The following is a 42010-nucleotide window of genomic DNA, read 5'->3' on the forward strand; positions in this document are numbered from 1 at the left end:
GACGTGCCCGCACGGGTTCACGTGCCGACCGAGGCATATGCCTAGGGGGCGCGGGGAACTGCGCGACCAGCCACGACGCACCCGCACCGACCCCCGAGCCGAACCCCCCACCCCCCAAGGGGCGCGAGGAACTACGCAATCACCCGCGACGCCCCACGCAGGGACACCGCACGTCGTCCGTCCCACTAAAATCAACCCCCTGATGACTGCCACCCTCGTCGTGAAGAACCTCGCCGCCGGCCACGGCGACCGCTCGCTGTTCGCCGGGCTCGACCTCGTCGTCGCGCCCGGAGACGTCATCGGTCTCGTCGGTGCCAACGGCGCGGGCAAGTCCACCCTGCTGCGGCTGCTCGCCGGGCTCGCCGCCCCCGAACAGGGCGAGCTGAAGCTCTCCCCGCCGACCGCGACCGTCGGCCACCTGCCCCAGGAGCCGGACCGCCGCCCCGGCGAGACGGTCCGCGAGTTCCTCGCCCGCCGCACCGGCGTGGCCGAGGCGCAGCGCGCGATGGACGAGGCCACCCAGGCGCTCGTCGACGGCGCCCCCGGCGCGGACGACGCCTACGCCACCACCCTGGAGCGCTGGCTCGACCTCGGCGGCGCCGACCTCGACGAGCGCGCCGAGGAGGTGGCCGGCACCCTCAACCTCGGCGTCGGCCTCGACCAGCCGATGACCTCCCTGTCCGGCGGCCAGGCCGCCCGCGCCTCGCTCGCCTCCCTCCTGCTGTCCCGCTACGACGTCTTCCTCCTCGACGAGCCCACCAACGACCTCGACCTGGACGGCCTGGAGCGGCTCGAACGCTTCGTGCAGGGCCTGCGCGCCGGGACCGTCGTCGTCAGCCACGACCGCGAGTTCCTCACCCGCACGGTCACCAAGGTCCTCGAACTCGACCTGGCACAGGGGCAGATCAACCTCTACGGCGGCGGATACGCGGCCTATCTGGAGGAGCGCGACGTCGCCCGGCGGCACGCCCGGGACGACTACGAGGAGTACGCCGACAAGCGCGCCGCCCTCCAGGACCGGGCGCAGATGCAGCGCTCCTGGATGGACAAGGGCGTGAAGAACGCCCGCCGCAAGGCGAACAACGACAACGACAAGATCGGCCGCAAGTTCCGCAGCGAGGCCAGCGAGAAGCAGGCCGCCAAGGCGCGTCAGACGCAGCGCATGATCGAGCGGCTGGACGTCGTCGAGGAACCCCGCAAGGAGTGGGAGCTGCGGATGGAGATCGCGTCCGCGGCCCGCTCCGGGGCCGTCGTCGCGACGCTGCGCGACGCCGAGGTGCGGCGCGGGGACTTCACCTTCGGGCCGGTCTCCCTCCAGGTCGACTGGGCCGACCGGATCGCGGTCACCGGAGCCAACGGCGCGGGCAAGTCCACGCTGCTCGGCGCCCTGCTGGGCCGGGTCCCGCTGGACGCCGGACACGCGTCCCTCGGCTCCGGCGTGCTGGTCGGCGAGGTCGATCAGGCCCGCGCCCTGTTCCACGGCCCGCAGTCCCTGCTGGACGCCTTCTGCGCGGCCGTACCGGACACCGAGCCGGTCGAAGTGCGCACGCTGCTGGCCAAGTTCGGGCTGAAGTCCGACCACGTGCTGCGCCCCGCGACGAGCCTGTCCCCGGGCGAGCGCACCCGGGCGGCGCTGGCGCTGCTCCAGGGCCGGGGTGTCAACCTGCTCGTCCTCGACGAGCCGACCAACCACCTCGACCTGCCCGCCATCGAGCAGTTGGAGTCCGCGCTCGACGCCTACGAGGGCACCCTCCTGCTGGTCACCCACGACCGCCGGATGCTCGACGCGGTCCACGTGACCCGCCGCCTGGAGGTCACCGCAGGCAAGGTGACGGAGAGCTAGTTCCGAGGACGGTCCTCGCCCCTTTCCCTCTCACGGAACCCGAGGACCGCCCGCTCCACCCGGCCCGATGCGCCCGACGCGTCACCGCGTCCCCGGCGCCGCATCGGGACTGTACGCACGCTGCCCTACCGCGTCATCGGTCGGCCGGATGCCGTCCGGCGTCACCGCGCGCCGGACCCCGCACAGCCGCACCGGGCCCGGCGACCACACCTCGTGGTCCCCGGGCCCGGGTGCGGGTCAGCGGCGGCCCTTGTCGCCCGGGTCGACGAGGCCCGCGCGGCGCAGGGCGTCGGCCATGGCGCTGTTCGCCGGGGGCGGCGCCGACTGGCGGTTGCCGCCACCGGACTTGCCGCCGCCGGACTGCCGGCCGGCGCCGGTGGACTGGCGGTTCTGCCGCTGCTGCGGCGGGCGGCCGCCGCCGCGCCGGCCGCGGGCGCCCGGATCGGCCTGCTCGCCGCCCTGCGCGGCCGCCTCGTCGTCCAGCCGCAGCGTCAGCGAGATCCGCTTGCGCGGGATGTCCACGTCCAGGACCTTCACCTTGACGATGTCACCCGGCTTGACGACGTCCCGCGGGTCCTTGACGAACGTCCTGGACATCGCGGAGACATGGACGAGGCCGTCCTGGTGCACGCCGACGTCCACGAACGCGCCGAAGGCCGCCACGTTCGTCACGACGCCCTCCAGGACCATGCCCGGCGCCAGGTCGGCGATCTTCTCGACGCCCTCCTTGAACGAGGCCGTCTTGAAGGCGGGCCGAGGGTCGCGTCCGGGCTTCTCCAGCTCCTTGAGGATGTCGGTCACGGTCGGCAGGCCGAAGGTGTCGTCGACGAACTCGTTCGCCTTGAGCGACCGCAGCACCGACGTGTTGCCGACGAGCGAGGCCACCGCCTGGCCGGTGGTCTTCACCATGCGGCGGACCACCGGATAGGCCTCCGGGTGCACGCTGGAGGCGTCCAGCGGGTCGCTGCCGCCGCGGATGCGCAGGAAGCCCGCGCACTGCTCGAACGCCTTCGGGCCGAGCCGGGCCACGTTCTTCAGCTCCCCGCGGGAGGTGAACGGGCCGTTGGAGTCGCGGTGCGCCACGATGTTCTCGGCGAGCGCCGAGGAGATCCCGGACACCCGCGAGAGCAGCGGCACGGACGCCGTGTTGACGTCCACGCCGACGCCGTTCACACAGTCCTCCACCACCGCGTCCAGCGAACGCGACAGCTTCACCTCGGACAGGTCGTGCTGGTACTGCCCGACCCCGATCGACTTCGGGTCGATCTTCACCAGTTCGGCCAGCGGGTCCTGGAGCCGGCGCGCGATGGACACCGCGCCGCGCAGCGACACGTCCATGTCCGGGAACTCCCGCGAGGCGTACGCGGAGGCCGAGTACACCGACGCGCCCGCCTCCGACACCATCACCTTGGTGAGCTTCAACTCCGGGTGCTTGGTGATGAGTTCACCGGCGAGCTTGTCGGTCTCGCGGGACGCCGTGCCGTTGCCGATCGCGATCAGCTCGACCTGGTGGCGCTGCGCGAGCACGGCCAGCTTGGCGATCGCCTCGTCCCACTTGTTGGCCGGGACGTGCGGGTAGATCACGTCGGTGGCCACGGCCTTGCCGGTCGCGTCGATCACCGCGACCTTCACGCCCGTGCGGAAGCCCGGGTCCAGGCCCAGCGTGGCGCGGGTGCCCGCCGGGGCGGCGAGCAGCAGGTCGCGCAGGTTGGCCGCGAACACGTCGACCGCCTCGTCCTCGGCCGCCGTGCGCAGCCGCAGCCGCAGGTCGATCCCGAGGTGCACCAGGATGCGGGTCCGCCAGGCCCAGCGGACGGTGTCCGCGAGCCACTTGTCGCCCGGCCGGCCCTGGGCGGCGATGCCGAACCGGCCCGCCACGATGCCCTCGTACGACGACGGGCCCTCGGTCGGCTCCTCCGGCTCCAGGACGAGGTCGAGGACCTCCTCCTTCTCGCCGCGCAGCATCGCGAGGATCCGGTGCGAGGGCAGCTCGGTGAAGGGCTCGGCGAAGTCGAAGTAGTCGGCGAACTTGGCGCCCGCCTCCTCCTTGCCGTCGCGCACCTTCGCCGCGAGGCGCCCGCGCGTCCACATGCGCTCGCGCAGCTCGCCGATCAGGTCCGCGTCCTCGGAGAAGCGCTCGGTGAGGATGGCGCGCGCGCCGTCCAGGGCGGCCTGCGGATCGGCGACGCCCTTGTCCGCGTCGACGAACGCGGCCGCCGCGGCGAGCGGGTCGACGGACGGGTCCCCGAGCAGCCCCTCGGCCAGCGGTTCGAGACCGGCCTCGCGCGCGATCTGCGCCTTCGTACGGCGCTTCGGCTTGTACGGCAGGTAGATGTCCTCGAGCCGCGCCTTGGTCTCGGCGGCGCGGATCTGCGCCTCCAGCTCCTCGGTCAGCTTGCCCTGCTCACGCACCGACTCCAGGATCGCGGTCCGCCGCTCCTCCAGCTCCCGCAGATACCGCAGCCGCTCCTCGATCGTGCGCAGCTGCGCGTCGTCGAGCATCTCGGTCGCTTCCTTGCGGTAGCGCGCGATGAAGGGCACGGTCGAACCGCCGTCGAGCAGTTCCACGGCGGATCTGACCTGCCGCTCCCTTACGCCGAGCTCCTCGGCGATCCTGCCTTCGATGGACCCTGCTGCCAGGGACCCGGGTGTCGTCACGATCCGGTACCGCCTTCTCCGCTTCGGGTTGCGCGGCAATTGTGGCAGGTGGCGCCGACAGGTGGGGATCAGGGCGGCCACCGGCACGGCGCGTCCTGCCCCCGTCGACCCAGGTCCGCGTCGCCTCCGGCGCCGCCGGCCGAGGATACGGACATGGCAGGAAAGGTGGGGTTCTCGTCATTGCTGCCCCGGCCGGGTCCGCGAAGAATCGGAGCCATGACGCAGCGCACCGTTCTCGTCGTCCTCTTCGACGGCGTGCAGAGTCTCGACGTCACCGGTCCCCTGGAGGTCTTCGCGGGCGCGGAGACGCACACCCCGGGCAGCTACCGGATCCGTACGGCCTCCCTCGACGGCTCGGCCGTCCGCACCTCCAGCGGACTCACCCTCGTACCGGACGGGGCGCTGGCCGGCGGACCCGCGCCGCACACCCTCGTCGTCCCCGGCGGCCGGGGCACCCGGCATCCCGACCCGGCCCTGGTCGACCTCCTGGGCGACCTGGGGCCGCGCGCCGAGCGCCTGGTGTCCGTGTGCACCGGCGCGATCCTGCTGGCCCGTGCCGGGCTGCTGGACGGCCGCCGGGCCACCACCCACTGGGCGTACTGCGACCGGCTCGCCCGCGACCACCCGGCCGTGCACGTCGATCCGGACCCCATCTTCGTGCGCGACGGCCGGGTCGCCACCTCCGCCGGGGTCACCTCCGGCATCGACCTGGCGCTCGCCCTGGTCGAGGAGGACCTCGGGCGGGACACCGCCCTCACCGTCGCCCGCCACCTGGTCGTCTTCCTGCGCAGGCCCGGCAACCAGGCCCAGTTCAGCGCGCAGCTCGCGGCGCAGACCGCGCGGCGCGACCCGCTGCGCGAGGTCCAGCAGTGGATCACCGAGCATCCGGGCGGCGACCTGTCCGTCGAGGCGCTGGCCGCCCGCGCCCGGCTCTCGCCCCGCCACTTCGCCCGCGCCTTCCAGGCCGAGACCGGCACCACCCCCGGCCGCTACGTCGACCGGGTCCGCCTCGAACACGCCCGTCGGCTCCTGGAGGACACCGGCGACGGCGTGGAGGAGATCTCGCGCGCCAGCGGCTACGGCACCCCCGAGGCGATGCGGCGCGCGTTCGTCAAGGCGCTCGGCACGGCTCCCGCGGAGTACCGCCGCCGCTTCCGCCCCGCGCCCGCCACCACCCTGCGCACACCCACCCGCTGAAGGGACTTCCATGCAGATCGCCATCCTGCTCTACGACCGCTTCACCGCCCTCGACGCGGTGGGACCGTACGAGACGCTGAGCCGGCTGCCGGGCGCCGAGACCGTGTTCGTGGCCGAGCGCACCGGGCCCGTCCGCAACGAGACCGGCAACCTCGCGCTGACCGCGGACCGCACGCTGGCGGAGGTGCCGGAGCCGGGCATCGTCGTCGTCCCGGGCGGGCCCGGCCAGTCCGCGCAGATGACGAACGGCGCGCTGCTCGACTGGCTGCGCGCCGCGGACGCCGGCAGCGAGTGGACCACGTCCGTGTGCACCGGGTCGCTGCTGCTGGGCGCCGCCGGGCTGCTCACCGGCCGATCGGCCACCAGCCACTGGCTCGCGCTGGAACAGCTGCGGGCCCACGGCGCCGAACCCACCGGCCGCCGCGTGGTCTTCGACGGCAAGTACGTCACCGCCGCCGGTGTCTCCTCCGGGATCGACATGGGCCTCGCCCTGCTGGGTCGGATCGCGGGCGACGACCACGCGCGCGCCGTGCAGCTGCTGACCGAGTACGACCCGCAGCCGCCGTACGACAGCGGGTCGCCTCAGAAGGCTCCGGCGCACCTGGTCGCGGAGTTCCGCGGCAGGAGCCGCTTCCTCCTGACGTGAACCGCCGCGCCCCGGGCCGCCGTTCGGCCAGGAGGCGGTCGGGCGGCCGTCCGCCGGCGAACCGGCGGCGATCCGATGGGGATACGGCGGCGATACGGCACCGGTCCGGCGGGGATCCGGTGTCAGTCCGACGGCGTCCAGGTGAAGCGTGGCGCCCGGCGCTCCAGGAACGCGGTCACGCCCTCCGCCGTGTCCGTGGCGGCGCGGGCCTGCCGTGACCAGTGGGCGTCCCGGTCCGTGCGGCCGTCGGCGAACTCCTTCGCCGCTGCCTGCGTCAGCTGCGAGCGCGTCGCCAGGACGCGGGTGAACTCGGCGACCCGTTTGTCGAGTTCGCCCTCCTCCAGCACCTCGTCCACCAGGCCGGTGCGCAGCGCCCGGTCCGTGTCGATCAACTCACCCGAGAACAGCAGGTACTTGGCGGCCGCGGGCCCCACCAGTGCGACGAGCCGGCGGGTCGAGGAGGCCGGGTAGACGATCCCGAGCTTCGCCGGTGTCACGCCGAACAGCGTGCCCTGCGCCGCGAACCGCAGATCGCACGCCGCGGCCAGCTGCGCCCCACCGCCCACGCAGTGTCCCCGGATCGCGGCCAGGGTCGGCTTCGGGAACGTGGCGAGCGCCTCCTCCGCGGCGACGGCGAGCCGCTGGGCCTCCTCCGGCGAGCCGCGCAGCGTCGAGATGTCGGCCCCGGCGCAGAAGGTGCCGCCCGCCCCGGTGAGCACCAGGGCCCGCACGGCGGGGTCGCGGGCGAGGGAGCCGAGCAGCGGGGGCAGCGCCGCCCACATCGCGGCCGTCATCGCGTTGCGCTTGGCCGGATGGTCGATGACGACGGTGGCGACCGAGTCGGTCACCTCGTGCAGCAGCTGGGGCTCCATGCGCCGGATGCTATCCGGGCCACCACGGCCGGGCCGTCCGCGGGGCGGGGCCCCGGGGCCGCTCAGGGGATGGCAAACCCGTACAACCGTAATAAGTTGAAAAGCTGGCGCAGCAGCGCCATCTTCGGTCGGGAGTCTGTCATTTTCGGTCGCAGGCGATCGAATGTGCTCGATATTCGTCTACTTGCGTTCAGAACTCGGGTGTAACGCGGCGCGTTACCAACACTCGACATGTGGTGACAATCGAGCGCAAGGGTGGCGACCGGACGATGGAGAACCACGGGCGTGGGTTCGGCCCTCGCCCAGAGAGCGGCGGAGTACCCCTCGACGGCGTACCCGGGCCCCGGCCGCCGCAGCCGTTGCCGTACGAAGGGGTGTGGCGGTTCACCGCCGCCGCCGTCGACGCCTCGGTCCCGCAGGCCCGGCACGCGGTGCGCGACCTGCTCTTCCGCCAGGGCGTACCGGTCTCGGACGATCTGGTCCACGGACTGCTGCTGATCGTCTCGGAGCTCGTCACCAACGCGGTCAAGCACGCGGCGCTGCTGTCGCCGACGCTCGCCGTCGAGGTCGCCGTGGGAGCCGAGTGGGTGCGGGTGTCCGTCGAGGACAACCACCCCTACCGGCCCACCGCCCTGGAGACCGCCCACAGCGAGACGGGCGGCAGGGGTCTGCTGCTGGTGCGCGAGGTCACCCTGGAGGCGGGCGGCGTGTGCGACGTCGAGCACACGGCGAGCGGCGGCAAGGTGATCTGGGCCGCCCTGCCGCTCAAGCCGGTGCGGGTGGGGTGAGGTTCACCAGTCCGCGGACGCGCCCGTCAGCTCCCTGACCGCGGGGCGCGCCGCGTCCAGCACGGTGTAGAACCACGACGAGAAGGTGTCCTTCGCGTGCCGCTCCGCCAGCTCGTCGGGGGTCACGAACGCCGTCGCGCCGACCTCCTCCGGGTCCGGCCGCAGCGGGGACTGCACCAGCCCCACGAAGAGATGGTTGTACTCCTGCTCCACCAGGCCCGAGTCCGGGTCCGGGTGGTTGTAGCGCACGGTGCCCGCCTCGGCGAGCAGCGAGGGGGAGACCCCGAGCTCCTCGTACGTGCGCCGGGCCGCCGCCGCGAACGGCGCCTCGCCCGGGTAGGGGTGGCCGCAGCAGGTGTTGGACCAGACGCCGGGGGAGTGGTACTTGCCGAGCGCCCGCTGCTGGAGCAGCAGCCGGCCGCGCTCGTCGAAGAGGAACACCGAGAACGCCCGGTGCAGCTGTCCCGGCGGCTGGTGGGCGGCGAGCTTCTCCGCGGTGCCGATCGTCACACCGTTCTCGTCGACCAGTTCCAGCAGAATCGCGTCAGCGGTGCCGTTCGACGCCGTGTGCGGCGCGGTGGCAGGTGTGATCGGCATACCCATCCTTCGCATCGGTCTCGGGACCCAAGTCTGCCGTACGAATCCGGCACTCCCGGACATCGCTGTTGATCGTGCCCGGCGCGGCGGACCGAGAACCGCCCGTCGGTCTCGCACACGCGTCGGAGGGCGTCCGGGTGCGACCGCTCCATGCAGCTGCTTGATGCACCTGCTTCGTACACCCTCTTCGTACACCCTCGTGGGCCCTGGCGGGGGACCGCCCCCCGCGCCTCAGTGGCAGAGCCGCGCCTCGTGCTCCGCGTGCCCGCCGGGCTCCAGCTGGAAGGTGCAGTGCTCGACGTCGAAGTGGCCGCCGAGGCACTCCTGGAGCTCGTGCAGCATCTTCTCGTGGCCGATGGCGGTCAGCAGGTCGGAGGCCACCACGACGTGCGCGGACAGCACCGGAAGCCCGGAGGTGATCGTCCAGGCGTGCAGGTCGTGCACGTCCTCGACGCCGTCCAGGGCGAGGATGTGCGAGCGCACCTCGGCCATGTCGACGCCCTTGGGCGCGGCCTCCAGCAGCACGTCGAGCGTCTCGCGCAGCAGCTTCACCGTGCGCGGGACGATCAGCACGCCGATGGCGATGGACGCGATCGGGTCGGCCGCCTGCCAGCCGGTGGTCAGGATCACCGCACCGGCGATCAGCACCGCCGTCGACCCCAGCGCGTCCGCGGCGACCTCCAGGAAGGCGGCCCGCACGTTCAGGCTGTCGGCCTGGCCGCCCATCAGCACCATCAGCGAGACCATGTTCGCGAAGAGGCCGATCACGCCGAACACCAGGGTCAGCCCGCCCGCCGTGTCGGCGGGCGTGAAGAACCGCTGGACGGCCTCGAACAGGACGTACCCGCCCACGCCGAGCAGCAGCAGGCAGTTCGCGAGCGCGGCGAGGATCTCCGCGCGGGCGTACCCGAAGGTGCGCTTCTCGCTCGGCGGGCGGTTCGCGAAGTGGATCGCGAGCAGGGCCATGACGAGGCCCAGGGCGTCGGTGGCCATGTGCGCCGAGTCGGCGATCAGCGCGAGCGAGTCCGCGAGGACGCCGCCGACGACCTCGACCACCATCACGCCGAGGGTGATGCCCAGCGCGATCCGCAGCCTGCCGCGGTGCGCGGCCGAGGCGGTGCCGCCGCCCGGAGCGCCGTGCGCGTGCCCGTGCGCGTGATCGTGACCGGCCCCCATGGCCCTCCGCCCTTCGGTGTCGTGTCCGGCTGTCCGGCGGTCCGGTCCTCGGGTGAGGAGTTCCCGGTGAGGAGTTCCCGCCGGCCGTGCCGTACGCATGCCCGTACGGCTCCACAGTGAACTACGGGTGGGGGGTATCGGGCAACGCGGCACTGAACACCGTTGTCATGTGCTCTGACCTGCGCAAACGAAACGCAGGTCAGACCCCTCACGCGCCCTGGTGCAGCACCCAGCCCTGCCACGCCGACGCGACCATCTCCCGCACCCCGAGCCGCGCCCGCCAGCCCAGCTCCTCGGCCGCGAGGTCGGCCGACGCGACCGCGCGCGGCGCGTCGCCGGGGCGGCGCGGCTCCACCAGCGCGGCCCGGTACTCGCCGGTCACCTCGCCGATCGTGGTGATCATCTCCCGTACCGAGACGCCCGTCCCGCGCCCGATGTTGACCGTCAGGTCACCCCGCGCGCCGTCGGCGAGCCGCCGCGCCGCCGCCAGATGCGCCTCGGCCAGGTCGGCCACGTGGATGTAGTCGCGGACGCAGGTGCCGTCCGGCGTCGGGTAGTCGTCGCCGAAGATCCGCGGGGCCTCGTCGCGGCTGAGCCGGTCGAAGACCATCGGCACGATGTTGAACACCCCGGTGTCGGCCAGCTCCGGCGCCGCGGCACCCGCCACGTTGAAGTAGCGCAGGCAGGTGGTGGCCATGCCGTGCGCCTGTCCGGCCGCGCGGACCAGCCACTCCCCGGCGAGCTTGGTCTCGCCGTAGGGGTTGACCGGGGCGCAGGGGGTGTCCTCGGTGATCAGTTCCGTGTCCGGGTCGCCGTAGACCGCCGCGGAGGAGGAGAAGACGAAGCGGCCGACGCCCGCCTTCGCGGCGGCGTCGAGGAGCGTGCCGAGGCCGCCCACGTTCTCCCGGTAGTAGTAGGTGGGCCGCGCGACGGACTCGGCGACCTGCTTGCGGGCGGCCAGGTGCACGATGCCCGTCACCTCGTGTTCGCCCAGCAGTCGCTCGAGCAGCTCGGGGTCGCTCGCCGAGCCCCGCTCCAGCGGCACGCCCTCGGGCAGTCGCGCCGCGTGCCCCGCCGACAGGTCGTCGAGCACGACCACACGCTCGCCGGCCGCCGTCATGGCGCGCGTCACATGGGCCCCTATGTATCCGGCACCGCCGGTGATCAGCCACGTCATGGTCGCCCACCCTACGTGCCGCCCCGAACGCCGCCGGTCGCCCCGAGGGCGCCATATAGGAGGTATGCCGGAAGTGGGGCGGAGTTTGTCGCGCGCGCCGGGCATCGCCGATGATGATCGAGGCGAAGGCGCAGGCAGACCGGGTTGATGCGGCAGTGAACGCCCGGTGAACGCAAACTTCTCATCATCGGATAGCCTCTGCCGACATGCCGCCCCGGCGCCGCCGGCAAGGGCGCCACCATCATGCTCATGACCGGCGCGCGCCGTCGGCACCCAGGGAGTGAGTTCGGTTGTCGACCGCCATCCTCACCGGTCAGCCGGTACCCGGCTCGTCGATCGAAGGCGATCTGCGGTCCCTCGGCTATGAGGTACGGATCGCCGCCGATGCCGCCGACGCCGGGCAGCTGCTCGCCGCGGTCCCGGCCGCCGAGCGGGTGGCCGTCGTGGACGCCCGCTTCGTCGGGCACGTGCACTCCCTGCGGCTCGGCCTCACCGACCCCCGCTTCGACCTCGCCGCCGTCCGTGGCGCCGTGACCGCCCAGAGCGCCGGACGCCCGGCCCTGGTGCGCGCGCTGGCCCGGCAGACCTCCGAGCGCGGCGGCACCGCGCTCGCCGTGGACAGCCTCGCCGACCGCGTCGTCACCGCCCTGGACGCCGACGGCGCCGAGGTGCACCGCCCCGACCTGGGCAGTCTCGTCGCCGCCGTCCCCGCCGACCCGGAGGCCCGCAACGCGGCCCGGCAGGCCGTGGACGCCGTAGACGACGAGGCCGTACGCCTGAAGTCGGCCGTGAAGGCCCGCGACGGCTTCTTCACCACCTACTGCATCAGCCCGTACTCCCGCTACATCGCCCGCTGGTGCGCCCGCCGGGGCCTGACCCCCAACCAGGTCACCACCGCCTCCCTGATCACCGCGCTGATCGCGGCGAGCTGCGCGGCCACCGGCACCCGGGGCGGCTACATTGCCGCGGGCGTGCTGCTGATCTGCTCCTTCGTGCTGGACTGCACCGACGGACAGCTGGCCCGCTACTCGCTCCAGTACTCCACGCTCGGCGCCTGGCTCGACGCCACCTTCGACCGGGCCAAGGAGTACGCCTACTACGCGGGCCTCGCGCTCGGGGCGGCCCGGGGCGGCGACGACGTATGGGCGCTCGCGCTCGGCGCGATGATCCTCCAGACCTGCCGGCACGTGGTCGACTTCTCGTTCAACGAGGCCAACCACGACGCCGCCGCCAACACCAGCCCCACGGCCGCCCTCTCCGACCGGCTCGACAGCGTCGGCTGGACGGTGTGGCTGCGGCGGATGATCGTGCTGCCGATCGGTGAGCGCTGGGCCATGATCGCCGTCCTCACGGCCGCCACCACCCCGCGGATCACCTTCTACGCCCTGCTCGTCGGCTGCGCCCTCGCGGCGACGTACACCACGGCGGGCCGGGTGCTGCGCTCGGTGACCCGCAAGGCGAGGCGCACCGACCGCGCGGCCCAGGCGCTCGCGGACCTCGCGGACAACGGCCCGCTCGCCGGTCTCGTGTCCCGCCGCCTGCCCGCCCCGGTCGGCGGCCCGCTCCTGGCGGCCCTCGCCGGTGTGGCGATTCTCGCGGTGTCCCTCTTCACCGGCCCCGCCTGGGCGCCGGTCGCGGGCGCCGTCGTGTACGTCCTGACCTCGGGCCTGGCCCTCGCCCGCCCGCTCAAGGGCGCCCTGGACTGGCTGGTCCCGCCGCTGTTCCGGGCCGCCGAGTACGGCACCGTCCTCGTCCTCGCGGTCAAAGCGGACGTGAACGGAGCCCTTCCGGCAGCTTTCGGGCTGGTTGCGGCCGTCGCCTACCATCACTACGACACGGTGTACCGCATTCGCGGCAACGCCGGTGCGCCGCCGGCCTGGCTGGTGCGCGCCATCGGGGGGCAGGAAGGGCGGACGTTGCTGGTCACCGTCCTCGCCGTACTGCTCACCGCGGCTCAGTTCAAGGTCGCGCTCACGGTTCTCGCCGTGGCCGTCGCCCTCGTGGTGCTCGTCGAGAGCATCCGCTTCTGGGTGTCCGCCCATCTGGGTGGGGCACCCGCCGTTCACGATGAAGGAGAAACCGCATGATCGGCCTCGTGCTGGCGGCAGGCGCCGGACGGCGCCTTCGCCCCTACACCGACAGCCTTCCCAAGGCGCTGGTGCCGGTGGGCCCGGAGGGCAAGGAGGACTCGATCACGGTGCTCGACCTCACCCTCGGCAACTTCGCCGAGGTCGGTCTCACGGAGGTCGCGATCATCGTCGGCTACCGCAAGGAAGCCGTGTACGAGCGCAAGGCGGCCCTGGAGGCGAAGTACGGCCTCACCATCACGCTCATCGACAACGACAAGGCCGAGGAGTGGAACAACGCCTACTCCCTGTGGTGCGGCCGTGACGCCCTCAAGGACGGCGTGATCCTCGCCAACGGCGACACCGTCCACCCGGTCTCCGTCGAGAAGACGCTGCTCGCCGCGCGCGGCGAGGGCAAGAAGATCATCCTCGCCCTCGACACGGTGAAGTCCCTCGCCGACGAGGAGATGAAGGTCGTCGTCGACCCCGAGAAGGGCGTCCGCAAGATCACCAAGCTGATGGACCCCGCCGAGGCCACCGGCGAGTACATCGGTGTCACCCTCATCGAGGGCGACGCGGCCGCCGAGCTCGGCGACGCGCTGAAGACCGTGTGGGAGACCGACCCGCAGCAGTTCTACGAGCACGGCTACCAGGAGCTCGTGAACCGCGGCTTCACGATCGACACGGCGCCGATCGGCGACGTGCAGTGGGTCGAGATCGACAACCACGACGACCTCGCGCGCGGCCGGGAGATCGCGTGCCAGTACTGACACGGCTGATCCCCTCGCCGCTCGTCGTGGACATCCGCCCGGGTGCCCTCGACGACCTGGCGGGCGTGCTCGCCGACGAGCGCATCTCGACGTCGGGCCGCCTCGCCGTGGCCGTGAGCACCGGTTCCGGTGCCCGGCTGCGCGAGCGGCTCGCGCCGAGCCTGCCCGGCGCCACCTGGTACGAGGTCGGCGGCGGCACCCTCGACGACGCGGTCCGGCTGGCCGGTGCCATGAAGTCCGGCCGCTACGACGCGGTCGTGGGCCTCGGCGGCGGCAAGATCATCGACTGCGCCAAGTTCGCCGCGGCGCGCGTCGGGCTGCCCCTGGTCGCGGTGCCGACCAACCTCGCGCACGACGGTCTGTGCTCGCCGGTCGCCACCCTCGACAACGACGCGGGCCGCGGCTCCTACGGTGTGCCCAACCCGATCGCGGCCGTCATCGACCTCGACGTCATCCGCGAGGCCCCGGTGCGCTTCGTGCGCGCGGGCATCGGCGACGCCATCTCCAACATCAACTCGATCGCGGACTGGGAGCTCGCCAACCGGGTCAACGGCGAGAAGATCGACGGTCTCGCCGCGGCCATGGCCCGGCAGGCCGGCGAGGCCGTGCTGCGCCACCCCGGCGGGATCGGCGACAACGACTTCCTCCAGGTGCTGGCCGAGGCGCTGGTGCTGACCGGTATCGCGATGTCGATCTCCGGTGACTCGCGCCCCGCTTCGGGCTCCTGCCACGAGATCAACCACGCCTTCGACCTGCTCTACCCCAAGCGCGCGGCCAGCCACGGCGAGCAGTGCGGCCTGGGCGCGGCCTTCGCGATGTATCTGCGCGGGGCCCACGAGGAGGCGGCGCACACGGCGGAGGTACTGCGCCGGCACGGGCTTCCGGTGCTGCCGGAGGAGATCGGCTTCACGGTGGACGAGTTCGTCCGCGCCGTGGAGTTCGCCCCGGAGACCCGGCCCGGCCGCTACACGATCCTCGAACACCTCGACCTCAAGACCGACCAGATCAAGGACATCTACGCCGACTATGTCAAGGCCATCGGTAGCTGAACTGAGACCGGTCGTGCACCCCGCGGGGGTCAAGGACCGGCGCAGCGGTGAGCACTGGGCGGGACGCCTCTACATGCGCGAGGTGTCCCTGCGCGTCGACCGCTTCCTGGTGAACACCAAGGTCACGCCCAACCAGCTCACGTACCTGATGACCGTCTGCGGCGTGCTCGCGGCCCCGGCGCTGCTGGTGCCGGGGATCACGGGCGCGCTGCTCGGCGTCCTCGCCACCCAGCTGTACCTGCTGCTGGACTGCGTCGACGGGGAGATCGCCCGCTGGCGGAAGCAGTACTCGCTGGCCGGTGTCTACCTGGACCGGGTCGGTGCCTACCTCACCGACGCGGCCGTCCTGGTCGGCCTCGGTCTGCGCGCCGCCGACCTCTGGGGCGGCGGCCGGATCGACTGGCTGTGGGCGTTCCTCGGCACCCTCGCCGCGCTCGGCGCCATCCTGATCAAGGCCGAGACGGACCTGGTCGGCGTGGCCCGGCACCAGACCGGCAAGGAACCCGTCAAGGAGTCCGCGTCCGAGCTGCGCTCCTCCGGCATGGCGCTGGCCCGCCGCGCGGCCGGGGCGCTGAAGTTCCACCGGCTGATCCTCGGCATCGAGGCGTCGCTGCTGATCGTGGTCCTCGCGATCGCGGACCAGATCCACGGCGACCTGTTCTTCACCCGGCTGGGCACCGCCGTCCTCGCGGGCATCGCGATGCTCCAGACCCTGCTGCACCTGGTGTCCATCCTCGCTTCGAGCAGGCTGAAGTGAGCGGCATGAAGGTCGGCGCCGTCATCATCACGATGGGCAACCGGCCCGACGAGCTGCGGGCGCTGCTCGACTCGGTCGCCAAGCAGGACGGCGACCGGGTCGAGGTGGTCGTGGTCGGCAACGGCGCGCCCGTCCCGGACGTCCCCGAGGGCGTGCGGACCGTCGAGCTGCCCGAGAACCTGGGCATCCCCGGCGGCCGCAACGTCGGCATAGCGGCGTTCGGCCCCGGCGGCCGCGATGTCGACATATTGCTCTTCCTCGACGACGACGGGCTGCTCGCCCAGCACGACACCGCCGAACTGTGCCGGCAGGCCTTCGCCGCCGACCCGGCGCTCGGCATCATCAGCTTCCGCATCGCCGACCCGGACACCGGCGTCACGCAGCGCCGCCACGTGCCGCGGCTGCGGGCCGCCGACCCGATGCGCTCCTCGCGGGTCACCACGTTCCTCGGCGGTGCCAACGCCGTACGCACCGAGGTGTTCGCCCAGGTGGGCGGGTTGCCGGACGAGTTCTTCTACGCCCACGAGGAGACCGACCTCGCCTGGCGGGCCCTCGACGCGGGCTGGATGATCGACTACCGGTCCGACATGGTGCTGTACCACCCCACGACCGCCCCCTCGCGGCACGCGGTCTATCACCGCATGGTCGCCCGCAACCGGGTGTGGCTCGCACGGCGCAATCTGCCCGCGCTTCTCGTCCCCGTCTATCTCGGGGTGTGGATGCTGCTGACGCTCGTGCGCCGGCCGTCCCGTCCGGCCCTCCAGGCCTGGTTCGGCGGCTTCCGGGAGGGCTGGAGCACTCCGTGCGGTCCCCGTCGGCCCATGAAATGGCGGACGGTATGGCGGTTGACACGACTGGGCCGGCCCCCCGTCATCTGACAAGCTCGGTCTGAGAGCCCAGGGCCCCCACCGCGGCCCCCGGCCCCGCCGGGCCGGAGCAGCCGCGCATCTCTTGAACGAAAGATCCACCCGTGAGTGAGACAACGCAGGACGCCGTCGCGCCGCGCGCGACGGTGTCGCCCGACCAGCAACTGACCGCGGCGCAGCTCGCCGCGAAGTACGGGCTGGCCGTCAGCGGCGCCCGCCCCTCGCTGGCCGAGTACGCGCGCCAGCTGTGGGGACGGCGTCACTTCATCCTGGCCTTCTCGCAGGCGAAGCTGACCGCCCAGTACAGCCAGGCCAAGCTCGGCCAGCTGTGGCAGGTGGTGACCCCGCTGCTCAACGCGGGCGTGTACTACTTCATCTTCGGCGTCATCCTGCACGCCAACCGCGGTCTGCCGCAGAACGTCTACTTCCCGTTCCTGGTCACCGGCGTGTTCGTGTTCACGTTCACGCAGAGCTCGATCATGTCGGGCGTACGGGCGATCTCCGGCAACCTCGGCCTGGTGCGCGCGCTGCACTTCCCGAGGGCCTCGCTGCCCATCTCGTTCGCGCTCCAGCAGCTCCAGCAGCTGCTGTTCTCCATGATCGTGCTGTTCGTCGTCACGATCGCCTTCGGCAGCTACCCGGGCCTGTCCTGGTTCCTGATCCTGCCGGTCCTCGCGCTGCAGTTCCTGTTCAACACCGGGCTCGCGCTGATCGTCGCGAGGATGGGCGCCAAGACGCCCGACCTCGCGCAGCTGCTGCCGTTCATCCTGCGCACCTGGATGTACCTGTCCGGGGTCATGTTCTCCATCAGCCACCTGCTGGCGGGCCGCTCCGAGCTGTTCATCCGTGCGATGCAGGCGAACCCGGCCGCCGTCTACATGGACCTGATGCGCTTCGCGCTCATCGACGGCTACGGCGCCTCCAACCTGCCGCCGCACGTCTGGGCGCTGGCCCTGTTCTGGGCCGTGACCGTCTCCATCGGCGGCTTCGTGTACTTCTGGAAGGCGGAGGAGAGGTACGGCCGTGGCTGAACCGACCCAGGGGACCGTGTACCCCACAGTCATCGCGGACGACCTGCACATCGTCTACCGCGTGAACGGCGCGAAGTCCGGCAAGGGCAGCGCCACCTCGGCGCTCAGCCGGATCGTCAAGCGGGGCGAGGAGCGCGGCGTGCGCAAGGTGCACGCCGTGCGCGGGGTGTCCTTCGTCGCCTACAAGGGCGAGGCGATCGGCCTGATCGGCTCCAACGGCTCCGGCAAGTCGACGCTGCTGCGCGCGATCGCCGGTCTGCTGCCCGCGGAGAGCGGCAAGGTCTACACCCACGGCCAGCCCTCGCTGCTCGGTGTCAACGCGGCGCTGATGAACGACCTCACCGGCGAGCGCAACGTCATCCTGGGCGGTCTCGCCATGGGCATGACCCGCGAGGAGGTGAAGGCCCGCTACCAGGAGATCGTCGACTTCTCCGGCATCAACGAGAAGGGCGACTTCATCACCCTGCCGATGCGCACCTACTCCTCCGGCATGGCGGCCCGGCTGCGCTTCTCCATCGCCGCCGCCAAGGACCACGACGTCCTCATGATCGACGAGGCCCTCGCCACCGGTGACCGCAAGTTCCAGAAACGTTCCGAAGAGCGCATTCGCGAGCTGCGCAAGGAAGCCGGCACGGTGTTTCTGGTGAGTCACAACAACAAGTCGATCCGCGACACCTGCAACCGCGTGCTGTGGCTGGAGCGCGGCGAGCTGCGCATGGACGGCCCCACCGAAGAGGTGCTCAAGGAGTACGAGAAGTTCACGGGCAAGTAGCCCGATCCCGGTGCCGACACGCCGAGGGCCCCGCCGGAACTGTCCGGCGGGGCCCCGCGTCTGCAAAGGAAGCGTCAACTCGCGCCCGGCGTAGGAATCTTGACACCAATCGGTGTGTTGTTGTGATGTGCAGGACACCCCCCGTCAGCTCCATGCGTTGTACAACGTAAGCTGTACCGGTCCCTAAACGCGGCAAGTAGGGCGATAATGCGCGACACCCTCTGTCAGGGCCGCCGGGCGGGACGCCGGGCGGCGTGTCCGAAATAGTGTGTATTGGGTCGGCGGTGTAGAACGGGAGATGTGACGGCAATGGCTACGGAAACTCCCCAGCTCAACGCAGCACGTGCCGTCCCCGCCGCGGGCAGCCGACGGTGACGGGAGCGGACACCGCGCGCACCGGCGATCCCGAGCGCGCCACCCTGGAGAAGGCCGCGGGTGAGAACTTCCCCGTGGCACCTTTCTTCCTGCCCCGCGCCTGGCGCGACGACCTCATGGCGGTCTACGGCTTCGCCCGGCTGGTCGACGACATCGGCGACGGCGACCTCGCCCCCGGCGGCGCCGACGCCCGCCTGCTCGGCGTCGCCCCCGAGGCGGCCGACGACCGGCTCGCGATGCTCGACGCCTTCGAGGCGGACCTGCGGCGGGTCTTCGACGGCACCCCCCGCCACCCCCTGCTGCGCCGCCTGCAGCCCACGGTCCGCCGCTGCGCGCTGACCCCCGAGCCCTTCCTCGGCCTGATCGCCGCCAACCGCCAGGACCAGCTGGTCGGCCGGTACGAGACCTACGACGACCTGCTCGCCTACTGCGAGCTGTCCGCCAACCCCGTCGGCCGCCTGGTCCTCGCCGTCACCGGCACCGCGACCCCCGAGCGGATCGGCCGCTCCGACGCGATCTGCACCGCGCTCCAGATCGTCGAGCACCTCCAGGACGTCGCCGAGGACCTCGGCCGCGACCGCATCTACCTTCCCGCCGAGGACATGAAACGTTTCCATGTCCAGGAGGCGGATCTCGCCACGCCCTCCGCGGGCGCCTCCGTACGCGCACTGGTCGCATACGAAGCGCAACGCGCCCGCGATCTCCTGAATGAAGGCGCCCCCCTCGTGGGTAGCGTCCACGGCAGGTTGAAGCTGCTGCTCGCGGGGTTCGTGGCGGGGGGAAGGGCGGCGGTCCACGCGATCGTCGCCGCCGAATACGACGTACTTCCCGGCCCGCCCAAGCCCGGCAAGATCCGGCTGCTGCGTGAGGTGGGCGTGACCTTGCGAGGAGAGGGGTGATCCGGACCGTGGAGTTCGATCAGCACGCGTCCGCACCGGTACTCGCCGCTTACAGCTACTGCGAGGCCGTCACCGGGCAGCAGGCCCGGAACTTCGCCTACGGCATCCGGCTGCTGCCGGCGCCGAAGCGCCGCGCGATGTCCGCGCTCTACGCGTTCTCCCGGCGCGTGGACGACATCGGTGACGGAACGCTGGCCGACGACGTGAAGACCGCGCGGCTCGAGGAGACCCGGGCGCTGCTCACCCGGGTCCGCGAGGGCCGCGTCGAGGAGGACGACACCGACCCCGTCGCGGTCGCGCTCGCCCATGCCGCCGACCGGTTCCCGATCCCGCTCGACGGCCTGGACGAGCTGATCGACGGCGTGCTGATGGACGTCCGCGGCGAGACCTACGAGACCTGGGACGACCTGAAGGTCTACTGCCGCTGTGTCGCGGGCGCCATCGGCCGGCTCTCGCTCGGCGTGTTCGGCACCGCACCGGGCGCGCGCGGCGCCGAGCGCGCCCCCGAGTACGCCGACACGCTGGGCCTCGCGCTCCAGCTGACCAACATCCTCCGGGACGTACGCGAGGACGCCGAGGGCGGGCGGACCTATCTGCCCGCCGACGACCTCGCCAAGTTCGGCTGCTCGGCCGGTTTCGCCGGGGCGACGCCACCGGAGGGCTCCGACTTCGCGGGCCTCGTGCACTTCGAGGTCCGCCGGGCCCGCACCCTTTTCGCCGAGGGCTACCGGCTGCTCCCCCTGCTCGACCGGCGCAGCGGCGCGTGCGTCGCCGCGATGGCCGGCATCTACCGCAGGCTGCTCGACCGCATCGAGCGCGAGCCGGAGGCGACGCTGCGCGGCCGGGTCTCGCTGCCCGGACGCGAGAAGGCCTATGTCGCCGTGCGCGGTCTGTCGGGCCTGGACGCCCGCCATGTGTCCCGCAGGACCGTCAGGAGGCGCGCCTGATGGACAAAGCGGTGCCATCCGACCCGGGCCCTGGAAAACGGCGGGCAACCCTCCGCCGCGGCCCGGCGTCCCTGACTGCGACGGCAGGCGCCGCCCCGGTCCACCGGCGGCGCGGCCGGGCAGGGGAGGGCGCACGATGAACGACGGCACGCGGTCCGAGGGGCCGCCTGCGGACGTACCCGTACCGACCGGGCCGTCCGGACCGGCCGGAACACGCGGGCGCACCGCGGTCGTGATCGGCGGCGGGCTGGCGGGCATCACCGCCGCTCTCGCGCTCGCGGACGCGGGTGTCAGCGTCACCCTGCTCGAGGGCAGGCCGAGACTGGGCGGCCTCGCCTTCTCCTTCCAGCGCGGCGGACTGACCGTCGACAACGGCCAGCACGTCTACCTGCGCTGCTGCACCGCCTACCGCTGGTTCCTCGACCGCATCGAGGGCGCGGCGCTGGCACCGCTGCAGGATCGTCTCGACGTGCCCGTACTCGACGTGACCAGGCCCGAGGGGCGGCGGCTCGGCAGGCTGCGGCGCGATCCGCTGCCCGTGCCGCTGCATCTGGGCCGCTCGCTCGCCACCTACCCGCACCTGTCGCTCGCCGAGCGGGCCAGGGTCGGCCGCGCCGCGCTCGCGCTCAAGGGACTCGACCTCGCCGATCCGGCACTGGACGCACAGGACTTCGGCAGCTGGCTGACCGCGCACGGTCAGTCGGCGCGTGCCGTCGAGGCCCTGTGGGACCTGGTCGGGGTCGCCACCCTCAACGCGGTCGCGGGCGACGCCTCGCTGGGGCTCGCCGCGATGGTGTTCAAGACCGGTCTGCTGTCCGACCCGGGCGCGGCCGACATCGGCTGGGCGCACGTCCCGCTCGGGGAACTGCATGACCGGCTGGCCCGCAAGGCGCTCGACTCCGCGGGCGTCCGTACCGAGGTCCGTACACGCGTCACCTCCGTCTCTACCAACGAAAACGGGATCTGGAGCGTTCAGGTTCCCGGCGAGACGCACCTGGCCGACACCGTCGTCCTCGCGGTCGCCCAGCGCGAGGCCCACGACCTGCTCCCGGACGGCGCCCTCGACGCCCCCGAGGACCTGCTCGCGATCGGCACCGCGCCGATCCTCAACGTCCATGTCGTCTACGACCGCAAGGTCCTCGACGCGCCCTTCGTGGCCGCCCTCGGCACCCCGGTGCAGTGGGTCTTCGACCGCACCGACGCCTCGGGCCTGCGCGAGGGCCAGTACCTCGCGCTGTCCCAGTCGGCCGCCCAGGACGAGATCGACACCCCCGTGGCCACCCTGCGCGAGCGCTACCTGCCCGAGCTGGAACGGCTGCTGCCCGGTGCCCGCCGCGCCGCGGTCCAGGACTTCTTCGTCACCCGGGAGCGCACGGCGACGTTCGCTCCCACCCCCGGCGTCGGACGGCTGAGGCCCGGCGCCCGCACCAAGGCCCCCGGCCTGTACCTGGCCGGAGCGTGGACCGCCACCGGGTGGCCCGCGACCATGGAGAGCGCGGTCCGCAGCGGGGTGAACGCGGCCGACGCCGCGCTCGCCGCGCTGGGCAGGCCCCGCCCCCGTGCCCTCTTCGACGTCGAGGAGGCGGCATGACGCTCAGCGAGCACGGGGTCGGACCCCGCATTCCCGGTACCGCAACAAGAGGAGAGACTGTGCCCACTGTGCCCCCGGCCGAGACGGCCGCTCGAGAGAACGCGGTGGACGTGACCGCGCTCCTGGAGCGTGGCCGGACCTTGTCCACACCGGTACTGCGGGCGGCCGTCGACCGGCTGGCGCCTCCCATGGACACCGTCTCCGCCTACCACTTCGGCTGGATCGACGCCGCCGGCAACCCCGCCTCCGGTGACGGCGGCAAGGCCGTGCGGCCCGCCCTCGCGGTGCTCTCCGCCGAGGTCACCGGTGCCGCGCCCGAGGCCGGCATCCCCGGCGCCGTCGCGGTGGAACTGGTCCACAACTTCTCGCTGCTGCACGACGACCTGATGGACGGCGACGAGCAGCGCCGCCACCGCGACACCGTCTGGAAGGTGCACGGCCCCGCCCAGGCCATCCTGGTCGGCGACGCGCTGTTCGCCCTCGCCAACGAGGTGCTCCTCGAACTCGGCACCGTCGAGGCCGGCCGCGCCACCCGCCGCCTGACCAGCGCCACCCGCGCCCTGATCGACGGTCAGGCCCAGGACATCTCCTACGAGCACCGCGACCGCGTCAGCGTCGCGGAGTGCCTGGAGATGGAGGGCAACAAGACCGGCGCCCTGCTGGCCTGCGCCAGCTCCATCGGCGCCGTGCTCGGCGGTGCGGACGACCGCACCGCCGACACCCTGGAGAAGTACGGCTACCACCTCGGCCTCGCCTTCCAGGCCGTCGACGACCTGCTCGGCATCTGGGGCGACCCGGTCTCCACCGGCAAGCAGACCTGGAGCGACCTGCGCCAGCGCAAGAAGTCCCTGCCGGTCGTCGCCGCGCTCGCCGCGGGCGGCCCCGCCTCGGAACGGCTCGGCGAGATCCTCGCGGCCGACGCCAAGAGCAGCGACTTCGCCACCTTCTCCGAGGAGGAGTTCGCCGCCCGCGCGGCCCTCATCGAGGAGGCCGGCGGCCGCGAGTGGACCACGGAGGAAGCGCGCCGCCAGCACACCGTCGCCGTCGAAGCCCTCGACGCCGTCGACATGCCCGACCGGGTGCGCGAGCAGTTCGTCGCGCTCGCCGACTTCGTCGTCGTACGAAAGAGATGATCATTATCGGTCGGAAAACCCTCGCGTAGTCGCCGGCCGGTGCTCCGAGCACACCAGACGCACCGGCCGACGGCGGACCCACAGCAGCACGACTTGCACGACTGCACGAAGGGGAAGCCATGACAGCGACGACCGACGGAAGCACCGGGGCCCTGCCGCCCCGCGCAGCCTCGGCCAGCGAAACGCAGCTCACCACGCCCGTGACGGCCGGGGTACAAGAAGCCGCCGCACGCGCCGTCCGGCGCGCCACCGACCATCTGCTGTCCCGCCAGGACGCCCAGGGCTGGTGGAAGGGCGACCTGGAGACCAATGTCTCCATGGACGCCGAAGACCTGCTGCTCCGCCAGTTCCTGGGCATCCGCGACGAGGCGACCACCCAGGCCGCCGCCCTGTTCATCCGCGGCGAGCAGCGCGAGGACGGCACCTGGGCCACCTTCTACGGCGGCCCCGGTGAACTCTCCGCCACCATCGAGGCGTACGTCGCGCTCAGGCTGGCCGGCGACGCACCCGACGACCCCCACATGGCGAAGGCCTCCGCCTGGGTCCGCGAGCGGGGCGGGATCGCCGCCGCCCGTGTCTTCACCCGGATCTGGCTGGCGCTGTTCGGCTGGTGGAAATGGGAGGACCTGCCCGAACTTCCCCCGGAACTCTTGTACTTCCCTAAATGGTTCCCGCTCAACATCTACAACTTCGGCTGCTGGGCCCGGCAGACCATCGTTCCCCTGACCGTCGTCTCCGCCAAGCGGCCCGTGCGCCCCGCGCCGTTCCCGCTCGACGAACTGCACACCGACCCCGCCTTGCCCAACCCGCCGCAGCCGCTGGCTCCGGCGACCACCTGGGACGGCCTGTTCCAGCGACTCGACAAGGTGGTGCGCGGCTACCGCGCCGTCGCCGTACGCCGGTTGCGCAAGGCCGCCCTCAACACCGCCGCCCGCTGGATCGTCGAACGCCAGGAGAACGACGGCTGCTGGGGCGGCATCCAGCCGCCGGCCGTGTACTCGGTCATCGCGCTGTACCTGCTCGGCTACGACCTCGAACACCCCGTCATGCGGGCCGGGCTGGAATCGCTGGATCGTTACGCCATCTGGCGCGAGGACGGCGCCCGGATGATCGAGGCGTGTCAGTCACCGGTCTGGGACACCTGTCTCGCCACCATCGCCCTCGCCGACGCCGGCCTGCCCGCCGACCACCCGCAACTCGTCAAGGCCGCCGACTGGATGCTCGGCGAACAGGTCGTACGCCCCGGCGACTGGTCGGTGCGCAGGCCCGGACTGCCGCCCGGCGGCTGGGCGTTCGAGTTCCACAACGACAACTACCCCGACATCGACGACACCGCCGAGGTGGTCCTGGCGCTGCGCCGGGTCCGCCACCACGACCCCGAGCGGGTGGAGAAGGCCATCGGGCGCGGGGTGCGCTGGAACCTCGGCATGCAGTCCAGGAACGGCGCCTGGGGCGCCTTCGACTGCGACAACACCAGCAGATTCCCCAACCGGCTGCCCTTCTGCGACTTCGGCGAGGTCATCGACCCGCCGTCCGCCGACGTCACCGCGCACGTCGTGGAGATGCTCGCCTTCGAGGGCCTCTCCCACGACCCGCGCACCCGGCGCGGCATCCAATGGCTCCTCGCCGAACAGGAGCCCGACGGCTCGTGGTTCGGGCGCTGGGGCGTCAACTACGTCTACGGCACCGGGTCCGTGGTCCCCGCCCTCACCGCCGCCGGACTCCCCGTCTCCCACCCCGCGATCCGCCGCGCGGTCACCTGGCTGGAGACCGTCCAGAACGACGACGGCGGCTGGGGCGAGGACCTGCGCTCCTACAAGCACGCGGGGGAGTGGAGCGGCCGCGGCGCGTCCACCGCCTCCCAGACCGCCTGGGCGCTGATGGCCCTGCTCGCGGCCGGGGAGCGGGACTCCAAGGCCGTCGAGCGCGGCATCGAGTGGCTCGCCGCCACCCAGCGCGAGGACGGCTCCTGGGACGAGCCGTACTTCACCGGCACCGGCTTCCCCTGGGACTTCTCCATCAACTACCACCTGTACCGGCAGGTCTTCCCGCTCACCGCGCTCGGCCGCTACGTGCACCAGGAAGCCGCGGGCGCAGCGCCACGCACCGAGGCCGAGGGGGGCTGATGAGCACACAGCCCGTCTCCGCCCCGCTGCTGATCGCCTGCGCGCTCGGCATCGAGCACCTCGCCCTGCGCATGAGCGACCGCGGCGGCGCGGGCGGGCCGGTCACCGTGCTGCGCACGGGCATGGGGCCGAAGGCCGCCGAACGCTCGGTCACCCGGGTCCTCGCCGACCCGGTGCTCACCGACGCGGCCGTGCTGGCCACCGGCTTCTGCGCCGGGCTCGCCCCCGGCATGCACCCCGGCGACCTCGTCGTCGCCGAGGAGACCCGCGACCCGCGCGGCAGCGTGCCGTGCGTCGGCGTGGAACTGCTGGTCAAGGAGCTGGTGCGGGCCCTGCCCGGACGCACCGTGCACACCGGGCCGCTCACCGGATCCGACCACGTCGTCCGTGGCCACGAGCGGTCCGACCTGCTCGCGACCGGCGCGATCGCCGTCGACATGGAGTCCGCCGCCACCCTGCTGAGCGCCGTGCACGTGGGCGAACGCCCGGTTGCGGCCGTCCGGGTGGTCGTGGACGCTCCTGAACATGAACTCGTCCGGATCGGCACGGTACGCGGAGGAATATCAGCCTTCCGCGTGCTTCGGTCCGTACTTCCCGCTTTCTTCGAATGGCACCGTTCTTTGCTGCTCCCCCGGAGGTGAGCCGTATGGCCATGCCGCTGCGCCAGTCCATCAAGGTCGCTACCTACCTGGCTGAACAGAAGCTTCGCAGGCGGGACAAGTTTCCGCTCATCGTCGAGCTGGAACCCCTCTTCGCCTGCAACCTCAAGTGCGAGGGATGCGGAAAGATCCAGCACCCGGCCGGCGTGCTCAAGCAGCGCATGCCGGTCGCCCAGGCCGTCGGCGCCGTCCTCGAATCCGGTGCGCCGATGGTCTCCATCGCCGGCGGCGAACCGCTGATGCATCCTCAGATCGACGAGATCGTGCGCCAGTTGGTGGCCAAGAGGAAGTACGTCTTCCTCTGCACCAACGCGATGCTGCTGCGCAAGAAGATGGAGAAGTTCACCCCCTCCCCGTACTTCGCCTTCGCCGTGCACATCGACGGGCTGCGCGAGCGGCACGACGAGTCCGTCGCCAAGGAGGGCGTGTTCGACGAGGCGGTCGCGGCCATCAAGGAGGCCAAGCGGCGCGGCTTCCGGGTGACCACCAACTCGACCTTCTTCAACACCGACACCCCGCAGACCATCATCGAGGTGCTCAACTTCCTCAACGACGACCTCAAGGTCGACGAGATGATGATCTCGCCCGCCTACGCCTACGAGAAGGCCCCCGACCAGGAGCACTTCCTCGGCGTCGAGCAGACCCGCGAGCTGTTCAAGAAGGCCTTCTCCGGCGGCAACCGGAAGAAGTGGCGGCTCAACCACTCGCCCCTGTTCCTCGACTTCCTGGAGGGCAAGGTCGACTTCCCCTGCACGGCGTGGGCGATCCCCAACTACTCCCTCTTCGGCTGGCAGCGCCCCTGCTACCTGATGAGCGACGGCTACGTGCCGACGTACCGCGAACTCATCGAGAAGACCGACTGGGACAAGTACGGCCGCGGCAAGGACCCGCGCTGCGCCAACTGCATGGCGCACTGTGGCTACGAGCCCACCGCCGTGCTCGCCACCATGGGATCCCTCAAGGAGTCGCTGCGCGCCATGCGCGAGACGGTCTCCGGAAACCGCGAGTGACGCCATGACGGCCGTGTCCCTGGGCGTCCCCGAGGTCCCGGCCCGGCCGGTCGCCGCGCGACGCGTGTCGCGGGCGATCCAGGTCGGACCGGTGACCGTCGGGGGCGGTGCCCCGGTGTCGGTCCAGTCGATGACGACGACGCGTACGTCCGACATCGGCGCCACCCTCCAGCAGATCGCCGAGCTGACCGCGTCCGGCTGCCAGATCGTCCGCGTCGCCTGCCCCACGCAGGACGACGCGGACGCGCTGGCGACGATCGCCCGCAAGTCGCAGATCCCGGTGATCGCGGACATCCACTTCCAGCCGAAGTACGTCTTCGCGGCGATCGAGGCCGGGTGCGCCGCGGTCCGGGTGAACCCGGGCAACATCAAGCAGTTCGACGACAAGGTGCGCGAGATCGCGCGGGCCGCGAAGGACCACGGCACCCCGATCCGGATCGGCGTGAACGCGGGCTCGCTGGACCGGCGGCTGCTCCAGAAGTACGGCAAGGCCACCCCCGAGGCGCTCGTGGAGAGCGCCCTGTGGGAGGCGTCGCTGTTCGAGGAGCACGACTTCCGGGACATCAAGATCTCGGTGAAGCACAACGACCCGGTCGTCATGATCGAGGCGTACCGGCAGCTCGCCGCGGAGTGCGACTACCCGCTGCACCTCGGCGTGACCGAGGCCGGACCCGCCTTCCAGGGCACGATCAAGTCGGCCGTCGCGTTCGGCGCGCTGCTGGCCGAGGGCATCGGCGACACCATCCGGGTCTCGCTGTCGGCGCCCCCGGTGGAGGAGGTGAAGGTCGGCATCCAGATCCTGGAGTCGCTGAACCTGCGCCCGAGGCGGCTGGAGATCGTCTCCTGCCCGTCCTGCGGCCGCGCGCAGGTCGACGTCTACAAACTCGCCGACCAGGTGGCGGCCGGCCTCGACGGGCTCGAAGTGCCGCTGCGCGTCGCGGTGATGGGCTGCGTCGTCAACGGGCCGGGCGAGGCCCGCGAGGCGGACCTCGGCGTCGCCTCCGGCAACGGCAAGGGCCAGATCTTCGTGAAGGGCGAGGTCATCAAGACCGTCCCCGAGTCCAAGATCGTGGAGACCCTCATCGAGGAGGCCCTGAAGCTCGCTGAGCCGACCGACTGAGTTGAATCAAGGCACGGACCGAGAGGGGGCCCGAGCGTGACCATTCTCGAGAACATCCGGGGACCACGCGACCTGAAGGCGCTGTCCGAGGCGGAACTCGGCGCACTGTCCGAGGAGATCAGGGAGTTCCTGGTGCATGCGGTCGCCAGGACCGGGGGCCATCTCGGGCCCAATCTCGGGGTGGTGGAACTCACCGTCGCCCTGCACCGGGTCTTCGAGTCCCCGGTCGACCGCATCCTGTGGGACACCGGCCACCAGAGCTATGTGCACAAGCTGCTGACAGGCCGTCAGGACTTTTCCAAGCTGCGCGGGAAGGGGGGCCTGTCCGGCTACCCCTCGCGCGAGGAGTCCGAGCACGACGTCATCGAGAACAGCCACGCCTCCACGGCCCTCGGCTGGGCCGACGGCCTCGCCAAGGCCCGCCAGGTGCAGGGCGGCACCGGCCATGTCGTCGCCGTCATCGGCGACGGCGCGCTGACCGGCGGCATGGCCTGGGAAGCGCTCAACAACATCGCGGCCGCCAAGGACCGCCCGCTGATCATCGTCGTCAACGACAACGAACGCTCCTACGCACCCACCATCGGCGGCCTCGCCAACCACCTGGCCACCCTGCGCACCACCGACAGCTACGAACGCGTGCTGGCCTGGGGCAAGGAGGTCCTGCTGCGCACCCCGGTGATCGGCGCCACCCTCTACGAGTCCCTGCACGGCGCGAAGAAGGGCTTCAAGGACGCGTTCGCCCCGCAGGGCATGTTCGAGGACCTGGGCCTCAAGTACGTCGGCCCCATCGACGGCCACGACATCAAGGCCGTCGAGTCCGCGCTGCGCCGCGCCAAGCGCTTCCACGGTCCGGTCCTCGTGCACTGCCTCACCGAGAAGGGCCGCGGCTACGAACCCGCCCTCGCCCACGAGGAGGACCACTTCCACACCGTCGGCGTGATGGACCCGCTGACCTGCGCCCCGCTCGCGCCCTCCGGCGGCCCCTCCTGGACCTCCGTGTTCGGCGACGAGATGGTGCGCATCGGCGCCGAACGGGACGACGTCGTCGCCATCACCGCGGCGATGCTCCACCCCGTCGGCCTCGGCCCGTTCGCCGAGCGGTTCCCGGACCGGGTGTGGGACGTCGGCATCGCGGAGCAGCACGCGGCGGTCTCCGCCGCCGGCCTCGCGACCGGCGGACTGCACCCCGTCGTCGCCGTCTACGCCACCTTCCTCAACCGCGCCTTCGACCAGCTGCTGATGGACGTCGCCCTGCACCGCTGCGGCGTCACCTTCGTCCTGGACCGGGCCGGCGTCACCGGCGTGGACGGCGCCTCCCACAACGGCATGTGGGACATGTCCGTGCTCCAGGTCGTGCCCGGCCTCAGGATCGCCGCCCCGCGCGACGCCGACCAGCTGCGCGCCCAGCTGCGCGAGGCGGTCGCGGTGGACGACGCGCCGACGCTGGTCCGCTTCCCCAAGGAGTCGGTCGGACCCGACATCCCGGCGATCGACCGGATCGGCGGCCTCGACGTCCTGCACCGGGGCCCCGGCACGCCCGAGGTGCTGCTCGTCGCCGTCGGCGTGATGGCGCCCGTCTGCCTCCAGGCCGCCGACCTCCTCCAGGACCGCGGCATCTCCTGCACGGTCGTCGACCCGCGCTGGGTCAAACCGGTCGACCCGGCGCTGCCCGCTCTCGCCGCCGAGCACCGGCTGGTGGCCGTCGTCGAGGACAACAGCCGCGCCTCCGGCGTCGGCGGGGCGGTCGCCCTCGCGCTCGGCGACGCCGAAGTCGACGTGCCGGTACGGCGGTTCGGCATCCCCGAGCAGTTCCTCGCGCACGCCAAGCGGGGGGAGGTGCTCGCCGACATCGGGCTGACGCCGGTGGAGATCGCGGGGCGGATCGGGGCCACGCTCGCTCGCCGCGGTGTCTTGGAGGACGGTGCCGCGGAAGGCCGTGCGGCGGCGGGCAGTTCGGCGGGTGCGGCGCCGTCCGGGCCGGTCGCGCAGTTCCCCGCGCCCCTTCAGGGCGCCGACGCCACGGGCGCCGACATCGATGGCGGCGTCATCGAGAGCGCCGTCATCGACAGGGACGTCAAGGAGAAGGAATGAGCAAGGAGTTCGACCTCGGCGCCCTGCTGGCCGAGCGCGGAGCCGAGCGTTACGAGCTGCACACCAAGTACCTCAACCACCAGCTCCCGCGCATGTTGCACACCATCGGCTTCGACAAGGTCTACGAGCGGGCCGAGGGCGCCCACTTCTGGGACGCCGACGGGAACGACTACCTCGACATGCTCGCCGGGTTCGGGGTGATGGGCCTCGGCCGCCACCACCCCGTCGTCCGCAAGGCGCTGCACGACGTCCTCGACGCCCAGCTCGCCGACCTCACGCGCTTCGACTGCCAGCCGCTGCCCGGCCTGCTCGCCGAGCGGCTCCTCGCGCACAGCCCCCATCTGGACCGGGTCTTCTTCGGCAACAGCGGCACCGAAGCCGTCGAGGGGGCCCTGAAGTTCGCCCGGTTCGCCACCGGCAGGCCGCGCGTCCTCTACTGCGACCACGCCTTCCACGGCCTGACCACCGGCTCCCTGTCCGTCAACGGCGAGTCCGGGTTCCGTGACGGCTTCGCCCCGCTGCTGCCCGACACCGCGATCCCGCTCGGCGACCTCGACGCGCTCGCCCGGGAGCTGAAGAAGGGCGACGTGGCCGCCCTGATCGTCGAGCCGATCCAGGGCAAGGGCGTGCACGAGGCGCCGCCCGGCTATCTGCGCGCCGCGCAGGAGCTGCTGCACCGGCACAAGGCGCTGCTCATCGCCGACGAGGTGCAGACCGGCCTCGGCCGCACCGGCGACTTCTACGCCTACCAGCACGAGGAGGGCGTCGAGCCGGACCTCGTGTGCGTGGCCAAGGCGCTGTCCGGCGGGTACGTCCCGGTCGGCGCCACCCTCGGCAAGGACTGGATCTTCCGCAAGGTCTACTCGTCGATGGACCGCGTGCTGGTGCACTCGGCGAGCTTCGGGTCCAACGCCCAGGCCATGGCGGCGGGCCTCGCCGTGCTGTCGGTCATGGAGAACGAGCAGATCGTCGCCAACGCGCGGGCCACGGGCGAGCAGCTGAAGTCCCGGCTCGCCGCGCTGGTCGACCGCTACGAGCTGCTGGCCGACGTGCGCGGCCGGGGCCTGATGATCGGCATCGAGTTCGGCCGGCCCACGTCGCTCGGGCTGCGCAGCCGCTGGACCATGCTCCAGGCCGCCCGCAAGGGACTGTTCGCGCAGATGGTCGTCGTACCGCTGCTCCAGCGGCACCGGATCCTCACCCAGGTCTCCGGCGACCACCTGGAGGTGATCAAACTGATCCCGCCGCTCGTCATCGGCGAGCGCGACGTGGACCGGTTCGTCGACGCCTTCACCGAGGTGATGGACGACGCGCACAACGGGGGCGGACTGATGTGGGACTTCGGCAAGACGCTGATCAAGCAGGCGGTCGCCAACCGGTGACCGGCGCCTGACGGACACGCCCGGCGTGCCTCCCGTCGCGTTTTGCCTCTGAGGCAAGAAATTTGCCGCAGAGGCAAAGCTGCGGCTGAATGGAGTCATGGACTCCTCAGCGGCCGGCCCCGGCGAACCGGAAACCCCTGGCGGCCTGCCGTCCGGCACCCCCGGCGACGTGCCGTCCGGCACTCCCGGCGACCTGCCGTCCGGCACTCCCGGCGATCTTCCGTCGGGAACCCCCGCCGAGCTTCCCGCCATGGCGCCCCAGCTGCGGGCCCTGCGGCGGAGCGCCGGCCTCACGCTGGAGGCCGCGGCCGCCGCGGCCGGGCTCTCGCCCGCCCATCTGTCCCGGCTGGAGACCGGCCGGCGCCAGCCCTCGCTGCCGATGCTGCTCGCGCTCGCCCGCGTCTACGGTACGACAGTCTCCGAACTGCTCGGCGAGACGGTCGCCGACCGGGACGCCGTCGTCCGCGCGGACGCCATGGAACCCACCCGGGCGGGCGGCTGGACCTACTGGCAGGCCGGCGCCTCCGGCCGCGGGATGCAGGCGCTGCGCGTCCACGTCCCGCACGGCTCGCAGGGCGACATCGTGCGCGTGCACCCCGGTGAGGAGTGGCTCTACGTGCTCAAGGGGCGGCTGGTGCTGCGCCTTGGCGACACCACGCACCGGCTCGGTCCGGGGGACAGCGCGCACTTCGACTCGCTGACCCCGCACCGGCTCGCGGCCGCGGACCACGACGGGGTCGACCTGCTGTTCGTCCACACCCTGCTGCAGAGCCCCACGGCCGCCCTGTGCCTGGGGCCCGCGGCCTCGGTCCCGCACTGAGCAGCCCGGACCTGCTTCCCCTCGCCCGCCCACCGACCCGACGGAGATCACGCCGTGAGCAACATCGAAGAGAAGTTCCCCCGCGCCCTGTGGATCCGGCTGATCATCTACCTGGCCGTCGGCCACCTCTTCGCGGCCTTCGTCTACCTGCTGTTCACCGTCGGGGCGAAGTGACCCCCGCCACACTCAGTCCAGCAGGCGCTCGCGCAGCAGCTCCCGGGTCTCCGGAGTGACGCCGAGGCCCTGCGCCAGATAGGCGTCGACGCCGCCCCAGGTCTCCTCGACCGTCTCCAGCGCCGCCCTCAGATACTCCGCGCGGGCGTCGAAGAGGGGGCTCAGCAGCTCCATGACCTCGGGGGAGTAGGCCGCCGCGTCGGAGCTGCTGCGGCGCACCTTGTAGCGGCGGTGCGTGGCGTTCGACTCCAGGTAGTCGGCGAGGATCGCGTCCCGCTCCACGCCGAGGGCGAGCAGGGTCACGGCGATCGACAGGCCCGCGCGGTCCTTGCCCGCCGCGCAGTGCATGAGGGCCGGCACGCTGTCCTCGGCCATGGCGTGCAGCACACGGGAGTGCTCGCCCGTGCGCTCCGTGACGATGCGGCGGTAGGAGCCGATCATCCGGTCCGCGCCCTTGTCGTCGCCGAGGATCGTGCGCAGCTGCTCGATGTCGCCGTCGCGGACCATCCGCCAGAACTCGGCGCCGTCGGCCGGGTCGCTCAGCGGCAGGCTCACATTGCGCACGCCGGGCAGCTCGACGTCCGGGCCCTCCAGCTTCTTGTCGGCCGCGTTGCGGAAGTCGAAGATCGTGTGCAGGCCCAGGGACGCCAGGAAGGCGGCGTCCTCCGTCGTGGCGTGCGCGAGGTGGCCGCTGCGGAACAGCACGCCCCGGCGCACCCGGCGCCCGTCCACCGTGGGCAGTCCGCCCACGTCCCGGAAATTGCGCACTCCGGCCAGTTCGGGCTCGGTCGAGGGGACCTGCTGTGTCACGGGGGCTCCTCCCATCCCTCCCGTCGGCGCGGCTCGCGGGTGGCCGGCGGGATGCGCCTTTGACGATACGACATGGATTCCTGGGGCAATGAGTTGTGTGCGCGGCGGCGCCGATGCCGCAGTTCTCCACTACTGCCGCATCTGAGGCTTCTGTCCGAATTGGCACCTTCATTACAACTCCGCCTGGAATAAGGATTCCTGGAGCGGCGGCGGGTGAGCAGGGTCATAACCGTGACCCTCTGTCGCCCGTCATGCTCACGTAATCAATGCGGATTCTCTGGGCGATTGACCCATGAAGATCGGGCGGAATGCACGGAGGGTGACCGTGAATTCCGGTAAGGGATCAAGAGAAACCCATGTCCGGGGAAGGGCTTGCTTGTCCCTTTGCGTATCGGTCGCCTACGTTCGCCATCAATCCGGTCGGACCGCCGAATCCTGCCGCCGCCCGGAGCCCGCACACACTCGACCGTGCACGGCAGGAGCGGGGGACCCACAGGTACGAACGCCTGGGCCGGTTCCCGGCAGACAGGCTTGGGGTGAAGTCGCGCTCCCCGCGCGGCCGGACATCTCCCGTCCGAACCCGACAGCTCACCTCGTAGGCGCCGGAGAGGAATTCGTCATGCCCGCGAAGGGTAAGCACCGCCGTCCGAAGTCCCTGCGCTTCACCCGCTCGATAGCCGTCGCCGGTACCGGTGGCGCCGCGCTCGCGCTGCCGCTGATGGCCGCCACCGGCGCCCACGCCGCCCCCCAGTCGGCCGCCCAGACCGTCACGAGCAAGGCCGTCCAGGCCGCTCCGGCGAGCGCGGAGAAGGCCGACGCGGCGACCGTGACCTCCTACACGGTCCGCTCCGGCGACTACCTGTCGAAGATCGCCGCGGACCACCACGTCAGTGGTGGCTGGCAGCGCCTCTACGACGACAACCGCACGGCCGTCGGTGACGACCCGTCGCTGATCCACCCGGGTCTGAAGCTGTCGATCGGCCACCGCGCCGCCGCGAGCACCACGAAGTCCTCCTCCTCGTCCTCCTCCGCCTCGAAGTCGTCGTCCTCCTCGGCGTCCTCGAAGTCGAGCTCGGCCACCCAGGCCGCCGAGAAGACCACCACCACCTCCGGCAGTGACGTCCTGCCCGTCTCCGGCGGCAGCATCGGCACCGGCTACCACGTCTCCGGCAGCATGTGGTCCAGCGGCTACCACACCGGCGTCGACTTCGTCGTGCCCACCGGCACCACCGTCAAGGCCGTCGGCACCGGCACCGTCGTCAGCGCCGGCTGGGGCGGCGCGTACGGCAACCAGGTCGTCATCAAGCTCTCCGACGGCTACTACGCCCAGTACGCCCACCTGTCGCAGATCTCCGTCTCGGCGGGCCAGTCCGTCACCCCGGGGCAGCAGCTCGGCCTCTCCGGCGCGACCGGCAACGTGACCGGCCCGCACCTGCACTTCGAGATCCGCACCACCCCGGACTACGGCTCCGACGTGGACCCGGTCGCCTACCTGCGCTCGCACGGCGTGGCCGTCGGCTGACGCGGACCCCGCTCCGCTCCCCCCACAACGCCGAAGGCCGGACCCACGATCCCCGGGTCCGGCCTTCGGCATGTCCCCGAGCGCGCCCCGGCCCGGTGGCCGGACGTTCCCGGCGTCAACATCCCTGCCCCTGCGCGTATTCCGCCATGGACGGCATGGCGCGCGTGGGTTATGTCACCGCCCGTCAACCCCTGCCTACGGTCGCGTAGGTCACAACCCAGGGTGAATCATGGATCGCTGTGGCAGACGATTCGAAGAGTGACAACAGATCAGTGATCGGGTCGTACGTGGCGGTGGGGGACAGCTTCACCGAGGGCGTCGGCGACCCTGGCCCCGACGGGCAGTTCGTCGGCTGGGCCGACCGGTTCGCGGTACTGCTCGCGGACCGGCGCCCGGAGGGCGAGTTCGGCTACACCAACCTCGCGGTACGCGGCAGGCTGCTCGACCAGATCGTGGCGGAGCAGGTGCCCCAGGTCCTCGAACTCGGACCCGACCTCGTCTCCTTCTGTGCGGGCGGCAACGACATCCTCCGGCCGGGCACCGACCCCGACGAGGTCGCCGAGCGGTTCGAGCGGGCGGTCGCGCGGCTCGCGGCCGCGGCCGGCACGGTCATGGTGACGACCGGCTTCGACACCCGCGGCGTACCCGTCCTCAAGCACCTGCGCGGCAAGATCGCCACGTACAACGGACATGTCCGGGCCATCGCGGACCGCTACGGCTGCCCGGTCCTCGACCTGTGGTCGCTGAAGACGGTCCAGGACCGGCGGGCCTGGGACGGCGACCGGCTGCACCTCTCGCCCGAGGGCCACACCCGGGTCGCGCTGCGCGCGGGCCAGGTCCTCGGCGTCGAGGTGCCCGCCGACCCCGACCAGCCCTGGCCCCCGCTCCCGCCGCGCGGCACCTTCGAGGTCCGCAGGGACGACGTCCACTGGGCCCGCGAGTACCTGGTGCCGTGGATCGGCCGCCGCCTGCGCGGGGAGTCCTCCGGCGACCACGTGACGGCGAAGGGCGCGATGTCTCCCGACGCGATCAAGTCCCGCATCGAGTCGGTGGCCTGACGCCTGCGGCGGGCTTGAGAGTTCGTCCGCGGGCCGGTGGGGGCTTCTCGCGCAGTTCCCCGCGCCCCTGAAGGGGCGCCCTGGCCGGACGCCCTGAAGGGGCGCGGGGAACTGCGCGACCAGCCCCCACCGACCCGCAGACGGGCATTCGGGAGCCCGGCCCGGAGGGTCGGAGGGACCCTAGGCCCTCAACTCCGCTTCCTCCAGCCCCAGTTCGCGGGCCAGGGCCTCGTCGACCCACTGCTGAGCCCGCGCCCGCGACACCGTGCCGGTGTACGACGTGAGCTGGACGGCCAGGCCGTCCAGGAGCGCGGTCAGCCGCAGGGCCGAGGCCGTCGGGTCCGGGCAGCGGAACTCGTCCGCGGCCACGCCCTCGGCGATGACCTCCGCGATCGCCGCCTTCCACTGCCGGTCGAGGCCGCGCGCGACCTCCCGCAGCGCGGGCTCGCGCAGGGCCGCCGCCCAGCCCTCGATCCACAGCCGCCAGCCCTTGGCCTGACCCGTCGGCGCGTACCAGCGCACGGCCGCGCGCAGCCTGCGCAGCGCCGTGGTGCGCCGGTCGAGCAGCCCGCGCAGATGCGCGAGGTCGCCCTCGGCGGCGTGCGCGAAGGCTGCGGCGAGCAGCTTCTCCTTCGTCGAGAAGTGGTACAGCACGAGCGCGTTGCTCACCCCGAGCGCGGCGGCCACGTCGGCGATCCTGACCGCCGCCACGCCCCGCTCCTCGATCTGCCCGATGGCCGCCCGCAGCAGTTCCTCACGCCGCTCGGCCACGCTCAACCGCACTCTCGCCACGCGGCCACCCTAACGGCAACCCCGCACCCCACCCGCCTCAGCGGTAGTGGCCGTAGCGCTCCGCGATCACCGGCAGCAGGTCCTCGGCCAGCGCGTGCGCGGCGGCCCGCGGCGTGCTGCCGTCGGCCTCCGCGCGCTCCAGCACCCGGCCGATCAGCGCACGCATGGAGCGGCGGGTGCGGCCGAACGCCTCCTGCGCGTCCGCGCCGATGTCGCCGAACAGCGTCCACCACCACCACGCGTTCGTACCGGAGTTGACCACGACGTCCGGCAGCACGGTCACCCCGCGGGCCGCGAGCAGTTCCTCCGCGGCGGGCAGCACCGGCATGTTGGCCGCCTCGACGATCAGGCGGGCCCTGATCCGGCCCTGGTCGGCGGCGTCGATCGCGTACGACACGGCGGCCGGGACCAGCACCTCGGCGTCCGCCGACAGCCAGGCGTCGCCCGGGAGTTCGCGGTCGGCGGGCCGCAACGCCGCGCGGTCGACGGTGCCGTGGGCGTCCCGCGCGGCGAGCAGCGTCTCCACGTCGAGCCCGTCCGGGTTGGCGACGGTCCCCTTCACGTCGGCGACCGCCACCACCGTCAGCCCGGCCCGCGCGAGGAAGCGCGCCGTGGCCCCGCCCATGGTGCCGAGGCCCTGCACCGAGACCCGGGTCCCGGTGTACGGGACGCCGGCCAGGTCCAGCGCCGCGAGCACCGACTCGGCCACCCCGCAGCCGCCGACCAGTTCGTCGAGGCCGATGCCGTCGACCTCGATCGCGAAGGCGTCCGCCAGCCGCTCGCGGGCCGCGGCCTCGTCGTCGAGCAGCGGGTAGACCGCCTGCACGGACGAGACGAGCCCGGCCTCGACGGCCGCCCGGTCCACGAGGTCCTGGCTCAGCCCGAGGTCCTCGCCGGTGGTCCAGCAGCTCTCGATGTACGGCCGCATCGCGCGCAGGTACCGCACGAGCAGGTCGTACGCCCCCGGGTCCCGCGGGTCGCAGTCGATGCCGCCCTTCGCGCCGCCGAGCGGGACATAGCGGCCGGCCGGGTCGTAGTGCAGCGCCTCCTTCATGCTCATGCCGCGGGCGAGGCCCGCCACCTCCTCCAGCGTGCAGCCCGGCCGCATCCGCAGCCCGCCGCTGGCGACCCCGCGCACCAGCCGGTCGACGACCAGGAAACCCTGGCGTGCGGTGACGTGATCGGTCCAGGTGAGCGAGAGCAGCGGAGCGGTCATGCGGGACTCCAGGGGTGGGGGCGGAGACGGCCGTCGGGCGGGCCCACTGAACCGGAGGTCAGTACGAGGCCGGTGTGGCGCCAGTATTGAAACAGGCCGGACGCCCCGCACGACACCGCGGCCGACGCCGGCCCGCGGTCGCACGGGGAAGTCCCAGGATTCTCCAAGATTTCTTCGTATGCCCAGGTCAGGGCCGTGTGTGCCCTCGTGGGGACACCCCGGGGCGGGCCGTGTGACCTGGGCTTCCGAGGGCGCCGACCATAATGGAAAACCTGACCGACCCCACCTGGAGGTACCGTGACCGGTTTGGGTTCCCTGAGCTCCGGGCTCCGTGCGCTGCGGCCCGCGGCGTTCGGCGCGGACCCGAGCGGTGAGCGCCTGGCGCGGATCCGCAGATCCCCCCACTACAAGGACGGGGTGTTCCAGAACCCCGAGGGCACCGCCCGGATCCGGCCCTCGGGGTCGATGATCGACTTCGCCAAGGTGTTCTTCGACAAGGACGAGCGGCCCCGCCGCGGCCCCAAGGGCACCGTCCCGGTGCACGCCACCACCCTCGCCGACCTGGCCAAGCCCGCGGCCACGGGCCTCCGGCTCACCTGGATGGGCCACTCGAGCGTGCTCGCGGAGATCGACGGCCGCCGGGTGCTCTTCGACCCGGTGTGGGGCGACCGCTGCTCGCCCTTCGCCTTCGCCGGCCCCAAGCGGCTGCACCCGGTGCCGCTGCCCCTGGCCGCGCTCGGCCCGGTCGACGTCGTCGTCATCTCGCACGATCACTACGACCACCTCGACCTGCCCTCGATCAAGGCGCTGGCCGGCACCGACACGGTGTTCGCCGTGCCGCTGGGCGTCGGCGCCCATCTGGAGCACTGGGGCGTCTCCGCGGGGCGGCTGCGCGAGCTGGACTGGAACGAGTCGACCGAGGTCGGCGGCCTCACCCTGACGGCGACGCCCGCCCGGCACTTCTGCGGCCGCGGCCTGCGCAACACGCAGCACACCCTGTGGGCCTCCTGGGTCGTCGCGGGCGAGCGGCACCGGATCTACCACAGCGGCGACACCGGCTACTTCAAGGGCTTCGCGGACATCGGGGCGGAGCACGGTCCGTTCGACGCCACGATGATCCAGATCGGGGCGTACTCGGACTTCTGGCCCGATATCCACATGACGCCTGAAGAGGGTATGCGGGCCCATCTCGACCTCCAGGGCGGCCGCCCGGACGGCGTGATGCTGCCGATCCACTGGGGCACCTTCAACCTGGCGACCCACCCGTGGGCGGAGCCCGGCGAGGGCACGGTCGCGGCCGGCCGCGCGGCGGGCGCCCGGGTCGCCCTGCCCCGGCCCGGCGAGCCCTTCGAGCCGACGGCCGGGACGGTGCCGTCCGAGCCCTGGTGGCGCTCGGTCGCCCTCGCCCCGCGGGACGGCTGGCCGGCGGGGTCCGCGCCCGCGGGTGCGGCGGTGACGGGTGCGGAGGGAACGGACGCGTCGGCGGACACGGCGGCGCAGGCGCCCGCGGAGGACGGACCGGGCGCCCCCGAGCGGGCCGCGGCCGACGCCCCGGCCGGTTCCGGCCGGGCCGCCGCGGACACGGCCGGTGACGCCCGGGACGACAAGGCCGACGGGAGCGGAGCCCCGGAGACCGTCCCGGCGGGCTGACCGCGGAGGTCGTACCACCCCACGGCGGGGGCTGGAGAGCGCGGAGGCTCTCCAGCCCCCGCCGTTCGTTGTCGACCACTTGCGACCAGGTTCGATCGATCCCTCGTCCCGTTTGTGACGCATCAGCCGCGCAGGCATCGGACCTGTGTGCGAACCCTCATACCAGAGCGGGACGCTCCTCGGGGGACTTTGTCAACTGCCCATCACACCTGATGCGTTGGCGACTACTGTGAGTGTCCGCCGGGCGACACAGGGCCGCAGGGGTGCGGCCCTCCCGACCGGCACGCCATGGCGCACACCCGTCCCGCGCAACAGGCGCGAACCCACAGGCCCGACGGACCAGTTCGAGGACGCCGATGTCTCACCTCCGCGCACCGGCCGCACGCGCAGACCGCCGCGAGGGCGGCCGGCACGGGCGGCCGGTCGTCCGCACCGCGCCCGCGCCGCCCGAGGCCCAGATCCGGCCACAGCTGCTGCGTCTGGCCGTACTGCCCCCCACCGCGGTGGCCCTGAGCGCCTGCGCGGCCGTCCTGTTCACGGTCCGCTCCACCGGCGCGCGCCCCGGCCCCGCCCTGTGGATCGTGCTCGCCGGGGCGCTCTCGGTCGCCCTCGCGGGCATCGTGATCGCCGCCGTCGCCGCGGGCCGCGCGGCCGGCTCGGTCAGCGAGCGCATCGCCGCCCTGCGCCGCAGCACCGCGCGCGGCGAGGCGGACCTCAAGGCACTGGTCGAGGCGCTGCGCCGGGGCGAGGGCCCGCCCCAGCGCAAGCCGCGCGGCAAACCCCCGAAGGGCGCCGACGACTTCGAGCTGCTCGCGGCGGACCTGGCGCGCGCCCACGAGGGCGCCGTCGGAGCCGTCGTCAAGGCCGCGCAGCTCTCCAGCCAGACCGGCAGCGAGCAGAAGCTGGAGGTCTTCGTCAACCTCGCCCGGCGCCTGCAGTCCCTGGTGCACCGCGAGATCTCCACGCTCGACGAGCTGGAGAACCAGATCGAGGACCCCGAGCTGCTCAAGGGCCTCTTCCACGTCGACCACCTCGCCACCCGCATCCGCCGCCACGCGGAGAACCTCGCGGTGCTCGGCGGCGCGGTCTCCCGGCGCCAGTGGAGCAACCCGGTCTCCATGACCGAGGTGCTGCGCTCGGCCATCGCCGAGGTCGAGCAGTACTCCCGGGTCAAGCTCGTCCCGCCGATCGACGGGGAGCTGCGCGGGCACGCCGTCGCCGACGTGATCCACCTCCTCGCCGAACTCGTCGAGAACGCCACCGTGTTCTCGGCCCCGCACACCCATGTGCTGCTCCGCGCCAACCTGGTCACCTCCGGGCTCGCCATCGAGGTCGAGGACCGCGGGCTCGGCCTGCCGGTCGGCGAGCAGGAGAAGATGAACACCCTGCTCACCGACCCGGACCAGGTCAACGTCGCCAGCCTGCTGGCCGACGGGCGCATCGGCCTGTTCGTGGTCTCGCAGCTCGCGCGGCGACACGGCATCCACGTACGCCTCCAGGGCAACATCTACGGCGGCGTCCAGGCCGTGCTCGTCGTCCCGCAGAGCCTGCTCGGCTCGGCGCCGGGCGCGGCCGCGCCGACGGCACGGACCGAGGGCCCGCAGCCGTCGCACGGGGACCCGCTGACGAGCACGGGCGCGATCGCCGCGGCCCCCCTGGGCGCCTTGCCGCCCGCGAACGGGACGGCGGTACGGGACGCCCTGACGTCCACGGGCGGTTTCACGGTCCCGGATCCGCTGACGTCCACCGGGGGGATCGCGGTCCCGGACCCGTTCACGTCCACCGGCGGCTTCGCGGTCCCGGATGCGATGACCTCCACCGGCGGGATCGCCGTACCCGATCCCCTCACCTCCACCGGCCGGATCGCCGTACCGGAGCCGTCGGCCTCGACCGGCGGGATCAGCCTGCCGCAGGCCCGCAACGGCAAGGAGCGTCCGGCGCCGTCCGGGCGGGCCTCCCGGCGGCAGGGGCGGACCGCGCACGGCGGCCCGCCGCTGCCCGTACGCGACTCCCGGGGGGAGCGGCCCAACCCCGCCGAGGCCGTCCCGGGCATCCGCCCCGGCGACCGCGGGGCCGTCGAGGAGCACACCGCGGCGCCGCCCACCCCGCGCACCGGCGCGGTGCGCGGCACCATCGGCAAACCGGGGCTGCCCCGGCGCCGGGCCCAGGAGCACATCGCGCCCCAGCTGCGCGGCGGCCCGGTCCCCCGGCCGGAATCCGATCAGCCGGCCGGGCACGACCCGGGCCTGATGGCGGCCTTCCAGCGCGGTATCACCCTCGCCGAGGCCCAGCAGAGCCTGGAGGCGGAGACCGAGGAGCCGCCCGGCTCCACCCCCGCCGCCCACCCGGACCCGCTCACCCCTCCCCACC

Annotated in this window: 36 protein-coding genes and 1 riboswitch; of the genes, 28 read left to right on the forward strand and 8 right to left on the reverse strand. The window is 72.4% G+C overall.

Going from position 1 to position 42010, the window contains the following annotated elements:
- Positions 1 to 202: 202 nt before the first annotated feature.
- Positions 203 to 1843: an ABC-F family ATP-binding cassette domain-containing protein gene (locus tag WN71_RS21895; protein WP_046588552.1), complete on the forward strand. Its 1641-nt coding sequence runs from the start codon at positions 203 to 205 to the stop codon at positions 1841 to 1843.
- A gap of 237 nt (positions 1844 to 2080) precedes the next feature.
- Here the strand turns inward: WN71_RS21895 and WN71_RS21900 are convergent, their stop codons facing one another.
- Positions 2081 to 4501, reverse strand: coding sequence for a Tex family protein (locus WN71_RS21900; protein ID WP_046588550.1), 2421 nt, complete (start codon positions 4499 to 4501; stop codon positions 2081 to 2083).
- Between the two features lie 216 nt (positions 4502 to 4717).
- On the opposite strand from WN71_RS21900, the gene WN71_RS21905 reads away from it, so the two are divergent.
- Entirely contained in the window at positions 4718 to 5698 is a 981-nt protein-coding gene (locus tag WN71_RS21905) for a GlxA family transcriptional regulator (protein ID WP_046588548.1), read from the forward strand.
- Between the two features lie 10 nt (positions 5699 to 5708).
- Entirely contained in the window at positions 5709 to 6344 is a 636-nt protein-coding gene (locus WN71_RS21910; RefSeq protein WP_046588546.1) for a DJ-1/PfpI family protein, read from the forward strand.
- A 122-nt stretch (positions 6345 to 6466) separates the two neighbouring features.
- Here the strand turns inward: WN71_RS21910 and WN71_RS21915 are convergent, their stop codons facing one another.
- A complete protein-coding gene (locus WN71_RS21915) occupies positions 6467 to 7216 on the reverse strand; it encodes an enoyl-CoA hydratase/isomerase family protein (RefSeq protein WP_046588544.1) in 750 nt (249 codons plus the stop codon).
- 269 nt (positions 7217 to 7485) lie between these two features.
- Between WN71_RS21915 and WN71_RS21920 the strand changes: the two genes are divergently transcribed.
- The gene (locus tag WN71_RS21920) at positions 7486 to 8004 is read left to right on the forward strand and encodes an ATP-binding protein (protein ID WP_046588542.1); all 519 of its coding nucleotides are present in this window, start codon (positions 7486 to 7488) and stop codon (positions 8002 to 8004) included.
- Positions 8005 to 8007: 3 nt separating this feature from the next.
- On the opposite strand, the gene idi is transcribed toward WN71_RS21920, so the two are convergent.
- From idi to galE, 3 genes are all read right to left on the reverse strand, one after another.
- Positions 8008 to 8601: an isopentenyl-diphosphate Delta-isomerase gene (idi, locus tag WN71_RS21925; RefSeq protein WP_046588540.1), complete on the reverse strand. Its 594-nt coding sequence runs from the start codon at positions 8599 to 8601 to the stop codon at positions 8008 to 8010.
- 231 nt (positions 8602 to 8832) lie between these two features.
- Positions 8833 to 9777: a cation diffusion facilitator family transporter gene (locus WN71_RS21930; RefSeq protein ID WP_046588538.1), complete on the reverse strand. Its 945-nt coding sequence runs from the start codon at positions 9775 to 9777 to the stop codon at positions 8833 to 8835.
- Between the two features lie 208 nt (positions 9778 to 9985).
- Entirely contained in the window at positions 9986 to 10954 is a 969-nt protein-coding gene (gene galE, locus WN71_RS21935) for a UDP-glucose 4-epimerase GalE (RefSeq protein WP_046588536.1), read from the reverse strand.
- A 290-nt stretch (positions 10955 to 11244) separates the two neighbouring features.
- On the opposite strand from galE, the gene WN71_RS21940 reads away from it, so the two are divergent.
- The 20 genes from WN71_RS21940 to WN71_RS22030 all read left to right on the forward strand — a co-directional run bounded on the left by WN71_RS21940 (position 11245) and on the right by WN71_RS22030 (position 32592).
- Positions 11245 to 13041, forward strand: coding sequence for a DUF5941 domain-containing protein (locus tag WN71_RS21940; RefSeq protein WP_046588534.1), 1797 nt, complete (start codon positions 11245 to 11247; stop codon positions 13039 to 13041).
- Positions 13038 to 13790: a phosphocholine cytidylyltransferase family protein gene (locus tag WN71_RS21945; RefSeq protein ID WP_046588532.1), complete on the forward strand. Its 753-nt coding sequence runs from the start codon at positions 13038 to 13040 to the stop codon at positions 13788 to 13790. The genes WN71_RS21940 and WN71_RS21945 overlap by 4 nt, the downstream gene beginning before the upstream one ends.
- Positions 13778 to 14839, forward strand: coding sequence for an iron-containing alcohol dehydrogenase family protein (locus WN71_RS21950; RefSeq protein WP_046588530.1), 1062 nt, complete (start codon positions 13778 to 13780; stop codon positions 14837 to 14839). The genes WN71_RS21945 and WN71_RS21950 overlap by 13 nt, the downstream gene beginning before the upstream one ends.
- A complete protein-coding gene (locus tag WN71_RS21955; protein ID WP_046588528.1) occupies positions 14817 to 15596 on the forward strand; it encodes a CDP-alcohol phosphatidyltransferase family protein in 780 nt (259 codons plus the stop codon). Before WN71_RS21950 ends, WN71_RS21955 begins: the two co-directional genes overlap by 23 nt.
- 5 nt (positions 15597 to 15601) lie before the next feature.
- A complete protein-coding gene (locus tag WN71_RS21960; protein WP_046588526.1) occupies positions 15602 to 16474 on the forward strand; it encodes a glycosyltransferase family 2 protein in 873 nt (290 codons plus the stop codon).
- A gap of 92 nt (positions 16475 to 16566) precedes the next feature.
- Complete coding sequence (locus tag WN71_RS21965; RefSeq protein WP_046588523.1) at positions 16567 to 17493, forward strand: ABC transporter permease; 927 nt, start codon at positions 16567 to 16569, stop codon at positions 17491 to 17493.
- Positions 17486 to 18265: an ABC transporter ATP-binding protein gene (locus WN71_RS21970; RefSeq protein WP_046588521.1), complete on the forward strand. Its 780-nt coding sequence runs from the start codon at positions 17486 to 17488 to the stop codon at positions 18263 to 18265. Before WN71_RS21965 ends, WN71_RS21970 begins: the two co-directional genes overlap by 8 nt.
- A gap of 371 nt (positions 18266 to 18636) precedes the next feature.
- Positions 18637 to 19539: a squalene synthase HpnC gene (gene hpnC / locus WN71_RS21975; protein ID WP_071369870.1), complete on the forward strand. Its 903-nt coding sequence runs from the start codon at positions 18637 to 18639 to the stop codon at positions 19537 to 19539.
- The gene (hpnD, locus tag WN71_RS21980; RefSeq protein WP_046588516.1) at positions 19536 to 20486 is read left to right on the forward strand and encodes a presqualene diphosphate synthase HpnD; all 951 of its coding nucleotides are present in this window, start codon (positions 19536 to 19538) and stop codon (positions 20484 to 20486) included. Before hpnC ends, hpnD begins: the two co-directional genes overlap by 4 nt.
- Positions 20486 to 20626, forward strand: coding sequence for a DUF6380 family protein (locus tag WN71_RS43480; RefSeq protein ID WP_420856517.1), 141 nt, complete (start codon positions 20486 to 20488; stop codon positions 20624 to 20626). Before hpnD ends, WN71_RS43480 begins: the two co-directional genes overlap by 1 nt.
- Positions 20623 to 22077, forward strand: a complete 1455-nt coding sequence (gene hpnE / locus WN71_RS21985; protein WP_079178019.1) for a hydroxysqualene dehydroxylase HpnE — start codon at positions 20623 to 20625, stop codon at positions 22075 to 22077. Before WN71_RS43480 ends, hpnE begins: the two co-directional genes overlap by 4 nt.
- A 68-nt stretch (positions 22078 to 22145) precedes the next feature.
- On the forward strand, positions 22146 to 23210 hold the full coding sequence (locus WN71_RS21990) for a polyprenyl synthetase family protein (RefSeq protein ID WP_046588514.1): 1065 nt from the start codon (positions 22146 to 22148) through the stop codon (positions 23208 to 23210).
- 119 nt (positions 23211 to 23329) lie between these two features.
- Positions 23330 to 25336 carry a squalene--hopene cyclase gene (shc, locus tag WN71_RS21995; RefSeq protein WP_046588512.1) on the forward strand — a complete coding sequence of 669 codons (2007 nt, stop codon included), beginning with the start codon at positions 23330 to 23332 and terminating at the stop codon, positions 25334 to 25336.
- A complete protein-coding gene (locus tag WN71_RS22000) occupies positions 25336 to 25977 on the forward strand; it encodes a phosphorylase family protein (RefSeq protein ID WP_046588509.1) in 642 nt (213 codons plus the stop codon). The genes shc and WN71_RS22000 overlap by 1 nt, the downstream gene beginning before the upstream one ends.
- A gap of 5 nt (positions 25978 to 25982) precedes the next feature.
- Complete coding sequence (hpnH, locus tag WN71_RS22005) at positions 25983 to 27005, forward strand: adenosyl-hopene transferase HpnH (protein WP_046588506.1); 1023 nt, start codon at positions 25983 to 25985, stop codon at positions 27003 to 27005.
- A gap of 4 nt (positions 27006 to 27009) precedes the next feature.
- Positions 27010 to 28125 carry a flavodoxin-dependent (E)-4-hydroxy-3-methylbut-2-enyl-diphosphate synthase gene (ispG, locus tag WN71_RS22010; RefSeq protein WP_046588504.1) on the forward strand — a complete coding sequence of 372 codons (1116 nt, stop codon included), beginning with the start codon at positions 27010 to 27012 and terminating at the stop codon, positions 28123 to 28125.
- A gap of 36 nt (positions 28126 to 28161) precedes the next feature.
- Entirely contained in the window at positions 28162 to 30216 is a 2055-nt protein-coding gene (gene dxs, locus WN71_RS22015; protein ID WP_240529715.1) for a 1-deoxy-D-xylulose-5-phosphate synthase, read from the forward strand.
- Positions 30213 to 31598: an aspartate aminotransferase family protein gene (locus WN71_RS22020; RefSeq protein WP_046588502.1), complete on the forward strand. Its 1386-nt coding sequence runs from the start codon at positions 30213 to 30215 to the stop codon at positions 31596 to 31598. The genes dxs and WN71_RS22020 overlap by 4 nt, the downstream gene beginning before the upstream one ends.
- Positions 31599 to 31848: 250 nt before the next feature.
- The gene (locus WN71_RS22025; RefSeq protein ID WP_046588554.1) at positions 31849 to 32418 is read left to right on the forward strand and encodes a helix-turn-helix domain-containing protein; all 570 of its coding nucleotides are present in this window, start codon (positions 31849 to 31851) and stop codon (positions 32416 to 32418) included.
- Between the two features lie 54 nt (positions 32419 to 32472).
- Complete coding sequence (locus WN71_RS22030; protein WP_046588501.1) at positions 32473 to 32592, forward strand: DUF6126 family protein; 120 nt, start codon at positions 32473 to 32475, stop codon at positions 32590 to 32592.
- A 12-nt stretch (positions 32593 to 32604) separates the two neighbouring features.
- On the opposite strand, the gene WN71_RS22035 is transcribed toward WN71_RS22030, so the two are convergent.
- Positions 32605 to 33402: a tyrosine-protein phosphatase gene (locus tag WN71_RS22035; RefSeq protein WP_046588498.1), complete on the reverse strand. Its 798-nt coding sequence runs from the start codon at positions 33400 to 33402 to the stop codon at positions 32605 to 32607.
- Between the two features lie 453 nt (positions 33403 to 33855).
- A riboswitch (cyclic di-AMP (ydaO/yuaA leader) is annotated at positions 33856 to 34017 on the forward strand.
- Between the two features lie 4 nt (positions 34018 to 34021).
- Between WN71_RS22035 and WN71_RS22040 the strand changes: the two genes are divergently transcribed.
- Positions 34022 to 34924, forward strand: a complete 903-nt coding sequence (locus WN71_RS22040) for a M23 family metallopeptidase (RefSeq protein WP_046588495.1) — start codon at positions 34022 to 34024, stop codon at positions 34922 to 34924.
- Between the two features lie 272 nt (positions 34925 to 35196).
- Positions 35197 to 35982 (forward strand): SGNH/GDSL hydrolase family protein, encoded by a 786-nt coding sequence (locus tag WN71_RS22045; protein ID WP_046588492.1) that lies wholly within the window; start codon positions 35197 to 35199, stop codon positions 35980 to 35982.
- A gap of 180 nt (positions 35983 to 36162) precedes the next feature.
- Here the strand turns inward: WN71_RS22045 and WN71_RS22050 are convergent, their stop codons facing one another.
- Positions 36163 to 36774, reverse strand: a complete 612-nt coding sequence (locus WN71_RS22050; RefSeq protein ID WP_079178020.1) for a TetR/AcrR family transcriptional regulator — start codon at positions 36772 to 36774, stop codon at positions 36163 to 36165.
- Positions 36775 to 36811: 37 nt separating this feature from the next.
- Positions 36812 to 37990: a Glu/Leu/Phe/Val dehydrogenase dimerization domain-containing protein gene (locus tag WN71_RS22055; RefSeq protein ID WP_046588488.1), complete on the reverse strand. Its 1179-nt coding sequence runs from the start codon at positions 37988 to 37990 to the stop codon at positions 36812 to 36814.
- 297 nt (positions 37991 to 38287) lie between these two features.
- Here WN71_RS22055 and WN71_RS22060 point away from each other — a divergent pair, with 297 nt between their 5' ends.
- Both WN71_RS22060 and WN71_RS40025 read left to right on the forward strand, forming a co-directional pair.
- A complete protein-coding gene (locus WN71_RS22060; protein WP_046588486.1) occupies positions 38288 to 39640 on the forward strand; it encodes an MBL fold metallo-hydrolase in 1353 nt (450 codons plus the stop codon).
- Positions 39641 to 39996: 356 nt separating this feature from the next.
- Positions 39997 to 42010, forward strand: a 2014-nt coding sequence (locus tag WN71_RS40025; RefSeq protein ID WP_107469718.1) for a sensor histidine kinase, incomplete at its 3' end; no start/stop codon positions are given.

The organism is Streptomyces mangrovisoli, assembly GCF_000974985.2.
Taxonomy (GTDB): Bacteria; Actinomycetota; Actinomycetes; order Streptomycetales; family Streptomycetaceae; genus Streptomyces; species Streptomyces mangrovisoli.

What these genes read in the sequence shown, in the direction of transcription:
- WN71_RS21895 (WP_046588552.1), top strand. Translation starts at nt 203, where the DNA reads ATGACTGCCACCCTCGTCGTGAAGAACCTCGCCGCCGGCCACGGCGAC.
- WN71_RS21955 (WP_046588528.1), top strand. Translation starts at nt 14,817, where the DNA reads ATGTCAAGGCCATCGGTAGCTGAACTGAGACCGGTCGTGCACCCCGCG.
- WN71_RS21915 (WP_046588544.1), bottom strand. Translation starts at nt 7,216, where the DNA reads ATGGAGCCCCAGCTGCTGCACGAGGTGACCGACTCGGTCGCCACCGTC.
- WN71_RS22000 (WP_046588509.1), top strand. Translation starts at nt 25,336, where the DNA reads ATGAGCACACAGCCCGTCTCCGCCCCGCTGCTGATCGCCTGCGCGCTC.
- ispG (WP_046588504.1), top strand. Translation starts at nt 27,010, where the DNA reads ATGACGGCCGTGTCCCTGGGCGTCCCCGAGGTCCCGGCCCGGCCGGTC.
- WN71_RS22040 (WP_046588495.1), top strand. Translation starts at nt 34,022, where the DNA reads ATGCCCGCGAAGGGTAAGCACCGCCGTCCGAAGTCCCTGCGCTTCACC.
- WN71_RS21920 (WP_046588542.1), top strand. Translation starts at nt 7,486, where the DNA reads ATGGAGAACCACGGGCGTGGGTTCGGCCCTCGCCCAGAGAGCGGCGGA.
- WN71_RS22020 (WP_046588502.1), top strand. Translation starts at nt 30,213, where the DNA reads ATGAGCAAGGAGTTCGACCTCGGCGCCCTGCTGGCCGAGCGCGGAGCC.
- hpnH (WP_046588506.1), top strand. Translation starts at nt 25,983, where the DNA reads ATGGCCATGCCGCTGCGCCAGTCCATCAAGGTCGCTACCTACCTGGCT.
- WN71_RS43480 (WP_420856517.1), top strand. Translation starts at nt 20,486, where the DNA reads ATGGACAAAGCGGTGCCATCCGACCCGGGCCCTGGAAAACGGCGGGCA.
- shc (WP_046588512.1), top strand. Translation starts at nt 23,330, where the DNA reads ATGACAGCGACGACCGACGGAAGCACCGGGGCCCTGCCGCCCCGCGCA.
- WN71_RS21910 (WP_046588546.1), top strand. Translation starts at nt 5,709, where the DNA reads ATGCAGATCGCCATCCTGCTCTACGACCGCTTCACCGCCCTCGACGCG.
- WN71_RS21945 (WP_046588532.1), top strand. Translation starts at nt 13,038, where the DNA reads ATGATCGGCCTCGTGCTGGCGGCAGGCGCCGGACGGCGCCTTCGCCCC.
- WN71_RS22055 (WP_046588488.1), bottom strand. Translation starts at nt 37,990, where the DNA reads ATGACCGCTCCGCTGCTCTCGCTCACCTGGACCGATCACGTCACCGCA.
- hpnE (WP_079178019.1), top strand. Translation starts at nt 20,623, where the DNA reads ATGAACGACGGCACGCGGTCCGAGGGGCCGCCTGCGGACGTACCCGTA.
- galE (WP_046588536.1), bottom strand. Translation starts at nt 10,954, where the DNA reads ATGACGTGGCTGATCACCGGCGGTGCCGGATACATAGGGGCCCATGTG.
- WN71_RS21930 (WP_046588538.1), bottom strand. Translation starts at nt 9,777, where the DNA reads ATGGGGGCCGGTCACGATCACGCGCACGGGCACGCGCACGGCGCTCCG.
- WN71_RS22025 (WP_046588554.1), top strand. Translation starts at nt 31,849, where the DNA reads ATGGCGCCCCAGCTGCGGGCCCTGCGGCGGAGCGCCGGCCTCACGCTG.
- WN71_RS21960 (WP_046588526.1), top strand. Translation starts at nt 15,602, where the DNA reads ATGAAGGTCGGCGCCGTCATCATCACGATGGGCAACCGGCCCGACGAG.
- WN71_RS21905 (WP_046588548.1), top strand. Translation starts at nt 4,718, where the DNA reads ATGACGCAGCGCACCGTTCTCGTCGTCCTCTTCGACGGCGTGCAGAGT.
- idi (WP_046588540.1), bottom strand. Translation starts at nt 8,601, where the DNA reads ATGCCGATCACACCTGCCACCGCGCCGCACACGGCGTCGAACGGCACC.